Here is a 57,249-nt window from a genome sequence, read left to right as displayed (position 1 = left end):
GCCCTCGCCTCGGCGAGGACGAGGGCGAGGATCCCGGCCACGGCCGGCGCAGCCATGCTGGTTCCGCCCTTGACCACCGCGCCGGTGCCGGTGCGGGAATGGGCCGCCATGACGTCGTGGCCGGGCGCCGAGATCTCGGGCTTCTGGCGCCCGTCGCGGGTCGGCCCGGCGCTCGAGAACCACGAGATCGGCCGGCTGGGCTTGTGCGCGTCGTAGGAGCCCACGGCGATCGAGACACGCCCGCAGGAGACCGAGCCGATCGTCACGTCGGGGTCGTCGGGCGTGGCGAACGAGGATTGCGTGGCATCGTCCCGCTCGATCCAGGCATGGAACGCTCCTGAGACGATCCGATCGCCCGTGAGCCGGATGGTCCAGCGTCCGGCCTCCACGCTCCGGCCCAGGAAGATGCCGATCGCGTTGTCCCCGTTGTCGGGATCCGCGGTCTGGTTGACGATGTAGATCTCCGGCTCGCCGCTGGCGGGCCACGTCCCCTCCAGGTCCGGCGCCGTCGGGCCGAAGCTCCGGCCCGACGGCGCGATCAGGGTGACGGACATCCGGTCCGACCCGTCGTACCAGAGCTCGAACTCCTTCTCGGCCTGCACCCCGTGCGGGATGTCCCAATGCAGGTCGTGCACGTCGCCCTGGCCGATCCGGCCGCTGACATGGATCCGGCGAGCGTACGAGTTCCCGGCCGCGATCGTCACCGCCCGGTTGTCCGCGGCCCTCAACAGGCTGTCGATCCCCTGTTCGACGAGCGTGGACCCGTCATGCGGCCCGCCATGGGTCCCGAGGCTGACATTGACCACGCAGGGGCGCCCGGCGGCCTTGGCGAAGATGTACTGGATCGCCTCGAGCAGCCGCATGGAATCGCCGAAGCTCGTTCCGACGACGTCGGGCCCGGAGAGCGGCAGGTCGGCATGCGACACGTCCACGAAGAGGAGGTCGGCCTGCGGCGCGAAGCCGGGCGTGCCCGTCCCCGCACCGTTGCCGGCGCCGATGTCCATGACGTGGGTGCCGTGGGTACCCGTCGACGTCGGCGTGGCGACCGCGGGTCCATAGCCGAGGGCGAGGTAGGGATCGGCCTGCGCCAGGGCGGCGTCGATCTCGGCGGCGTCGTACTCGCGGCCATAGCCGAACGGGCTCCGGGCCGTCGTGGTGCCGCCCTGATGCCAGAGCGCGATCAGCCGGGTCCTGCCGTCGACGCGGAAGTTGCGGTGGGCGAAGTCGCAGCCGTAATCGATGAAGCCGATGACGACGCCGCGCCCTCCCTCGCTGGCGCAGTCGGCCGGCAGATGGTCTGGGGATGCGGAGGTCTCGGAGGATCCCGCCGCCAGTTCCGGCCGCAGGGGCCGGGCGGCCTTGAGGCTCTTGACGAACGGAAGCGTCCGGACGGCGTCGATGCGGACCGCGGGGATGCGCCCGGTCACGATGACGGTTCCGTCCGGGGTTCGTCCGTCGATCCGTACTCCCATGCGGACTTCGCTCACGCTCTCCCAGGCGGCGGCGTCGGTGACCCGCGCGAGGACCGGGATCTCGTCGGCGGCCGTCGAGGCGGTGGCCTCCGCGACGATGCCGCGTTGCTGGAACGCGAGGATCCGCTGAAGCCGGATGTCCGATCCCGGTTCGATCGTCCTCTCGATGAGGATGTCGTTCCGGCCGGAAGGTTCTGCCCCGATCGCCACGGTTGTTTCTCTCTCGTCGAGCTGTCACGTCGGCGGCCGGAATTAAATCTTGCCAGCGAAGAGTCAACGTCGTGTTGACGCAGAGGGATATCGTGAAAATCTGTTTTCCGTGATTGTCGACCCGCGCTGCGGATTGGCCGACCGGGCGCCGCCCGACAGACGATCTCCCGTCGGTTCACCAGTACAACTGCGCCCGCCCGATGAAGATGTCGGCGTCGACCGTGCGGCGGCCGAAGCCGAGCGCTTCCGCCGAGGGCGAGGAATGCGAGCGGACGTAGTCGAACACGAACCGGATGTTCCTGTCGGGGTACCAGTTCACGCCGGCGGTGAAGTCGTGCTCGATGCCGCCGCGCACGCTGCGCGATTCGAGGTCGATGGCGCTGTAGCGCAGGCTCGTCTCGAACACCCCGGCGCCGCCGCGGCTGACGCGCTGGTTCTCCGCCACCTCGATGCCGCCGAACACCCCGAACTCGCTGCCGTAGGGCGCCGCGACGCGGTAGGTCCGGTTCTGGCCGTTGAGCACCGCCGTCGCCTGGACGTAGCCGCCCTGGAACCGCAGGGTCGGGGCGCCGCCGAAGCGGCCGACCTCGGTCAGGATGTACTCGGCCTGGAGCCGGAACGGACCGTGCTGCCAGGCCGCCTCGAACCCGACCCGGCTGATGCTCTCGGCGTCGCGCACCGCCCGGGTGTTGACCAGCGGCCGGTCGAACAGGAAGGCCTCCGAGCGGCTCGACAGGGTGAGCCCGCTGCTGTCCTGCGGCAGCGAGCGGAAGCTGCCGGCCACGCCGAGATGCAGCACCTCCTTCCTGTCCTCCGACAGCCACGGCGCGGTGGTAACGCGGGTGGTCGAGGCGATGCCCTGGTTGCCGATGCCGGTGTTGACGTTGCCGCCGAACACGCCGGTGACCATCGTCAGGGTGCCGGCATGGGTGCCGATCGCCGAGCCGAAGTTGCGCGCCGGCGCGAAGGCGTCGGCGAGCGAGCGCTCGGTGAACACCGTGTTGTTGTCGCTGATGAGCTGGTCGAGGCTGAACGGCTCCTTGAAGTTGCCGTGGGTGATGATGACGTCCTTGATGCCCTTGTAGGCGACGATCGCGTCGCTGATCGGGACGCGCCGCTCGTTGAAGTCGTACTGGAACGCGAACTCGAAGTCCTTCAGGCTGAGATAGGTTTCGAGCCAGGCGCGGCGGATGCGGGCCGGGTCCTCGAACACCGTGCCGAATCCGCGCTGCTGCACCCGCCCGGTGCCGAAATCGGCCTGGAGCCGGCCGCCGATGCGCAGGCGGCTGCCGTCGGAGAAGCGCGCGGTGATGCCCTTGTCGTCGAGGGTGACCGGCGGCTGGGCGCCGGCGGGCGGCGCGGTGTCGAGGGCGGCGAGCCCGGCGCCGCTGCCCCCTGCCCCGCCGGCATCCGCCGCGAGGGCCGGAGCGGCCAGACCGGACGCCACGACGAAGGCCAGGACGAGGGGGCGGCGCGCGGTGCGGAGCGGCATGGCGGGGTCCTCGGCGGCGGGTCCGGCGACGCTTGTCGCACTCGCATGACCGTCCCGCGACGGCGATCGGTTTCATCCCCGCGATGACGCAGCGCGAGCGGCGTTTCGTCGGCGCCTGTGGTTCCGCCGCCACGCCCCGGACCCGATCGCGCCCGGGCGAGTTGTGTCGGCGTTGCCCGGAGACACCCCGATGCCGCTCCTCGACCGCCGCCGCTGCCTCGCGGGCCTCGCCGGCTCCGCCGCCCTCGCGCTCACGGGGGGCGCCCGCGCCCAGGCGGGTGCCTCCGACACGCTGGTGGTGATGGAGAAGGGCGACCACGCGCTCGGCTTCTACGAACTCGCCACCGGCCGGCGCACCGGGGGCGTGGTGCTGCCGGGCGAGTACCCGCACGAATTCGCCCTCGACGGCGCCGGGCGGTTCGCCTTCGTCGGGCAGTACGGGGCCAGGTCCTCGACCACGCCCGGGCCCGGCGGGGGGACGGTCCACGTCGTCGATATCAAGGCGCGGGCGCTCGCCCGCAGCATCGCCTGCGACCCGTTCCGGCGCCTGCACGGGGTGCGGCTCGACGGGCGCGGGCGGCTGCTGGTGCTGAGCGAGGACCGCGACGTGCTGCTCGGCTTCGACGCCCCGGCCGAGGCCGAGCGGCCCGACCGGGCGGTCGCGACCGGGGGTATCAAGGGCCACCTGTTCTCGCTGACCCGCGACGGCGAGACCGCCTTCGTCGCCAACCTGCTGTCGAACACGATCACCCGGGTGCGGCCGTTCGATCCGGCGGCGGCCCCGAAGGCGGTGGCGGCCGGGCGCTGGCCCGAGGGTACGGCCCTGAGCCCGGACGAGCGCAGCCTCTACGTCGCGGCCCGCCGCAGCGGGACGCTGATCGTGCTCGACACCGAGGCGATGACGGCGACCCGCACGGTGCCGACCCGCGGCGACGTGGTGCGGGTCGATTGCGGGCCGGACGGCGACCTGATCCTCGCCAACTACGCCGACCGCAGCCTATCGCTGCTCGGGCCGGACCTGCGCGAGGCGGCGCGGATCGGCCTCGACGCCGCCCCGGTGGCGCTCGCCCGCCACCCGTCGAGCCCCCTCGCCTTCGCGGCGCTGGAGGGCGACCGCATCGCGGTGATCGACCTCCAGGCGGGCCGCCTCCAGGGCACCCTCGCCACCGGCCGCGAGCCCGACGTGATGGCGGTGCTGCCGCCGGGCTGAACCCGGGTCAGAGCCGCCGGAACGGCCAGTCGGTGAGGCACGCGCAGAACAGCGCCCACCACACCAGCACCGGCTGCAACGCCAGCCGGGGGCCGTGATACCACCAGCCGGTCGGCAGGCCCGGCACCGCGATGCCCTCGACCGCGTGCTTGATGTTGGCGGGAAACACCGCGACGGCGTAGAGCGCGAGCATCGTCCCGGCGAGCCGGCGCCAGCGCGGGACCAGCAGGGCCGCCGCCCCGGCGATCTCGCACAGGCCCGTGACCTGCACGACGAGGCGCGGAGCCGGCACCCAGTCGGGCACGATCAGCAGGAACGGGTCGGTGACGACGAGATGCGCGATGCCGGCGGCGGCGTAGAGCAGCGCCATCAGGGCGCGCATCGCGGCGCGGCGGCGGTGGAAGGCTTCAGCCATCGTGCATCCCCGGGTCGAGGCCGCACTCTCGGGCGAGCGCCTCGCGCAGGGCCGCGAAGGCGGGATGCGTCTCGCTGGCGAACCGCACCTCCCCGACCGCCCGCACCGGCGCGACGAGGCGCAGGGAATTGGTGAGCAGTACCACCTCGGCCCCGGCGAGGTCGGCGGGGGTCAGGGGGGCCTCCCGGACCGCGAGGCCGAGGCCGGGGGCCGTCTCCAGCAGCCACGCCCGCACGATGCCGGCGAGCACGCCCTCGGCGAGCGGCGGCGTGACGAGGGTGCCGCCGACCAGCGCGAACAGGCTGCCGGAACCGGCGCAGGCGACCCGGCCGGCGGTGTTGAGAAAAAGGGCCTCGTCGAACCCGGCCCGGCCGGCGGCCTCGGCGGCCAGCACCGCGTCGAGGTAGCCGAGGGTCTTGAGGCGCGAGGCCGGCGAGGTCTCGTTGCGGCGGATGTCCTGCGGCCACAGCGACAGGCCCGCGAAGGCGAGGGCCGGGTTCCAGGGCGCGGCGGCGGCGAACAGGGTCGGGCGCGGAGTCGCGGGCGGGCGCAGGCCGCGGGGGCCGCTGCCGCGGGTGAGCGTGGTGCGGATCGCCGCCCGCGGATGGGCGGCCGCCACCGCCCGCATCGCCGCGACGATCGCCGCCGGGTCGGCGCGGAAGCCGAGCGCCCCGGCCGCGGCGACGAGCCGCGCGACGTGCGCGCCCTCGCGAAAAATCCGGCCGTCCAGCGCCAGCGCGGTGTCGAACACCCCGTCGCCGAGCAGCAGGCCGCGATCGGCGAGGTCGAACGGCGCCCGCGGGGTCGCGAGGGTCTCGCCGTCAAGCCACCACATCGCCCGCCCCCTGGCCCGCCTGCCAGCGCCGGGCGAGGCGCAGGAAGTTCGCGAACACCGCGTGGCCGTGCTCGGTCAGCACCGATTCCGGGTGAAACTGGATGCCCCAGGTCGGGTGGCGGCGGTGCGACAGCGCCATCACCTCGCCGTCGGGCGAGACCGCGTCGACCGCCAGCGCCTCCGCCATGCCGGGCTGCGGCGCCACGATCAGCGAGTGGTAGCGCCCGACCCGCATCGGCGAGGGCAGCCCGGCGAACAGCCCCGCGCCGCCGTGGCGGATCGGCGTCGCCTGCCCGTGCAGGGGCGTGCGCGCCCGCTCGACCCTTCCGCCGAAGGCCGCGCCGATGCACTGGTGGCCGAGGCAGACCCCGAGCAGGGGCAGGTGGCCGGACAGCGCCCGCACCGCCGGCAGCGACACTCCGGCCTCCGCCGGGCTGCACGGGCCGGGCGAGATCACCAGCGCCTCCGGCGCCCGGGCGCGGACCGCCTCGACGTCGAGGGCGTCGTTGCGCACCACCGCAACCGCCTCGCCGAGTTCCTCGAAATAGCGCACGACGTTGAAGACGAACGAGTCGTAATTGTCGATCACCAGGATCATCGCGCCGCCCCCGGGGCGAAGGCCGCGAAGACCCGCTCGGCCTTGGCCAGGGTCTCGTCGTACTCGGCGGCCGGGTCGGAGAGCAGCGTGATGCCGCCGCCGGCCTGGAGCACCGCCCGCTCGCGGTTCATGAACACGGTGCGGATCGCGATGCTGGTGTCGAGGCCGCCGTCGAAGCCGATCCAGCCGATCGACCCGCAGAACAGCTCGCGGGCGTCGCCTTCGAGGTCGGTGATGATGTCCATCGCCCGGATCTTCGGCGCCCCGGTGATCGAGCCGCCGGGAAAGCCCGCCGCCAGGAGGTCGATCCCGTCGGCGCCGGGCCGCAGGGTGCCGGCGACGACCGAGACGAGGTGATGAACCCCGGCATAGGTCTCGAGCCCGCACAGGACCGGCACGCTCACGCTGCCCGGGGCGCAGATCCGCGACAGGTCGTTGCGCAGCAGGTCGACGATCATCACGTTCTCGGCCCGCTCCTTGTCGCTGGCGAGCAGCGCCGCGGCGCGGGCGCGGTCCTCGGCCGGGTCGGCGGCGCGCCGGGCCGTGCCCTTGATCGGCCGGGTCTCGACCCGGTCGCCGTCGAGGCGCAGGAACCGCTCGGGCGAACTCGACGCCACCACGAGGTCGCCGTGGTCGAGATAGGCGGCGAACGGCGCCGGGTTGGTCGCCCGCAGGCGGCGGTAGAACGCGAACGGGTCGAACCCCGCCGGCAGCGCCGCCTCGAAGCGCTGCGACAGGTTGGCCTGATAGATGTCGCCGGCCCGGATGTAGTCCCGCACCCGCTCCACCGCGGCCTCGTAGGCGGGGCGGGAGAAGTTCGAGCGCCAGTCGAGGGGTGGCATCGGCGCGTCCGCGTCCGCGTCCGCCGCTTCGGGCATCGCGCCCGCTTCGGGCGCCGCCAGGGCGGATTCGAGCGCGTCGAGGCGGGCCTCGGCCCGGCGTTCCCGCCGGGCGGGATCGGTCTCGGGAAAGCCGGAGGCGACGAGGTGGCAGGTGCCGTCGCGGTGGTCGAAGGCGACCACGGCGTCGTGGAGGTCGAGGGCGGCGTCGTCGCACAGCCCGGCCCGGCGGGCCGGCGCCGCCACCCGCTCCAGGCTCCCCCCGAGATCGTAGGCGAGATAGCCGATCGCCCCGCCCTGGAACGGCGGCAGGCCGGGCAGCAGTGCCGTGCGGTAGCGCGCCAGCAGCCTCCGCAGGGCAGCGAGCGGCGGCCCGTCGAGGGGCGCGTCGTTCCAGAACGCCCGGCCGCGGCGGATGCGGAAGCGCCCGAACGGGTCGGCGGCGAGGTAGGAGAAGCGCCCGAGCCCGTCATACGGGATCCGATCGATCGCTCGGCGATCCCTTGCGGGATCGCTTTCGCGATGCGGATCTCGGCCTCGCTCAAGCGCCGCGCGGGCTGGTGATACGCGTTCCGGAACTGATCGTCCGGAACGCGTATCATGCCGCATGGCGCTGTCGAGCAGCGCGAGGCCCGGCCGGCCGCGCAGGCGCGCGGCGGCTTCGATCGGCTCGCGATACGGGACGGACCGGCTCCACATGACGCCGTGATAGCCGAGGCGGCGCCGCCGCGGGAGGCCGGCCGGCGGCGTGCCGCCGTCGCAGACCAGAGGAGACGGTGACGCGCCGGCCCGCCCGTGCTACAGGGCCGCCCTCACATCCCCTCCCCGTCCGCCTCCCTGCGCGCGCCGCGATCCCGCGAGCCCGTGCAGCCGCCGATGCTCACGTGCTCTCATGAACGCTCCCGCCCCCAAGATCTCGTTCGTGTCCCTCGGCTGCCCGAAGGCGCTGGTCGATTCCGAACGGATCCTCACGCATCTGCGCGCCGAGGGCTACGAACTCGCCCGCAAGCACGACGGCGCCGACGTGGTGATCGTCAACACCTGCGGGTTCCTCGATTCGGCCAAGGCGGAATCGCTCCAGGCGATCGGCGACGCGATGGCGGAGAACGGCCGCGTCATCGTCACCGGCTGCATGGGCGCGCAGCCCGACGAGATCCGCGACAAGTACCCGAACCTGCTCGCGGTCACCGGGCCGCAGGCCTACGAGTCGGTGGTGGCGGCGGTCCACGAGGCGGTGCCGCCGGCGCACGACCCGTTCCTCGACCTCGTGCCGCCTCAGGGCGTGAAGCTGACGCCGCGGCACTACGCCTACCTGAAGATCTCGGAGGGCTGCAACAACCGCTGCACCTTCTGCATCATCCCGAGCCTCCGCGGCGATCTCGTCAGCCGGCCGGCGGGCGACGTGCTGCGCGAGGCCGAGAAGCTGGTGAAGGCCGGCGTCAAGGAACTGCTGGTGGTCTCGCAGGACACCAGCGCCTACGGCCTCGACACCCGCTACGCCCCGAGCCCGTGGCGCGACCGCGAGGTGCGCGCCAAGTTCTACGACCTGTCGGCGGCGCTCGGCGAACTCGGCGCCTGGGTGCGGCTGCACTACGTCTACCCCTACCCGCACGTCGACGAGGTCATCCCGCTGATGGCCGAGGGCAAGGTGCTTCCCTACCTCGACATGCCGCTCCAGCACGCCGCGCCGAGCGTGCTCAAGCGCATGCGCCGGCCGGGCAACCAGGAGAAGATGCTGGAGCGCATCCGCCACTGGCGCACGCTGTGCCCCGACCTCGCGATCCGCTCGACCTTCATCGTCGGCTTCCCGGGCGAGACCGACGCGGAGTTCGAGGAACTGCTCGCCTGGCTGAAGGAGGCGAAGCTGGAGCGGGTCGGCTGCTTCCAGTACGAGCCGGTCCGGGGCGCCACCGCCAACGGCCTCGGCGACCCGGTGCCGGACTCGGTCAAGGCCGAGCGCCAGCGCCGGTTCATGGAGGCGCAGCAGGCGGTCTCCCTGCGGCTGCAGAAGGCCAAGGTCGGCAAGCGCCTGCCGGTCATCATCGACGAGGCCGGCCCGACAGTCGCCAAGGGCCGCTCGAAATACGACGCCCCCGAGATCGACGGCAGCGTCCACGTCGCCTTCCGCCGCCCGGTCCGCGCCGGCGACATCGTCACGGTGAAGATCGAGAGCGCGGATGCGTATGATCTGCACGGGGTGGCGGTGTAGGACGCAGCACTCGAAAACGCAGCACGGCGGTCGGGACATCCCAGCACCCTCGCCGATCGAAGAACGACCGCCGCAGCCCTCCCCCCTCTGCGGGGGAGGGTGCCCCGCGAATGCGGGGCGGGCCGGGACGATAGTCCCGCAAGAGGGGAGCGCGACGGTGCCGGAGGTGGCTCCCTGCGCGGCTGCCGAGCCAGATCCGGCAGCCGTGTTCCCCTCTCCCGGCTCGCTCCGCTCGCCACCCTCCCCCGCATAGGGGGGAGGGTTCGCCGTCAGCGCCTTTCGGGGGCCGGAAGTTATCGCGTACACTGTCTTGCTGAACCGTGCCTGGTTTGCCCTTCGGCCTCGTCCTACATTCTGCAGGCCAAGGTGCCCTCACCTTCCTGCGCAGCGAGGATTGGGATGCTGACCTGGACACTCACGGCTCAGGTCGCGGCCGCGGCGGTCGTCCTGAGCGTCGGCGGCCTGCTCTACGCCCGCCACATCGCCCGCTCGTTCGACCGCGAATGGGGCCGGCCCGAGGATCGTGGCTGAACGGCGGAATCCCGCCCGAAAGCACAAAGCAAATCCGACGCCCCGCCGGAGTAGCCTGCCCCGGATCGCGCCGGCCTCCTCCACCCGAGGGGAGGCGCCCGGACGCGAACGGGAGGACGCCATGGCTTCGCTCTATTCGGAGGCGCACCGCGACCTGCAGGCGGCGTTCGGCACGACGCGGCTCGCCGAGCGCCTCGACGCCGACCACGTCCACGACACGATCCTCGACGACGAGAGGGCGTTCATCGAGGGACGCGACATGCTGTTCCTCTCGACCGTCGATCCCGACGGCAACCCGACCGTGTCCTACAAGGGCGGCGCCCCCGGCTTCATGCGGGTGACCGGGCCCGCGACCCTGGTCTTCCCGGGCTACGACGGCAACGGGATGTTCTACTCGGCCGGCAACATCGCGGGCCAGAACCGGGTCGGGCTGCTGTTCATCGACTTCGAGACGCCGCATCGCCTGCGGCTCCAGGGCACCGCGCATCTCGACCGCGACGCGGCTCTCCTCGCCGGGATGCCCGGGGCGCAGTACCTCGTCCGGGTCGAGGTCGCGAAGGTCTGGGTCAACTGCCCGCGCTACGTCCACACCTACCGCAAGGTCCACGATTCGCGCTACGTGCCGGAGGCCGGCCGCGAGGCGCCGCTCGCCCTGTGGAAGCGCCTCGATCTGGTGCAGGACGTGTTGCCCGAGGACGAGGTGCGCCGCGCGAAGGCCGAGGGCGTGCTCGATCCCGCCGACTACACCGCCCGGGTCATGCGCGGCGAGGGCTGAGCCGTCACGCGCCCCGCACCGCGTCGGTCGTCATGCGCTCGACGCCCGCCGCCACCATCTCGCCCCAGGCCCGCGCCAGCGAGCCGCCGAGATCGATGCCGCGCACCGCGTCCTCGACCACCGCGGCGGAGAAGCCCGCCCGGCGGGCATCCAGCGCGCTCCAGCCGACGCAGTAGTCGGTGGCAAGGCCGCACAGCACCACCCGGGTGACGCCGCGCTCGCGCAGGTAGCCGGCGAGCCCGGTCGGGGTCGTGCGGTCGGCCTCCAGGAAGGCCGAGTAGCTGTCGATGCCCGGCCGGCAGCCCTTGCGGATCACCAGTCCGGCGTGCGGCAGGTCGAGACCGGGCGCGAAGTCGGCGCCCGGCGTGCCCTGCACGCAGTGCTCGGGCCACAGCACCTGCGGACCGTAGGACAGGTCGATGCTGTCGAAGGGCTGCCGGCCCGGATGGCTCGTCGCGAACGAGGCGTGGCCCGGCGGGTGCCAGTCCTGGGTGAGCACGACGTGGGAGAACAGCCGGCCGAGGCGGTTGGCCGGCGCCACCACCGCGTCCCCGTCCGGCACCGCGAGCGCCCCGCCGAGCAGGAAGTCGCGCTGCACGTCGACCACGAGGAGCACGTCGGTTCCGGTCGGCCGCATCGGCGGTGTCTCCCGTGATCGGGCGGCCCGGTAGGGCAGCCCGGGGCCAGCCTGCCGCTGCCGCGGGGTCAGCGCAAGGATGCCGCGGCGCCCTACGGTCGCCCGAAGGGCGACGGTTGATGGCGGGCGCGAAGAGCGCCCCGCGGGGCGGTTCGAGCGGACGAATGTCCGCTCGAACGCAGAGCGGAGCGAAAGCCAAGTGAGCGGACGCGAACGCCGGCGCCTGAGGCCAAGCAAGAAACAAGGGCAATCGCTTCGAAGCGATTGCCCTGGCCGCCCCTCACGGCGTCATCACGGTCGCGCCGGTGGTCTGGCGCCCGGCCAATTCGGTGTGGACCTTCTGGGCGTCCTTCAGCCGGGCGCGACCGTGGACCGGGATCTTCACCGCGCCGCTCCTGACCACGCCGAACAGGTCCTCGGCCATCGCCTCCAGGCTCGCCCGGTCGGCGGTGTGGGTGAACAGGGTCGGGCGGGTGGCGTAGAGCGAGCCCTTCTGGCCGAGCAGCCCGATGCTGAAATCGTCGATCACGCCCGAGGCGTTGCCGAAGCTCACGAACATCCCGAACGGCCGCAGGCAGTCGAGGGAGGCCGGATAGGTCGCCTTGCCGACGCCGTCATAGACCACGGCGCAGCCCTTGCCGCCGGTAATGTCCTTCACCCGGGCGGCGAAGTCCTCGTCGCGGTACAGGATGACGTGGTCGCAGCCGTGCTGGCGCGCCAGCTCCGCCTTGTCGGCTGAGCCGACGGTGCCGATGACGGTGGCGCCGAGATGCTTGGCCCACTGGGTCGCAATCAGCCCGACCCCGCCGGCGGCGGCGTGGAACAGGATCGTGTCGCCGGGCTGCACCGCGTAGGTCCGGCGCAGCAGGTACTGGGCGGTGAGGCCCTTGAGCATCATCGCGGCGGCGGTCTCGTCGGCGACGCCCTCCGGCACGCTCACCGCCTCCTTGGCGTCGAGCACCACCTCCTCGGCGTAGGTGCCCGAGGCCGAGCCGTAGGCGACCCGGTCGCCCGGCCTGAACAGGCTCACGCCCTCCCCCACCGCCACGACCTCGCCGGCGCCCTCCTTGCCGGGGACGAAGGGCAGTTCCGGCGCCTTGTAGACGCCCGAGCGGAAATAGATGTCGATGAAGTTGACCCCGATCGCGGTCTGGCGCACCCGGATCTGGCCGGGGCCCGGCGCGCGGGTCTCGACGTCCTCGTAGCGCATCACCTCCGGGCCGCCGTATTCGTGCACGCGGATCGCCTTCGGCATCGTGTCCTCCCGGGTCGCGCGCCTCGTCCGCGCGTTCGGCCGGGATCATAGGAGGCGCGACCGTTTCGGCAATGGCGGAGGCGGGGCCTGCGATCCATCTATGCCGGTGACGCAGGACCTGAGACCCGAGCCCGAGACCCAAGGAGCCGAGTGTTGAGCGAGAACCCGTCCGCCCTCTTCGACGTCGTGGTCGTCGGTGCCGGGGCCGCCGGCCTCGCGGCGGCGCTCGCCCTCGCCCGCGACGGCGTCGCCACCGCCCTCGTCGGCCGCCACGCCCCCGTCGCCGACGGCCGCACCGTGGCGCTGCTCGACGGCTCGGTGCGGTTCCTGCGGGCGCTCGGCGCCTGGGACGCGGTGGCGCCGCACGCCGCGCCGCTGGCCGAGCTGCACCTCGTCGACGACACCGGCAGCCTGTTCCGGCCGCCGCCGGCCCGCTTCGTCGCCACCGAGATCGGCCTCGACGCCTTCGGCTGGAACGTCGAGAGCGCCCGCCTGATCGGCGCCCTGCGCGACGTCGCCCGCGCGGCGCCGGGCCTGACCCTGGTCGAGCACGACGCCGCCGGCTGCGAGGCCGGGGACGAGCGCGCCGTCGTCGCCCTGGAGGGCGGCGGCAGCGTCGCGGGCCGCCTCGTCGTGGCGGCCGATGGCGGCCACTCCCCCTTGCGCGAGGCGTCCGGGGTGCGGGTGCGGCGCTGGACCTACCCGCAGGGCGCGCTCACCACGATCCTCGCCCATGCCCGCGACCACCGCGACGTCTCGACCGAGTTCCACACCCGCGAGGGGCCGTTCACCCTGGTGCCGCTGCCGGGCGGCCGGCGCTCCAGCCTCGTCTGGGTCGCCGGCGAGGCCCGTGCCGCCCGCCTCGCCGAACTCGACGACGGGGCGCTCGCCGCCGCGGTCGAGCGGCAGGCCGGGATGATGCTCGGCGCCATGCGGATCGACGGGCCGCGCGGCCTCGTGCCGATGCGCGGCCTGTCGGTGGGCTCCGCGGTCGCCCGCCGCCTCGTGCTGATCGGCGAGGCCGCCCACGTCTTCCCGCCGATCGGCGCCCAGGGGCTCAATCTCGGCCTGCGCGACGCCGCCGCCCTGCGCGACTGCGTGGTGGCGGCCCGGCGGGCGGGGGTGGATCCGGGCGCGCCCGACCGGCTCGCCGGCTTCGGCCGCCGCCGCGGGTTCGACGCCGGCCTGCGCACCGCCGCGGTCGACGCCCTCAACCGCAGCCTGCTCGCCGGCTTCCTGCCGGCCGACTTCCTGCGGGGCGCCGGCCTGCTCGCGCTCCAGCTCGTGCCCCCGTTGCGCCGGGCGGTGATGCGCGAGGGCGTGCTGCCGCGCCTCGACGCCCCGAGCCTGATGCGCGGCTGAGCCCGCGCCCGCCGCCGTGCCGGACCGCCGGCGCCACAGCCAGGACGCCCCGATGACCGCCACGCCCGAGCCCGCCGCCCTCCTCGTCGTCGACGTGCAGCGGGCGTTCGAGATCTGGGACGCCGAGGGGCGGCGGCGCAACAACCCGGAGGCGCTCGAGCGCATCGCCGAGCTGCTGGCGGCGTTCCGGGCGGCCGGGCGTCCGGTGATCCACATCCGGCATGCCGGCGGTCCGGCCTCGTCGTTCCGGCCCGACGGCCCCGGTCACGCGGTGATCGCGGCGGCGCGGGAGGCACCGGGCGAGCCGGTCCTGGTGAAGCGGGTCAACAGCGGCTTCATCGGCACCGACCTCGAGGCGCGGCTGCGCGCCGGCGGGATCGTCCATCCGGTGATTTGCGGCGCCACCACCAACCATTGCGTCGAGACCACGACCCGGATGGCCGGCAATCTCGGCTTTTCGCCCTGGCTCGTCCGCGACGCCGCCTGGGCCTACGACCGGACCGGCCCCGACGGCGACCGCCATCCCGCCGAGGCGGTGCACGCGATGACGCTCGCCAACCTCCACGACGAGTTTGCCCGCATCGTGCGCACGCACGAGGTCGTGGCGGCCCTCAAAGGGCCGCACGCCCTCAAAGGGCCGCGGGGGCCCTGAACGGGCCAGTCACCGCATCTCCGCCCGCCGGTCGGCCTGGACCGTGCTGGTGACGAGCCCGTCCGGGCTCCAGTCGAAGGCGGTGCCGTCGCGGCCGAGCGCCTCGCCGTGGGCGAACAGGGCCCGCATGTAGCCCTGCTCGAACGGCGCCGACGAGGTCTGCGAGAAGCGCTGGTCGATCGTCGCCACCTTGAGGTCGAGGCCGGTGCGGTCGGCGTAGACGCGGGCCAGCGCGATCGCCCCGAGGGTCTGGGCCCGGATCGCCGCCGAGAGCGAGCGGCCGAGCACGCTCAGCATCGTGCGCTGCGCGACCTGGAAGTCGGGCCGCAGGGCGTTGTTGACCACGACGTAGACGGCCGGGGCCGGAAGCCGGTCGCCGGAGGCGGCGGTCACGGTGGCGCCGGGGGCGAGGAAGAACGGCGCCGTGGTGCCGCCGTCGGCGTGCATCTCCTGGATGCGCCGGCCGCGGGCGGTGTCGGCGTCGATCATCACCGGCGGAAACACGCCCGGGATCGCCGCCGAGGCCAGCATCACCTCGCGGAACAGCTTCAGGGCGGAGGGACCGCCCTGCGCGGCGACCGCCCCCATGTCCCACAGCACCGGGCGGCCGCTGTCGAGCTCCGTGGTCACGACCAGGAGGCGGCGGCCCCGGCCCTGTTCGGCCGCCACCGCCTTGAGCAGGGCCGGCGTCACCGTGCGCTCGATCTGGCGCCGCAGCGGCCAGGTGTCGGCGAGGCTGTCGGTGCTGCCGCCGAACTCGAACACGTCGGCGGCCGAGGTCTCGGTGTAGGCCTGCCGCAGGGCGTCGTCCCAGGCGGCGCCCGCGAAGGCGAAGGGGGCGATCAGCGCCCCGGTCGAGACGCCGGTGACGACGCCGAAATCCGGCCGGGTCCCGGCCTCGCTCCAGCCCTTGAGCAGCCCGGCGCTGAAGGCGCCGTTCTCGCCGCCGCCCGACAGGACGAGCCAGGGCGCCCGGGACGCCATCGGGGCCGCGTCGAGATAGGCCCGGAACGCCTGCGGGTCGTCGCCGGGCAGGCGCAGGCCGGCCGGCAGGCCCTCGGGGCGCGCCGCCGCGAGGTCGGCCGCGGTGAACTCCGCCCGCGCGGTGCCGCGCCCCTTGTCCGGGCCGGGCCCGGCCGCGGCCGGCACCGCCGCGCCGAGGCACAGCATCAGAACCGCGGCGTGGCCCAGCCCCCGCCGCCTGGTGAGACCAGACATGTCATGCGTCCTCCGCCACCCGCCTCGTCGGGAGAACGTGGCGGCACGGGCCGCGTTCCCGGTTCCGGGTGCGCCACCGCACACCGAGGCCGCCCGACGCTGAGTGAGGCGAGTCGATCGGCGGTTGTCAATCGCCACCACCGCGGCGAGGTTGCCAAATCGGCAAGACGGCGGGGCGACGGCGGCGCCATTTCGGAACGCGGGATCGCACGGATCCTTCGCGCCGGGACCAGGATGCTGCCGGAACGCTGATGTGCCGGCACGATTGTTGGCTACCGAATCGAAACGACTTGCGGGTATGGACCGGGCACGGCGACTTGCGACCTTCGGCCGAAGGCCGCCACGCTTTACGGCGCCGCTCTCCTTGCACTAACCCTCTTGCTGCCGGTCGTCGCGACCGGGGATGCCGGCGATCGGGGATGCCGGCCGTTCCGCGCCCGCCCGGAGACCACGACCGCCATGAAGCTGCCGCGCCGTTTCTTCCAGCCGCTCGCCACCGGCGCCCCCGCTCCCTTCCGCGAGCTGCCGGTGCGGCTGGAGCGGATGATCCACTTCGTGCCGCCGCACAACGACAAGGTCCGGGCCCGGGTGCCGGAGCTCGCGACCCAGGTCGACGTGGTGCTCGGCAACCTCGAGGACGCGGTCCCGGCCGACCAGAAGCTCGCCGCCCGCAAGGGCTTCATCGCCATGGCGCGGGCGACCGACTTCGCCGCCGCCGGCACCGGCCTGTGGACGCGCATCAATGCGCTCAACAGCCCGTGGATCCTCGACGACCTGTTCGAGATCGTCACCGAGGTCGGCGACCGGCTCGACGTCGTGATGGTGCCGAAGGTCGAGGGGCCGTGGGACATCCACTACGTCGACCAGCTCCTCGCCCAGCTCGAGGCGCGGGCGGGGGTGACCAAGCCGATCCTGGTCCACGCCATCTTGGAGACCGCCGAGGGCGTCGCCAACGTCGACGCCATCGCGTGCGCCTCGCCGCGGATGCACGGCATGAGCCTCGGCCCGGCCGACCTCGCGGCCTCCCGCGGCATGAAGACCACCCGGGTCGGCGGCGGCCATCCCGACTACCGGGTGATCGCCGATCCCTCCCCCGATGGCGGGCCGCGCGCCCACGCCCAGCAGGACCTGTGGCACTACACCATCGCCCGGATGGTCGATGCCTGCCAGGCCAACGGCATCAAGGCGTTCTACGGCCCGTTCGGCGACTTCTCCGACGCCGCCGCCTGCGAGGCGCAGTTCCGCAACGCCTTCCTGATGGGCTGCGCCGGCGCCTGGACCCTGCATCCGAGCCAGGTCGCCCTCGCCAAGTCGGTCTTCGCCCCCGACCCGGCCGAGGTCGCCTTCGCGCTGCGCATCCTGGAGGCGATGCCCGACGGCACCGGCGCGGTGATGCTCGACGGCAAGATGCAGGACGACGCCACCTGGAAGCAGGCGAGCGTGATCGTGAACCTCGCCCGGCTGGTGGCCGCCAAGGACCCGGACCTCGCCCGCAGCTACGGCCTGCCCGGCGCGGCGGGCGGCTGAGGACGGCCCTTCACGATACGGTCATGGGGCGGCGGCGGACCGCGATTTCCGGTGTCAATCCGGCACGGATCGACTATCTGGGATCGAGTTCACGCCACCGATCCGTTCCATGCCCGCGCCGCTCGCCCCCGTCTCCCCCGCCCCGCCTCCGGCGATCCGCCGCGCCAAGTTCAACATCGGCGCGGTGGTGCGCCACCGCGTCTATCCGTTCCGCGGCATCATCTTCGACGTCGATCCGGTGTTCAGCAACACCGAGGAATGGTGGCAGGCGATCCCCGAGGAGGTCCGCCCGGCCAAGGACCAGCCGTTCTACCACCTGCTCGCCGAGAACCAGGAGACCGAGTACGTCGCCTACGTCTCGGAGCAGAACCTCGTGCCCGACACCTCCGGCGAGACCCTGCGCCACGCCCGCATCCCGGAGCTGTTCGAGCGCGACGCCAACGGCGCCTACCGCATCCGCGCCGAGGCGGCGAACTGACGCTCCGGGCCGCCGGCCCGACAGGGCCGGCGGCGGGGCGGTCGCCTCAGGCCGCCCGCACCGTCGCGAGGAAGCGGGCGACCTCGGTCCCGAGCTCGCCGGACTGGCGCGACAGCGCCGAGGCCGAGGCGAGCAGGTCGTGGGCGGCGGCGCCGGTTCCCTCGGCGGCTCCGGCGACGCCCGCGATGTTGCGGGTCACCTCGACCGTGCCGGTCGCGGCCTGCGCGACGTTGCGCACGATCTCCTGGGTCGCCGCCCCCTGCTGCTCCACCGCCGCCGCGATGCTGCTCGCGACCACGCTAATCTCGCGGATGCGCGCGCCGATCCCGCCGATCGCCTGCACCGCCTGCCCGGTCGAGCCCTGGATGCGGCCGATCTGGGCGGTGATCTCGTCGGTGGCCCGCGCCGTCTGCCCGGCGAGTTCCTTGACCTCGGCCGCCACCACGGCGAAGCCGCGGCCCGCCTCGCCGGCGCGGGCGGCCTCGATGGTGGCGTTGAGCGCCAGCAGGTTGGTCTGGCCGGCGATGCCGGTGATCATCGTCACCACGTCGCCGATCCGCGTCACCGCGCCGCTGAGGTCCTGCACGAGCTGCGCGGTCTCGTCGGCCTCCGCGACCGCGCTCTGGGCGAGCGCCGCCGAGCCCGAGACCTGCCGGCCGATCTCCTGGACCGAGGCGCCGAGTTCCTCCGCCGCCGCCGCGACGGTGCTGACGTTCGAGGCCGCCTGCTCGGCGGCGGCCGCGACGGCGGTGGATTGCGCGGCGGTCTCGGCGGCGGTCGCCGTCATGGTCGAGGCGGTCGATTGCAGCTCGCCCGCGGCGGACGACACGTCCCCGACGATGCCGCCCACCGCCCTCTCGAAGCCGTCGGCGAGATCGAGCATCGCCCGGCGCCGGGCCTCGGCGGCGGCCTCGTCGGCGATCCGTGCCGCCTCGGCCTGCTCGACGGCCTTGCGCGCCACCAGCGTGCGGATGTCCTCGACGGCCCGCGCCACCGCGCCGATCTCGTCGCCGCGCCGCGCCTCGGCGATCGGCGCCTCGCTCTCGCCGCGGGCCATCCGCTGCAGGATCCCGACCAGCCGCCCGATCGGCCGGGTGATGCCGAAGACGGTGACCAGGGCCGCGGTCAGCAGCCCGAGGAGCAGGCCGGCGGCGCTGACGCCGATCAGCGCGTGGCGGGTGGCATCGGTCTGCCGGGTCAGCGTGTCCGAGCCCCGGCCCATCGCCGCCTGGATCCGATCGCTCAGGGAGTTGCCCTCCTGCACCATCGCGTCGAAGGTCGGGTCGATCTTCTCGTGGATGAGGTCGAGGGCGTCCTCGTTCATGTTCATGCCGGCGAGGCGGCGCACCTCGACCACCTCCTGAAGGAAGCGGTCGACCCGCGCCTCCTGGGCGGAGACCGCCTTGGCGAACTCGGGCACCTGCGCCTTGAGCGCCGCGAGGGTCTCCTTGATCTCCGGCAGCGTCGCCTCGAAGCCGGCCCCGGCCGCCTTCTTGAACTCGACGTAGGTCTCGCCGAGCGTCCGGTAGACGAAGTAGTTGAGCTTGTAGATCTGCTGGTTCAGGCGCTGGGCGCTCTCGACCGCCCGCGCGTCGGAGCGGATGAACCGGCCGTATGCGTCGTCGATGGCGGTCATCTGGGCCTGGGCGTACCAGACGCAGCCCCCGACCACGACGCCGATTCCGGCGATGATGGCGAAGATCTTGGTGGCGATCCGAACTCGACCCAGCAACGGCACGACGCTTCCCCGGCTCTGACGAACTTTAGTGCCGGAGCGTGCGCCGCAGCCGTTAAGGATGGGTGTGGCTGCGCAGGATGGTGCCGGTATTCTCAACCGAAGATTGCGTTCGGCCGGTCCCGCGCCATGCAGGGAGGGCCGGGCGTCGCCGCCCGGCCCTCCGGTCGTCGGATCCGTCCGCGCCCGGCCGGAAGGTCAGGCTTCGAGGATCAGGTCTTCGACGTCAGGGCTTGGGCGCGGCGTTCGCCGCCGGAGCGCCCGGCTTGCCGGCGTTCTGCGACTCGAGCTGCTTGCGCATCTCCTCGCTGCGCTTCTGCAACTCCTCCTGGAGCTTCTTCTGCTGCTCCTCGAGCACCTTCGGGTCGATCGGCGGGCCGTCGAACGCCTTGCCGAAGCCGGCGAGCGGCACCGCGAAGGTGACTTCGCGCTGGACCTGATTCTGGACGCTGACGTTCAGGATCGTGCCCTTCTTCATCGCGTTGACGACGTCGTCCTTGACGCCCGCCACCTCGGCGAAGCAGCCGTTCGGGAAGCAGACCGCGTAGCGGCCGGGGGTCGGCTGACCCTGGTCGACGGCGAAGCGCACGCCTGGCTGGAGCAGCAGGCCGAGCGGCAGCAGGAAGCGCACCACGCGGGCGCTCTGCGGCCCCTTCATGTCGTAGACCGCGACCGCCAGCACCGCCTGGCCCTGGTCGGAGACGAAGTCGCGGGTGGTGTAGCAGACCTCGGCGCCGCTGCCCTGGTCCTTGCCGCAGACCTTGGTCCAGTCGGCCTGGGACGGCTCGGACTTCACCTGCACCACCATCGGGCCGGTCTGCTGCGCCTGACCCTGCGCGGCCGGCGCCGCCGGGGCGGGCGCGGGGGCGGCGGGAGCCGGGGCGGCCGGCTTCTTGGGCTGGGCCAGGGCGGGCGCGCTCGCGAGGCCGAGCGCGAGGCCGCCCAGGGCGAGGCAGGCGGCGGCCCGGAGCCCGAAACGATTCGCGATGAACATCAGGTAGGAACCCCTCAAAACGGCAGGGCCGACGACGGCGGCCGGAACGGCGCGGGTGCCCGCTTCGGGCCCTGCCCCGCCCGCGGACCAGCGCGGCGCGGGCGACGGACCCGCTCGGCTCTCGGGCGCCTGCTTCCCCTCCGATTGAGGCGAAGGCATGACTGGAGCGCCCGCCTCCGGAGCGGAGGCGACGCCCGGCCCGGGCGGATCGGCGCGGGCGTGATCCGCCCGGGCCGGGCGTCGCCGGTCCCCTACTCCACGCGGCCGGTCCTGGCGAGGGAAAACCGCGCCGCCGCCGGGACAATCGGCGGCGCGCGGGCTTAAGCGCATCTTAACCATGCGACCCCAACCTGCCCGGCGCGACAGCGGAGTGGTGCGGTGGCGGCTCAGCAGGCGGTGCGACGGGACGAGACGGCTCCCGCTCCGGAGCCCCGGAGCCTCGGGCTGGGCGCCCTGCTCGGGGCGGTGGCCGACCATCATCCGGCGCGGGTCGCGTTCATCGACCAGCCCGGCAAGGCGGAATGGTGCGGCCGGCCGCCGATCACCTGGACCTACGCCGCCGCCCGCGAGATCGTCGCGCGCCTCGCGGCGGGGCTGGTTCGGCTCGGGCTGCCGCCGGGCAGCCCGGTCGGCCTGTGCATGGCCGGCATCGCCGAGCACCACCTCACCCTGCTCGCCGTCGAGCAGGCCGGGCACGTGCCGTGCCTGCTCCCGGTCACCTGGAGCGAGGACCGCCTGCTGGAGGCGGTGGAGCGGGCGCAGGTCGCCGCCATCCTGACCCAGGGCCAGCTCGGCCCGGACCGGCCGGCGGAGCGCCTGTGCCGGGTCGCGGCCCGCTACTTCCCCCTGCGCTTCCTCGCCGCCTTCGGCCCCCACGTCCCCGACGGCGTCATCGCCCTCGACCGGGTCGTCCTCGACCACCGCGGCGAGGCCGGCGGCACCGGCGCGGGCAGCGGGATCGTCTCGTTCGCCCCGGCGGTTCCGGAGCCGGCGGCGCGCCGCCTCGCCGGGGCGCCGGTCGCGCGGCTGCCGGGGGCGGCCGAGCCCGACGGGCCGCTCCTGGCGCTGCGCCGCGACGGCGACGCCCTCACGGCGGCGGCCGCCGCCTGCCTCGCTCCCGGCCGGATCGAGCCGGGCGAGCGCATCCTCAGCCTGCTGCCGCCCTCCGACCTCAAGGGCCTCGCGACCGGCCTCGCGGCGGCGCTGCTCTCCGGCGCCTCCCTCGAATGCCACCCGGTCTTCGACGCCGGCATCCTGGCCGCCGCCCTCGACCGCCCCGAGCCGACCCATCTCGTCGCCCCGGCCTGGATGGAGGCCGGGCTCGCCCGCACCAGCGTGCCGTCGCGCCTGCGGGGCATCACCTACGTCCACCGCGCCCCCGCCCGCCTCGCCGGGCGCGAGCCGGGCCGCGCCGGCATCGTCGACGTCGTGGCCTTCGACGAGACCGCGCTGCTCGCCGGGCGCCGGGGCGCCCACGACGTCGGCCTCGTCCTCGCGGCGCCCGAGCGGGCCGGCACCGGCGGCCTGCTCCAGGTCCGCCGCGACCCGGACGGCCGCCTCGCCTTCGCGGGCCCGGCCGCCGCCGCCCACGTCCTGAACCGCGGCGCCGTCCAGCCGCCGCCGGCGGACGGCTGGCACGTCACCCGCTTCCGGGCGGCCCTGTTCGCGGGGGTGGCGACGGCGGTGGCCATAGCGTAGCAATACCCTTACATCGAGTGAATCGTCATAACTTGTTGCATTCTAAAGCTCGGTGGTGCTAGTCCACGGGTGCCTCCGTTCGTACTGCAGCGAGAATCTGCCAATAGGTATGATGATTCGTAGTATCCGAGATTTTGGCTATGTTGACATGTCGTATCTGGGCGAATTTGTACGGCGACCGCAACGATGATCTTGAAGCATGCGCGATCAAGCGCCACTCAAATCGAGCTTACTAACTTCCCGGCTTCGTCGTTGGAGTTGTGCCAGAAAAATTTAGATCAAATTGTTATATCGTCGCAAGATCTGGTGTTCGAGGAAGTTGAGGATGTTTTTTTAGAGCCTCCGCGAGGCACAGCTAATGGTAAGCATACAGGCGGTGTCTTTCGTATTCGGACCGCTCAGCCAGTCTTAAGCGCTCAGGTTTGCAGATTGGGAGAAGGGATTGTTTTTGGAGATGTTTCAGTAAGTGATCTGAATGTGTCTTCAGAAATATACGAAGAGGCAATATATGGTGGAATATTATATTCGGGGTTTGGTCACGTAGTTCTGGAAAGTCTGGCTAGATTGTGGATCGTGGATCATCTAGCAAGCCAGCCAATATTGTTTCAAGTCTCCGAAGGTGTAAAAAATGCGGATAAATTGCTTTTGGAGTTAGTTCAACTGCTTGGCATCCCATCAAGCAGGATTGTTTTTTGTGACAGAAGCGTTGTTGTTAAAAAACTTATTGTCCCTCAAGCGGGAATCAAGCTAGGTTTGTACGTCAATGAGAACTATATCGAGTTTTTTCGTAGAAAAATAAACTCAAACGAGGCCATTGGACGCATCCAATCGGGGTCGGCTGCTGATCTGCATTATCTATCGCGATCAAAATTGCGAGATATACAGCGCAAGCCCATGAATGAAGGAATATTTGAGAAAATTCTGTCACAGGCGGGAGCTAAAATATATTGGCCGGAACAGGAGAGTATTATAAATCAATGTTCTTTATGGAACGGCTGCGATAGGTTTATTGGAAATATTGGCTCGCAGATGCACGGTATATTTTTTCGTGCAGATCGTAGACCGATTGATGTTGTATATCTATGTTCCGAGTCGCCGAATATAAATTTCTTGCAAATCGATGTGCTGTTCCCAGGACGGCGTATTTATATCAATATTGCAGACTACGATCCGTTCTTTAATTTTGGAAATCGTTGTCCTTATAGCATCGACTTGGATCGATCTGTAAAATGCATTAATGATTTCTTTGGATGTCGCTTATCTGTCTTGGCTGAAGCAGACCGAGAACAGGGTTGGGAGCAGTATTCTTATCATTGGTTCTACAATTATTTTTACTTCAAGCTATTTCGACGGTATACCATCGACTTGCATAAGAACAATTTGACGAGCGCTGCGGAGCATCTGACAAAATCACTGCATCTCATAAAAACAAAAATTGATCCCAGATATACATCAATGTATAAACATCAGATAATGTCAAGTTACGATTTGTTGGTCAAGCGCCATAAGCTGCAAAGCGATGTCGGCATAAATGATTTTCGCAAAAATTTGAACGATTTATGATCGCCCTGTAACATATACATCCTTCCAAAATCGCCGATCTTAATCGCAGGCTGAGCGTCGATCCTCGACGCTACCACGTCGGCGATCTTCGACAAGGCATAATCGCATGTTTATATGCGCGGAGAAATCTCGTCCCGCCATGTATGGGATGGAGCATCATCCGAACTGTCCCTGGTAGCCGGATTGGGCCTACAAAATAAGCAAAGGAGTGTCAGGTATGAAAGTTGAACGGAATGCTGTGGATGGCTTGGAGCGCTATGAGCTGGAGGGTGAGCAATATCTGAGATTCTTCGAGAAATTCTTTGAACTTCGTAAGCCACAGAGTTACTTCGAAATAGGTGTAAATAAAGGAAAGAGCTTGTCAATACCTCGATGCGCGAGTGTGGGCGTCGATCCAGGATTCATCGTCGATCGAGAAATCATTGGAAACAAGCCAGAGCTGCACCTTTTTCAGCTCACTAGTGATGATTTTTTCAAGAATAAAGACTTAAATTATTATTTTCCCTCTGGTGTAGACGTGGCGTTTCTTGACGGAATGCACGTGTTTGAATATCTTCTAAGGGATTTTATAAACATAGAACGCTTCGTGAATGACTCTTCGACGGTGTTTATTCATGACTGCTTGCCGATCAATGCCGAAATGACGGAGAGAGACCGCAGGCCAAGCCTGCGGAAGGATGCAAAATATAAATCTCATTGGACAGGAGATGTTTGGAAAATCATACCCGCCCTTATGAAATATCGCCCCGAGCTTAAGTTGTCTATCCTGAACTGCAGGCCGACTGGCCTCGTCGTGGTCAATGGCCTGGATAGATCATCTAAGATTCTATCCGAGCGATACGAAGATATTGTGGCCGAATTTGCGGGAATCGAAATGACATCCGATAGTATTTCTGAGTTCTACTCGAATTTGGAATTGGTCGATAGTGATGATTTTCTAGGCGGTTTGAAGACATAGGCGCATCTGATTGGTGGCTGTGGGTCTGCTTGAACTGATCTCGACTCTGGTTGATCAGGCTGCGTTGCAGAGAGGGTCAGGCCCCGGGGCGGGGCAGAGCGAAGCGAGGTTTCGTTCTGTGCCGCTTGTGCCGGAATGTTGCCACGGCCCGCTCGCGCCAGAGCCCGACGCGCGCTGGCCCGGGCATCCGAAAAGGTTTGGGGGACCAGCAGCCTGTGCTGCTTTGCGGCGCTCGCGGGGGTAGGCGGTCGGCCAAGCAGGGTGATGGATCGAGACCAGAGCCATCAGGCAGCGCGTGGTGTGCCTGATCGCCTTGTCCAACCACTGACGCCAGGCCTCGATGCCGCGATGGGCTTGGGTCTTCCGGAACATGACCTCGATGCTACAACGCCGCACGAACTACGTCAGAATCTGCTTCGGGTCGTCGGGGCCCCGGCGAAGCGGGCGGGCAAGCTGGGCGTGGCGGTGACCCCTGGTTGAAATGGTGCCGCCCACCCGTCACCACCTGCTCCGCTTGGGCCTCCGGCTTGCCGAAAATGGCCGAAGTCGAGGTGAGGATGGGTCGGTTGGTGGTCTCGGGCGAACACGATGTGCAAGAATTGTCCTATCGCTCTGTCCTTGCGTCCGTACTGCCGACCGAATATCTCGTGCGCTGATTTGCGGGCTCATGATCAAATCGGACCAATTGCGGTTCCTGTGTGATCTCCCGCGGTGGATGATCGTGGAGCGTCGCGTTCACTGGTCGTGTTCCGCATGCATCAGTGTATGGCGCGCCTGGATGCTGGGAACGCGGCAGGCGAGTCGAGTGCGATCGATGGCTCCGTCCCAAGTTTCGGCGGGATGTTCACTGTTCGGAAGACCGGTCACTGGGATGATGGCTGATACGGCACGCTTACGCTTGCGGTTTTGCACAGCGCGGCAAGCTCATGAACTGAAATACAAGAAATATCTCTTAGTCGTCTCGTGATTTTGCTTCCCGGATGAAAGCTCTGATATCGTCGCTCAGGAGAAGTGGATAAAATTCCACGACTTTTTCGTCGGACCAGTTCCACCATTTGATCTCGAGAAGCTCTTCGATGATGTCTGCTTCAAAGCGCATCTTGATCAATTTCGCGGGATTGCCGCCGCAGATGCCGTAGGCTGGAATATCTCTGGTCACGAGGGCTCCTGCTCCTATGCAGGCACCATCTCCGATCGTGACGCCCGACATGATTGTAGCTCCGAGCCCGATCCACACGTCATTCCCGATGGTGACATCGCCCCTCGTTGCCGGATGACCTTTGATATGGCTTGCGCGCTCATCAATATGGCTGAATGGATAGGTTGTTACCCAATCCGCGCGATGATTTCCACCAAGAAATATTGTTCCCTCTCCGGCGATTGAGCAGTATTTACCAATAAATAGCTTGGAATCGCATTTATATCTCAAGACTCGAGGTACGCCATAGGTGTGTTCGCCAACGGCCCATCTGTATTTTTTTATTTGCTCTGCGAAAACTTCGCGAGTATATTTTACCATCTCCACTGCTCCGGTCGGTCAGCCGATATGTGAAGGTTCTATTTCAAGAGGCGTCCAAGCGCCAGGGTTCGAGCGCTGACCAGATGACGTAGGACCCGGTTTTTGCATCGCGTCAGCGGTGGCAGAGCTATCGCCACAATCCCGCAGGGATCGCCTGAAGAGATCAATCAGAACCCGTATGACACCTCCGGGAGGAAGCCCTCAGCCGGCCCCTACCGCCAGCACCTCGGCGACCACCGCGCTGCGCGCGCCGCGCCCGAGGGCATCCCCGACCATCACGATCGCCGGCCCGTCGAGGCCCGCCGCCTCGACGGCGTCGGCGAGCGTCGCGGCCGAGCCCTCCACCAGAGCCTGATCGGCCCGGGTGGCGTTGAACACCACGAGTGCCGGCGTCGCCGGCGGCAGCCCCTCCGTGACCGCCCGGGCAAGCAGCGCCCGCAGGGTGCGCTTGGGCATGTAGACGACGGTGGTGACGCTGGAATCGGCGAGCGCCGCCCAGTTGAGGTCGTCCGGCAGGGCGCCGCGGCGGTCGTGGCCGGTGACGTATTGCAGCCGGCGCGCCGCGTCGCGGTGGGTGAGCGAGATCGCCAGCGAGGCCGCCGCGCCCTGCGCCGCGGTGACGCCCGGCACCACCGTGACCGGGATCCCGGCGGCGCGGCAGGCGTCGATCTCCTCGCCGGCGCGGCCGAACACCAGCGGATCGCCGGATTTCAGCCGCACCACCCGCTTGCCGGTCCTGGCCAGCGACACCATCAGGGCGTTGATGTCGTCCTGGCGGCAGGACGGGCCGTGGCCGGTCTTGCCGACGAGCATCGTGCGCGCCTCGCGCCGGGCGTAGTCGAGGATCTCCGGCGCCACGAGGTCGTCGTACAGGATCACGTCGGCGCTGCGCAGCGCCCGCAGGGCCTTGAGGGTGAGGAGTTCGGCGTCGCCGGGCCCCGCCCCGACCAGCACGACGCTGCCGCCGCGGGGGCCGGCATCGGCCTCGGCGATCAGCGCGTCGAGGTCGGCCTCGGTCGGCGCCCGGTCGGGCTCGGCGAAGGCACGGTCGGTGAAGCGCTCCCAGAAGGCGCGGCGCTCGGCGAAGACGTGGTAGCGCTCGGTGATCCGGGCGCGCCAGTCGCGGGCGGCCCCGACCCAGGCCTTGAAGCCGACCGGCAGCATCGCCTCGATCCGGGCGCGCACGGTCTGGCCGAAGACCGGGGCGGCGCCCTCGGTCGAGATGCCGACGACGAGGGGCGAGCGGTTGACGATCGCCCCGAACGACACGTCGCAGAGGTGAGGCCGGTCGACCGCGTTGACGATGGCGCCCGCCGCCCGCGCCGCCGCGACGAAGCAGGCGCACTCGCCCTCGTCCTCGTGCGCCGCGATGGCGAAGGCGACGCCCTGGAGGTCGGCCGGCGACCAGTCGCGCTCGTGCAGGGTGACGCTGCCGGCCACGGCCTCCGCTGGTGCCAGCCGCATCTCCTCGGTCGGCTCCGGCGCGTAGACGTCGACATGGGCGCCGGCGGCGGCGAGCAGCTTCACCTTCCAGGCCGCGCCGCCATTGGCGCCGGCCAGCACCGCCCGCTTGCCGGTGAGGGTCACGAAGACCGGCAGCACCGCGAGGGGGTCGAGGCCGGGGGAGCGGGTTTCGCGCGGGGAACGGGGAGAACGCATGACCGTCGGAGGAGAGAGAACAGAACCGGAAGGTGCGCTCATGCCGGGCTCGGCGCAAGCGCCGCCGCCAGGAGCTTGCGGATCTCAGGGATGCACGAGCCGCAATTCGTGCCGGCCTTGCAGGCGGCGCCGACCGCCTCGACGCTGTGCGCCCCGGCCTTGATCGTCGCCTCGATCGTTCCGAGCCCGACCGTGTGGCAGGCGCAGACCAGCGGCCCGGTCCCGGCGCTCTCGGCCCGGCCGGAGATCAGCGCCCGGCGCGCCGTCGGCTCCAGCAGCTCCTGGGTGCGGAAGAACGCCTTGGCGGCGTCCCAGGACGGGCGCTCGGCGGCCGGCGCCAGCGCCATCGCGCCGACGAGCCGGCCGTCCTCGAAGGCGGCGCAGCGATAGACCCCGCAGGCCGGGTCGGCGTACTGGCTCAGGCTCGCTCCCGGAAACAGCGCCTGCATCAGGGCCCCGGCCTCGGCGGCGCCTTCCTGGGTGGCGAAGATGAGCCCGGTGCCGCCCTCCAGGGTCGCGCGCGCCCACCACCAGCCCTGGGGCGCCTCGACCGGGTCGCGGGTGATGAGGTAGCCGCGCGAGCGGTAGGGCTCCGGAGCGATCGCGGCCGGCGTCGCCTTCAGCTCGGGCTGGCCGGAGACCGGATCGACCGCGCCCTGGGCCAGCGCCCCGACCCGCCCGCTCGACGTGTTGGCCTCGCTCCAGTGCATCGGCGCGAACAGAAGGCCCTTCTGCGCGCCGGGCGTGACCACGACCTCCAGCACCGCGGCGCCGTAGGGGGTGCGCACCCGGGCGAGGTCGCCCTCGGCGAGCCCGTGGGCGGCGGCGTCGTCGGGGTGGATCTCGCAGAACGGCACCGCCCGGTGGGCCGAGAGGCGCGGGCTCTTTCCGGTGCGGGTCAGGGTGTGCCAGTGGTCGCGCACCCGGCCGGTGTTGAGCCGTAAGGGGAACGCCGCGCTGGTGGCGTCGGCGAGCTTCGGCGCCTGCACGGCGACGAAGCGGGCGCGCCGGTCGCGGGTGAAGAAACCGCCCTCGGCGAAGAGCCGCGCCTGCCCGCTCTTCGCCTTGCGCGGCAGCGGCCACTGGATCGGGGCCGTGCTGTCGTAGGCGGCGTCGGTGATCTCGGCGACGCCCGACAGGTCGAAGTCGCGGGTGCCGGCATTCTCGAAGCCCGACAGGGCGGCGTGCTCGCGGAACACCGCGGCGGCGTTGGGCCAGGCGAAGGACTTGGCGAAGCCGAGCCGCTGGCCGACCTGGGCCAGCGCCCACCAGTCGGCCCTCGCCTCGCCCGGGGGCGCGAGGAAGCGGCGCTGGCGCGAGATCCGGCGCTCGGAATTGGTCACCGTGCCGTCCTTCTCGCCCCAGGCGAGCGCCGGCAGCACGATGGCGTTGCGGGCGCGCAGGGTGTCGGTGCCGGCGATCGCCTCGGAGATCACCAGGGTGTCGAGTCTGGACAGCGCCGCCCGCACCCGGTCGGCCCGGGGCATCGAGACGGCGGGGTTGGTGCCCATGATCCACAGGGCCCGGATCTTGCCGCGCTCGATCGCCTCGAACAGCGACACCGCCTTCATGCCCTCGCCGGTGATGATGTTGGGCGCGCCCCAGAACCGGCGCACGAGGTCGACCTCCTCGGGCAGGAAGTGCATGTGGGCCGCGAGCATGTTGGCGAGCCCGCCGACCTCGCGCCCGCCCATGGCGTTGGGCTGGCCGGTGAGCGAGAACGGCCCCATGCCGGGCCGGCCGATCCGCCCGGTGGCGAGATGGCAGTTGATGATCGCGTTGGCCTTGTCGGTGCCCTGGGCCGACTGGTTGACCCCTTGCGAGTAGCACGTCACCGCCCGCTCGGTGGTGCGGAACAGCTCGAAGAACCGCGCGACGTCGTCCTCGGCGAGTCCGGTCGCGTCCGCCGTGGCGGCGAGGCTCGGGGCGATCCTGCGGGCGCGCTCCAGGGCGAGGTCGTAGCCGGCGGTGTGGTCGGCGACGTAGCGCGTGTCGAGCGCGCCGTGATCGGCGAGGTGGACGAGGAGCCCGGAGAACAGCGTCGAATCGGTTCCGGGCTTCAGCCCGAGGAAGAGGTCGGATTCCTCGCCGGTCTGGGTGCGGCGCGGATCGATGGTGACGATCCTGGTGCCGCGCTTCGCCCGCGCGTCGAGCATGCGGCGAAACAGGATCGGGTGGCACCACGCGGTGTTGGAGCCGACCAGCACCAGCAGGTCGGCCCCGTCGAGATCCTCGTAGCAGCCCGGTACGGTGTCCGAGCCGAAGGCGCGGCGGTGCGCCGCCACCGAGGACGACATGCACAGGCGCGAGTTGGTGTCGACGTGCGGCGTGCCGAGGAAGCCCTTCGCGAGCTTGTTGGCGACGTAGTAATCCTCGGTGAGGAGCTGGCCCGACAGGTAGAACGCCACCGATTCCGGCCCGTGCGCCGCGGCGGCGCGGCGAAAGCCCGTGGCGACGGCGTCGAGGGCGGCATCCCAGGTCGCGCGGGCGCCGTCGATCGACGGGTGCAGCACCCGGTCGCCGAGGGACAGCGTCTCGCCGAGCGCCGAGCCCTTGGAGCACAGCCGGCCGAAATTGGCCGGATGGTCGGGATCGCCCTCGACCCGGGCGCCCCCCTCCCCGTCCGGGCGCGCGAGGACGCCGCAGCCGACGCCGCAATACGGGCAGGTGGTGCGGACGGGCGGCGCCTCGGGGGCAAGATCCGGCACGTGCAGGTTCATGGGATTCTGGCCTTTCCCGCTCCGGACGGGTTGGGGGCTGGCGGTCTGCCCCTCCCGCGAGGGAGAGGCTTGTTGCGGCGGGGCATCGGCCTCAGGACCACCACGCCCTGTCCCGGGCGCATGCAGCGAAAGCGGAATGCGACCCGGGATCCAGCATAAGACGTGCCGCGAAGCGGCTCTGCGTGTCGGCGCCGTCGCTCATGCAGACGCTTCGCGACGTCTTGTGCTGGTTCCCGGATCTCCTTCCGCTGTCGCTTCAGTCGTCCGGGAAAGGGGGAGGCAGGACGCCGCCCTCAATACACGTCGGCCTGATACCGGTTGGCCTTCTTGAGCGCCGCGAAATAGGCCACCGCCTCGTCGGGGTTCTTGCCGCCCTCCTGGGCCGCGACGTCGATGATCGCGCGCTCGACGTCCTTGGCCATGCGCTTGGCGTCGCCGCAGACGTAGAAGTGCGCCCCCTCCTCCAGCCAGCGCCACAGCTCGCGGCCGTTCTCGCGCATCCGGTCCTGGACGTAGGTTTTTTCGGTGCCGTCGCGCGACCACGCCAGCGACAGGCGGGTGAGCACGCCCTGGTCCTTCAGGGCGGTCAGCTCGTCGCGATAGAAGAAGTCCGACGCCTGCCGCTGGTGGCCGAAGAACAGCCAGTTCTTGCCCGGCGCCCTGTCGGCGGCGCGGTCGCGCAGGAAGGCGCGGAACGGCGCGATGCCGGTGCCGGGGCCGACCATGATGACCGGGGTGTTCGGATCCGCCGGCAGGCCGAAGCCGTGCGCCTTCTGGAGGTAGACCTTGACCTTCGCGGTCTCGGACAGGCGCTCGCCGAGATGGGTCGAGGCGACCCCGAGGCGCAGGCGCGAGCGGTGGCTGTAGCGCACCGCGTCGACGGTGAGCGAGACCCGCCCCGGATCGGCCTTGGGCGAGGACGAGATCGAGTAGAGCCGCGGCTGCAACTCGTCGAGGGCTTCGAGGAAGACCTCGGCGTCGGGCCGGGCGCCCGGGAACTTGTGCAGGGCGGCGAGCACGTCGAGATAGGCGATGTCGCCGTCCGGGTCCTCGCCGTTGGCGAGCGCCTGCGCCTTCCTGCGCTGCGCCCCCGAGGTGAGGAGCGAGAGGAGCTGAAAAAGTCCGTCCGGGGCGGCGCCGAGGGCGTAGTTGGTGAGCAGGTGCTCGCGCAGGGTCTTCTCGCCGAGCTTCGTGGCGATCACCCGCTCGGGCCGGGCGCCGAGTTCGGCGATCACCGTGTCGGCGAGCGCCGGGGCGTTGGCCGGAAACAGCCCGAGGGAGTCGCCGACCACGTAGTCGATGCCGGTGCCCGCGAGGTCGATCTCGATGTGCCACGTCTCCTTCTCGCCGCCGGGCGCGTTGAGGCGCCGGCGCGACAGGAACACCGCCTCGGCCGGGTTCTCCCGGCACTGGCCGTAGGGGCCGGTCGGCGCGGCCGGAGCCGCCGCGGCGTCGCCGGCCTCGGCCGCCGGCCTGGCGGGGGCGCCGGCGCCGAATTCCTCGTCGAGCTTCTTCAGCATCCGGAGGGTCTCCTTGCCCCCGGGCTGGCACAGGTTCAGGCGCTCCTCCTTCTTGAGGAAGATCGCGTTGGCGTAGTCGGCGCAGTTGTAGCCGCATTGGCCGCAATCCTGCTGGGCCATGGCGGCCATCAGCTTCTGCGGCTCGGAGCGGTCCTTGGCCATGTCCATCCGCTCGGGCAGCGCGATCGACGGGTCGTGCCAGGGCGCGTCGCCGTTGTCGGCGAGCGCCGGACCCGCCGCCTCGCCGGTGATCGGGGTCGCGCCCTCGATCGCGGGCCCGAGCAGGGCCGCGAAGTAGCCCGACAGCCAGGCGCGCTGGTCGGCGTTGAACGGAGCGGATTCGGGGATCAGGACGAGGGGGGGCGTGACGTGCTGGGTCATGGAGCTTGCCGGAGGTGAGTGACAGTCAGCGTCAGGCGGTGAGGCGCCGGGTTTCTCCTCTCCCCGCGGGCGGGGAGAGGGCCGCGTCTCCGTTCAGGAGGCGCGGCAAGCGGAGGCGAAGCCGGAGCGAGGGTGAGGGGGTCTCGACGGATGTGGCTCTTTCGGAGACACCCCCTCACCCTCGCCCTGCGGGCTCGCTGCGCTCCCTGAACGGGAGCACAGCCCTCTCCCCGCCCGCGGGGAGAGGAGGAAGTACGCGCTACTCCGCCGCCTCCAGCATCCGGGTCTCGGCGAGCGCCCTGAGCGCCTCGGGGCCGCGCCGCGCGGTGTAGGCCTGGAAGCTCTCGTCCTGGCCGGTGCGGTGGTCGAGGTAGTCGCGCAGCAGGGTCTCGACCCGGCCGGGGCAGTCCTCGGCCTTCACCGCCTTCCAGATCTCGGTGCCGATCTTCGGATTGTCGGCGAAGCCGCCGCCGACCACGATGTCGTAGCCCTCGACGGTGTCGCCCTCCTCGCTCACCACCACCTTGGCGCCGATCAGCCCGATGTCGCCGATGTAGTGCTGGGCGCAGGAATGGTGGCAGCCGGTGAGGTGGACGTTCACCGGCACGTCGAGCTCCGTCACCGTCGCCTCGACGTGGTCGGCGATTTTGAGGGCGTGGCCCTTGGTGTCCGAGGCGGCGAACTTGCAGCCGCGGTTGCCGGTGCAGGCGACGAGGCCTGCGCGGATGCTCGACGCCTGCGTGGTCAGCCCGAGCGCCGCGACCCGCGCCTCGACCTCGGCCACCGTCGCGTCGGGCACGCCGGACAAGAGGAAGTTCTGCCACACGGTGAGGCGGATCTGGCCGTCGCCGCATTCCCGCGAGATCTCGGCCAGCGCCCGCATCTGGTCGGTGGTCATCTTGCCGACCGGCAGCACCACGCCGATCCAGTTCAGGCCGGGCTGGACCTGCCGGTGGACCCCGACATGGGCGAAGCGGTCGGTGGCCTTGCGCGGCGCGACGTGCGCGGGATCGACCCGGTCGAGCTTGCGCCCGAGCTTCTCCTCGACGGCGGCGAGGTACTTGTCGAAGCCCCAGGCGTCGAGGACGTACTTCATCCGCGACTTGTTGCGGTTGGTGCGGTCGCCGTTCTCGATGAACACCCGGATGATCGCGTCGGCGACCGCGTTGCAGTCGGCGGGGCGCAGGACCACGCCGGTGTCGCGGGCGAGGTCGCGGTGGCCGGAGATGCCGCCGAGCACGAGGCGCATCCACACGCCCGGCTCGACGCCCGCCCCCTCCAGCACCTCGATCGCCTGGAAGCCGACGTCGTTGGTCTCCTCGAGCACCGGCATCACGCCGCCGCCGTCGAACGCGACGTTGAACTTGCGCGGCAGGCCGTAGAGCGAGCGGTCGTTGATGATCCAGTTGTGCCAGGACTTCGCCAGCGGGCGGGTGTCGAGCAGTTCCTGGGCGTCGATGCCGGCGGTGGGCGAGCCGGTGACGTTGCGGATGTTGTCGGCGCCCGAGCCGCGGGCGGTGAGCCCGAGGTCGATCAGCCCGTCGAGGAACGGCTGGCCGTGCTCGGGGGCGATCTCGCGCACCTGGAGGTTGGCCCGGGTGGTGACGTGGCTGTAGCCGCCGCCATGGGCGTCGGCGAGGTCGGCGATGCCGGCGAACTGCCAGTGGTGCAGGATGCCGTTGGGGATGCGCAGCCGGCACATGTAGGAATTCTGGGCCGGGGCGACCCAGAACAGGCCGTGATAGCGCCAGCGGAAATTGTCCTCGGGTTTCGGCGCCTTGCCGGTCGCCGCCTCGGTGATGAGGCGGTTGTGGCCCTCGAACGGGTTCTCGGCCCGCTTCCACTTCTCCTGCTCGGCGAGCTTGCCGCCCGCCGCGACCGTGCGGTCCTGGGCCTTGATGTGGATCGCGTCCGGCCCGGTCGGCTCGGACGGGGCCGCGGCGGTGCCGCCGCCGGCCGCGAGGCCGCCGGTCATGCGGACCGCGGCGATGCCGTGGGAGAAGCCTTCGAGGTAGCGCTTCTGCTCGGCGTCGAAGTCGTGGGCCATTGCTCGCTCCTTCACGCTGCGAGGGGTTGGGGGGCGGGGCGCCCGAACATGAGGTCGTCGCGGTCCTGGCGGCTCACCGGCGCGCCGGTGCGGATCAGGGTCTTGCACCAGCCCTGCTCGGCGACGTCGCCGACGAAGACCGCGCCGGCGAGCCGCCCGTCCTGGATGACGAGCTTGCGGTAGAGGCCGGCCTCCGGATCGCTCCAGATCGCCGCCTCCGCGCCCTCCGGCACGTCGACGAGGCCGGCGGAGAAGACCGGCAGGCCCGACACCTTCAGGCTGGTCGAGAGCGCGGTGCCGGCATAGGCGGCCGGGGTGCCGGCGAGGTGGCGGGCCAGCACCTCGGCCTGCTCGTAGGCCGGCTCGACGAGGCCGTAGGTCTGGCCGCGATGCTCGGCGCACTCGCCGAGCGCGTAGATGCCCGGCACCGAGGTCTGCATCGCGTCGTCGACGGCGATGCCGCGGCCGACCGCGAGCCCGGCGGCGGCGGCGAGCGCCGTCGCGGGCCGCACCCCGACCGACATCACCACGAGGTCGGCCGGCAGCACCGTCCCGTCGGCGAGGCGGAGCGCCTCGACCCGGCCGTCGCCCTCGACCGCCGCGGTGTCGGCCTTCAGCAGCACCCGCACGCCGCGGGCCTCCATCGCGGCCTTCACCAGCGCGGCGGCGTCGTGGTCGAGCTGGCGCTCCATCAGGCGGTCCATGACGTGCAGCAGTGTCGTGTCGACGCCGAGCCGGGCGAGCCCGACCGCGGCTTCGAGCCCGAGCAGGCCCCCGCCGATGACGATCGCCCGCGCCCCCGTCACCGCCGCCCGGCGGATCGCCGCCACGTCGGCGAGGTCGCGGAAGGTGATGACGCCGGGCAGGTCCATGCCGGGCTTCGGCAGCCGGATCGGCACCGAGCCGACCGCCAGGACGAGCCTGTCGTAGGGCAGCACCAGCCCCTCGCCGACCCGGACGATTCGCTCGGCGGTGTCGATCGCGGTCGCCGGCGCGCCGGTGACGAGGGTGATGCCGTGCTCGGCGTACCAGTCGAGGCCGCGGAAGGTGCAGGCGGCCTCGTCGACCTCGCCACCGAGCAGCGAGGACAGCAGCACCCGGTTGTAGGCGGCGACCGGCTCGGCGCCGACGCAGGTGACGTCGTGGCGGCCGGGCGCAGCCTCGGTCAGCCGCTCCAGGAAGCGGAGCGAGGCCATGCCGTTGCCGATGACGACGAGACGCTCGGTCATGCCGTCCTCAGGCCGCCAGCGCGGGCTTGGCGTGGCGGGCGTAGAGGAATTCCAGCACCTCGGCCCGGGCGTGGGTGTAGGTCGGGTCCTCGACCAGTTCGAGGCGCCGGCGCGGCCGGGTGAGCGGGACGGCGAGCACCTCGCCGATCGTCGCCGAGGGGCCGTTGGTCATCATCACGATCCGGTCGGAGAGCAGCACCGCCTCGTCGACGTCGTGGGTGATCATGATGACGGTGTTCTTCAGCCGCAGGTGGATCTCCATGAGCTGGTCCTGGAGATGCGCCCGGGTCAGGGCGTCGAGCGCCCCGAACGGCTCGTCCATCAGCAGCACCTTCGGCTCCATGGCGAGCGCCCGGGCGATGCCGACGCGCTGCTTCATGCCGCCGGAGATCTCGTGCGGGCGCTTCTCGGCGGCGTGGGTCATGTTGACCAGCGCGAGGTTGTGCTCGATCCACTCGCGCCGCTCGGCCTTGCTCTTCTTGGCCTTGAGCACCTTATCGACGGCGAGCGCGACGTTCTCGCGGACCGTCAGCCAGGGCAGCAGCGAGTGGTTCTGGAACACCACCGCCCGCTCGGGGCCGGGGCTGTTGACCTCGCGGCCGTCGAGCAGGACGCCGCCGGTCGAGGCCTTGAGCAGGCCGGCCACGATGTTGAGCACCGTCGACTTGCCGCAGCCCGAATGCCCGATCAGGGAGACGAACTCGCCCTTCTCGATCTTCAGGTCGACGTCGCGCAGCACCTCGGTGGTGCGCCCGGCCCGGGTGAAGCTGATGCCGACGCTGGTCAGGGTGAGATGGCTCATCGGGCGCTCCTCAGGCCGTCGCGGTGCCGCGGGTGACGAGGTGGCCGACGAAGGCGACGAGACGATCGAGGACGAAGCCGATCACGCCGACATACACGAGGGCCACGATGATCTCGCTGATGTGCGAGGAGTTCCAGGCGTCCCAGATGAAGAAGCCGATGCCGACGCCGCCGATCAGCATCTCGGCCGCCACGATGGCGAGCCACGACAGGCCGACGCCGATGCGAAGCCCCGTGAAGATGTACGGGGCGGCGGAGGGCAGCATCACCTTGCCGAAGAACTCGAAGGCGTTGAGGCGCAGCACCGCCGCGACGTTGCGGTAATCCTGCGGGATGTTGCGGATGCCGACCGCGGTGTTGATGATGATCGGCCAGATCGAGGTGATGAAGATCACGAAGATCGCCGAGGGCTGGCCGTCCCGGAACGCCGCCAGCGACAGCGGCAGCCAGGCGAGCGGCGGGATCGTGCGCAGCACCTGGAAGATTGGGTCGAGGCCGCGCATCGCCCATTCGGATTGGCCGACGAGGGTGCCGAGCAGGATGCCGGCGATGGCCGCGAGCGTGAAGCCGAGGGCGACGCGCTGGAGGCTCGCCGAGATGTGCCAGAACAGCCCCTTGTCGGTGCCGCCGTTGTCGTAGAACGGGTCGACGATGATGTCGTGGGCTTCCGCCAGCACCCGCGAGGGCGGCGGCAGGCCGGCGCCGGGGCGCTGGCACAGCACCTCCCACAGCAGCAGGAACAGCGCCAGCACCACGAGGGGCGGCACCACCCGGGCGGCGAAGCCCTTGAGCGAGGCGGCGGTGACGAGGGGGCGCCGGGCGCCCTCCCCTTTCCGGGTCGCGGCGAGGCCGCCGAGGGTGGTTCCGACGGCCATCACGCCACCTTCTTGATGCCGAGGCTGCCGAGATAGGCGGCCGGGTTCTCCGGATCGAAGACCTTGCCGTCGAAGAAGGTCTCCTTGCCGCGCGAGGTCGAGGCCGGGATCGCGGTCACGCCGAGGGTCTTGGCCGCGTCGCGCCACAGGTCCTCGCGGTTGACCTTCTCGATCAGCGCCTTGGTGTCGGTCTGCGGGTCGAACTTGCCCCAGCGGATGTCCTCGGTGAGGAACCACAGGTCGTGCGACTTGTAGGGGTACGAGGCGTCGTCGGCCCAGTACTTCATGATGTGCGGGCTGTTGGCGACCTTGCGGCCGTCGCCGTAGTCGAACTCGCCCTTCATCCGCTTGACGACGTCGCCGACCGGGACGTTGATCCATTGCCGCTTGGCGACGATGCCGGCGAGCTCGTCACGGTTCTCCGGCTTGTCGCACCATTGCTGGGCTTCCATCACCGCCATCAGCAGCGCCTTGGCGGCGTTCGGGTTCTTGTCGACCCAGGCGGCGCGCATGCCCAGCGCCTTCTCGGGATGGTCCTTCCACAGCTCGCCAGTGGTCAGCGCGGTGTAGCCGATGCCCTGGGTGATGAGCTGCTCGTTCCACGGCTCGCAGACGCAGAAGCAGTCCATCGTGCCGACCTTCATGTTCGCCACCATCTGGGGCGGCGGCACCACGATGGTCTCGATGTCCTTGTCGGGGTCGATCCCGCCGGCGGCGAGCCAGTAGCGGATCCACAGGTCGTGGGTGCCGCCCGGGAAGGTCATGGCGGCCTTCACCGACTTGCCGGCGGCCTTCTTCTTCTCCAGGGCGGCCTTGAACGGTCGGGTGTCGAGGGCGACCTTGTCGCCGAGATACTCCTTGCCCACCGAGATGCACTGGCCGGCGAGGTTGAGCCGGGCGAGGATGTACATCGGGACCGGGACGCTGTTCTGCGTCACCCGGCCGGCCGAGATGAGGTAGGGCATCGGCGTCAGGATGTGGGCGCCGTCGATGCCGTTGCCCTCCGAGCCGAGCACGAGGTTGTCGCGGGTGGTGCCCCAGGACGCCTGCTTCAGCACCTCGACGTCGGGCATGCCGTACTTGGCGAAGAGGCCCTTCTCCTTGGCGACGAAGAGCGGCGCGGCGTCGGTGAGCGCGATGAAGCCGAGCTTGGCGCCCTTCACCTCCGGCCCGGCACCCTGCGCGAAGGCGCCCCCCGGCAGGGCCGCCCTGGCGGCGGCCGTCACCGCGAGGGCGGCGGCCGCCCCCTTGAGGAGGCCGCGTCGGGTGCTGTGGTCGCTGCTGCGCATCGGGTCTCGTCTCCATAGGCGCCCGGTCGGCAAGCTTGGCCGGCCCGCCGGAACGAAAAAAGCCGCCGCCCAAGATCGACCACCGGCCCGTCACGGGGCCCAGGGGGACAACTCGGGTCAGCGGCCTTGCTGACGGCTCATGCGCCCGTCGGCGCTGACGGGCAGCCCTCACCTAGCAGGAGGCGTGCCAACAGCCTGGAATCGGACTAAGTCGATGATGGCTTTGGCATCCCGGCGCCGGAACGGCCGCGCTCGGCACCCCCGGGCGGGTTGGGTGCACTGCACAAATCGTAGGCGATCGGATGCTGCTTTGCGCAGGGTCAGCCCGCGCGCAGGTCCGGCCGGTACAGCGTCGCCGCCTCGGCGCGCAGGGGTTCGGCCGCGGCGATCTGGCCGGCGGCGGCCATCTCGGCGAGCATCCAGTCGACGGCGTCGGGCGCGGGCGCCAGGGCCTCCTCGCCGAGCCTCAGGTAGTCGGGCGTCGCGCGCTCCGGTCCGTCCGGGCCGAGGCGCAGGCGGCCGGACAGGCCGCGCAGGACGAGGTCCTGATCGATCCCGAGATGGCCGGCGCCCGCGAGCCGGGCGGCGAGGTCGGGCCAGTGCTCGGGTTCCGCGCACCAGCGTGCCGCCCGCCGCAGGGCGCGCAGCAGCGGCGGCGCCGAGGCTGCCATTTCGACGGGCAGCGCCAGCACCTTCTCCGGGCAGTCGGGGGCGATCTCGCAGCCGAGCGCCGCGATCCGGCCGGCACCGGCGGCGACCGCGACGCTGTTCCACGGCGCCCCGACGCAGAAGCCGTCGATCTCGCCCCGCTCCAGGCTGTCGGCGGTGCGCGGCGGCGGCACCACCACGAGGCGCACGAGGTCGAGCCCGCCGCCGCCGAGCGCCAGCAGGCGCCGCACCTGGTAGGTGTGGCTGGAGAACGGATGCACCGTCGCGAGGGTGAGCGGGCGCCCCTCGCGGGCGCGGGCGCGCGCCACCGTCGCCAGCGCGCGGGCGACCTCCGGCAGGGCGTCGGAGGCCGGCGCCATCGCCTGCCACAGCGGCAGCGAGACCGTGACGGCGTTGCCGTTGCGGGCGAGCGCCGCCGGGGCGACGAGCCGGGCCTGCGGCCCGCTGAGGCCGAGATGGCAGGCGAGCGCCAGGGGCGCGAGCATGTGGGCGCCGTCGAGCAGCCCGAGCGCCAGCTTGTCGCGCAGGGTGGACCAGGACGGCTCCGGCACGAGGTCGGCCGCGACCCCCTCCTCCGCCGCGAAGCCGCACTCGACCGCCGCGATCAGCACCGCGGCGTCGCTGAGCGGGACGTAGCCGAGCTGGAGCCTCATCCGAGCAGGTCCGCCGCGGTGACGATCGCCCGGGCGATGTCGACGATCTTGCGCTTCTCGTTCATCGCCTTGCGGCGGAGCTGCTTGTAGGCCTCGTCCTCGGTCAGGCCCTTGGCGGTCATCAGGATGCCCTTGGCCCGCTCGATCAGCTTGCGGTCGGCGAGTTCGCCGCGGGCCTCGGAGAGCTCGCGCTGGAGCCGCGCGAAGGCGTTGAAGCGCAGGATCGCGATGTCGATGATCGGCTTGATCCGCTCGGCGCGCAGGCCGTCGACGATGTAGGCCGAGATGCCGGCATCCACCGCCGCCTGCATCATCGCGGCGTCGCTGCGGTCGACGAACATCGCCACCGGCCGCTCGACGAGGCGCGAGACGCCGAACATCTGCTCCAGCAGGTCGCGGCTGGGACTCTCGAGGTGGATCACCACCACGTCGGGAGCGAGCGCGGTCAGCCGCTCGGGCAGGTCGGCGGTGTCGGGGATCACCACCACCCGGGCGCCCTCCACCGCCCGCAGGCCCTCCTCGAGGACGGCGGCGCGGGCCCGGCTCGGGTCGACGACGGCGATGGTCAGGCTCTGGTCGGGCGGCACCGGGGGGCGGTCGCTGGATGTCATCTCGGCGCGGGGATCGAGGGGCAGCGGAGGGAGGCAAGTGTCGGGCCGGCGCCCCTGGGATTGGCGCGAATGGACACCGGCCAGCAAACAAAGGGCCCCGCTTCGGCCGCATTGGAGCGGATGATCGCCCCCATCGGCAAGCGGGAGATGTCGGATGGGCGAGATCGGGCGGGGGCGCAAGCCGGAAGGCGGAGCGGGAACGCGGGCAGGCGGGCTGCGGACCTCCGTCCCGGCCGGGACCCTGCCGCTGCTGCCGACCGCCTGCATCGCGGTCTGCCTCGCCGCCGGCTCGATGTACTGGCGGGACGCGCCGCCGCGCCGGCCCGCGGACCACGTCGCCGCCGTGACGCCGCTGCCGCCCTCCGCCGACCTGTTCCGGGCCGTGCCCGAGGAGGGCGGGGTCCGGGTCCGGGCCCCCTACCCGATCGAGTTCGAGCAGCAATTTCCCCTCCTCGCCTCCGCCTTCCGGCCGCCGGAGCCGGCCGCGGTGCCGGTGCTGCCGGCGGACGAGGAGCATCCCCTGCCCCGCCGGCCGGCGCCGCGGCGGGTCCAGGCCGCCCCGGCGCTGGCCGACCTGCGGCCGCCGGCGCGGCCCGACGGCCTGAAGCCCGCGCCGCGCCGGGAGGCCGCGGCCAGGATCGAGCCGGCCAAGAGCGAGCCGGCCAGGAGCGAGCCGGCCAGGAGCGAGCCGGCCAGGAGCGAGCCGGCCAAGATCGGGCCTGCCGAGACCGGGTCCACCACGGGCGAGGACGCCGCCGGCCTCGTCACCCTGCGCCTGCCGGGCTTCGAGCCGGTCCGAAGGACCGTCGCCGAGGCGGTGACCGCCGCCGGGGACGGCCTGTCCACCGCCGGCAGCGCGGTGCTCGGGCTGATCGACCGCCGCCGCTGAGCGCGGTCCCGACGATCCGGCGGGCCTGACGATCCGGCGAAATTGTCGCGCCCGCGCCGGCCAGCCGCCGCGCCGGCGCTTGACACCGGCGCCGTCCCGCGCTGTTGCTGCGGCCGGCCGTGCCTCCCATCTGTCCGGGAGCGGCATCCGGGATCCGAGTCACCGCGCCATGCGTGCCGAGTCGACCACGACGAAACCGAAAGCCCTGACGGCGATCATCGCCGGCTGAAGCCTCGCGTCGTCCTCGGATCCCTCCCCGTCCGCGGCGGACGGAGGCCGGGCCCCTCGCGGCCTGTGCGATCCCCCGGGGAGTCCGAATCCGAACAGGAGCGAACGTGATGGGTTACAAGGTTGCCGTCGTCGGGGCCACCGGCAATGTCGGGCGCGAGATGCTCGACATCCTCGTCGAGCGCGCCTTCCCGGCCGATCAGGTGGTGGCGCTGGCCTCCCGCCGCAGCCTCGGCCAGGAGGTCTCCTTCGGCGACCGGACCCTGAAGGTCCAGGCCCTCGACCAGTACGACTTCTCCGACACCGACCTGTGCCTGATGTCGGCCGGCGGCGAGACCTCGAAGGAATGGTCGCCGCGCATCGGCGCCCAGGGCTGTGTCGTGATCGATAACTCGTCGGCGTTCCGCTACGATTCCGACGTGCCGCTGATCGTGCCCGAGGTGAATGCCGACGCGATCGTCGGGTTCTCGAAGAAGAACATCATCGCCAACCCGAACTGCTCGACCGCCCAGCTCGTCGTGGCGCTCAAGCCCCTGCACGACGCGGCGACGATCAGGCGCGTGGTGGTGGCGACCTACCAGTCGGTCTCCGGCGCCGGCAAGGACGCCATGGACGAGCTGTTCAACCAGACCCGCGCGGTGTTCACCGCCGGCGAGGTCAAGGTGCAGAAGTTCTCCAAGCGCATCGCCTTCAACGTCATCCCGCACATCGACGTCTTCATGGAGGACGGCTCCACCAAGGAGGAGTGGAAGATGGTCGCGGAGACCAAGAAGATGCTCGATCCCAAGATCAAGCTGACCGCGACCTGCGTGCGGGTGCCGGTGTTCATCGGCCATTCCGAGGCGGTCAACGTCGAGTTCGAGCGCCCGCTCTCGGCCGAGGAGGCGACCCAGATCCTGCGCTCGGCCCCCGGCATCCTGGTCGACGACAAGCGCGAGCCCGGCGGCTACATCACCCCGCACGAGGCGGCGGGCGAGGACGCGACCTACGTCTCGCGCATCCGCGAGGACATCACGGTCGAGAACGGCCTGTCGTTCTGGTGCGTGTCGGACAACCTGCGCAAGGGCGCGGCCCTCAACACCGTGCAGATCGCCGAGGTGCTGGTGAACCGCCGGCTGATCCAGCCCAAGCAGAAGGCGGCGTAGCGGGGGGCTTTTCCGGAGGGCGCGAACCCTCCCCCCTCCGCGGGGGAGGGTCCGGGCCGTCCCTCCCCCATCCTTCGCGTCCCGCGAAGCCGCCCTCGCCCAACCACGTCTTTCCTCGAACCGTTCCAGCCTGCCACCCTTCGCGGGAGACAAAGGCAAGGACGAGGGGGAGGACCGGCGATGGACGGGATGACGACGGGCGGCCTCGCGCTTCCGGCGCTCGTGGCGGCGGCGACGATCGGGCTGTGGGCCTTCGCCCTGCTGCCCGAATTCCTCGTCGCGCTGCTGTTCTTTTCCGCCGCGACGATCCTACGGCTCGCGGCCCCCGACGTGGTGTTCTCCGGCTTCGCCTCCTCGGCGTTCTGGCTCGTGCTGAGCGGCTTCGTCCTCGGCGGCGCGATCCGCAAGGTCGGCCTCGCCGACCGGGTCGCCGGGCTCCTCGCACCGCGCCTCGTCGGCTCGTGGCCCGCCCTGGTGGCGGGGGTGATCGGCCTCACCTACGCGCTCGCCTTCGTCATGCCCTCCAACATGGGCCGCATCGCCGTGCTGATGCCGGTGGTGATGGCGCTCGCCGACCGGGCCGGTCTGCCGGCGGCCGGGCCCGGCCGGACCGGGCTCGCCCTCGCGGTCGGCTTCGGCACCTTCCAGCTCTCGGCCAGCATCCTGCCGGCCAACGTGCCGAACCTCGTCATGGCCGGCGCGGCCGAGAGCGCCTTCGGGCTGCACTTCGCCTACCTGCCCTACCTCGCCCTGCACGCCCCGGTGCTCGGCCTGCTCAAGGGGGCGGTGCTGGTCGCCTGCATCGCGCTCCTGTTCCGGCCCGGGCCGCTGGCGCCGCGGGCGGCGGCGCCCGCCCCGGCCGCGATGACCCCGGAGGAGCGCCGGCTCGCCGCCCTGCTGCTCGCCACCCTCGCCCTGTGGATGACCGATTCCCTGCACGGCATCCCGGCGGCCTGGATCGGGCTCGCCGCCGCCTGCCTGTGCCTGCTGCCGCGGATCGGCTTCCTGTCGGGCGAGGACTTCGCCAGCGGCGTCAACATCCGCACCTGCCTCTACATCGCCGGCATCCTCGGGCTCGCCGCCGTCGTCACCCGCACCGGGCTCGGCGATCGCGTCGGCCGGGCGCTGCTCGCGGTGCTGCCCCTCGATCCCGCCCGCCCGGCCCTCGGCTTCGCCTCCCTGGTCGGCCTGACCACGCTGCTCAACTTCGCCGTCACGGCCAACGGCGTCTCGGCCCTGTTCACGCCGCTCGCCCGCCTGCTGGCCGAGGGCACCGGCCTGCCCCTCGTCACCGTGCTGATGGTCCAGGTGATCGGCTACTCGACCCCGCTCCTGCCCTACCAGGCCGCCCCGATCGTCGTCGCGATGGGGATGGGCCGGGTGCCGGCCCGCGACGGCGCGCGGCTGTGCCTCGCGGTGGCGGCGGTGACCTTCGCGGTCCTGGTCCCGCTCGATGTCCTGTGGTTCCGCCTCCTCGGCCGCCTGTGACGCCGGGTTGCCGAAGCGGCGGCGCTGACGCAGTGTCCCGCGAAAATCCGACACCTGCTGGAGCACCCCATGGCCCCGTCCGTCCTGTCCGTCCGCGACGACGCCCTCGCCGTGCTGGAGCGGCTCGGCGTTCCGGCCTCCGTGCACGCGCAGGACGGCCTGCCGGCCCGCTCGCCGATCGGGGGCGAGGTGATCGCGACCCTGCGCCCGACCAGCCGCGACGAGGCGGCGGCGGCGATCGGCCGGGCCGCCGAGGCGTTCGCGGTCTGGCGCGCCGTGCCGGCGCCGCGCCGGGGCGAACTGGTGCGCCTGTTCGGCGAGGAGCTGCGCGCCCACAAGGCCGATCTCGGCCGCCTCGTCACCCTGGAGGCGGGCAAGATCCTGTCCGAGGGCCTCGGCGAGGTGCAGGAGATGATCGACATCTGCGACTTCGCGGTCGGGCTGTCGCGCCAGCTCCACGGCCTCACCATCGCGACCGAGCGGCCCGAGCACCGGATGATGGAGGTCTGGCACCCGCTCGGCGTCTGCGGGGTCATCTCGGCGTTCAACTTCCCCGTGGCGGTCTGGGCCTGGAACGCCGCGCTCGCCCTCGTCTGCGGCGACCCGGTGGTGTGGAAGCCGTCCGAGAAGACCCCGCTCACCGCGCTCGCCACCCACGCCCTCTTGGAGCGGGCGCTCGCCCGCTTCGGCGCGGCGCCGGCCGGGCTGGCGGCCGTGCTGATCGGCGGGCGCGACCTCGGCGAGGATCTGGTGGCCGATCCCCGGGTGGCGCTGGTCTCGGCCACCGGCTCGACCGCGATGGGGCGCCACGTCGCGCCCAAGCTCGCCGCGCGCTTCGCCCGGGCGATCCTCGAACTCGGCGGCAACAACGCCGCCATCGTCGCTCCCTCCGCCGACCTCGATCTGGCGCTGCGCGCCATCGCCTTTTCGGCGATGGGCACGGCGGGCCAGCGCTGCACCACCCTGCGCCGCCTGTTCGTCCACGAGTCCGTCTACGACGCCCTGCTGCCGCGCCTGAAGGCCGCCTACGGCTCGGTGCGGATCGGCGATCCCCGCGACCCCGCCACCCTGATCGGCCCGCTGATCGACAATGCCGCCGCCGACGGCATGGCCCGGGCGCTCGACGAGGCGCGGGCGATCGGCGCCACGGTCCATGGCGGCGAGCGCCTGCGCGACATTCGCGGCGAGGTGGCGGCCTATGTCCGCCCGGCCCTGGTCGAGATGCCCGAGCAGGCCGGCCCGATGCGCCGCGAGACCTTCGCGCCGATCCTCTACGTCACCCGCTACCGCGACCTCGACGGGGCGATCGCGGCCCAGAACGCGGTGGCGGCCGGGCTGTCGTCGTCGATCTTCACCGGCGACCTGCGCGAGGCCGAGCTGTTCGTCTCGGCCGCGGGCTCCGATTGCGGCATCGCCAACGTCAATATCGGCCCCTCGGGCGCCGAGATCGGCGGCGCGTTCGGCGGCGAGAAGGAGACCGGCGGCGGCCGCGAGAGCGGCTCGGACGCCTGGAAGGGCTACATGCGCCGCGCCACCAACACGATCAATTACGGCCGCACCCTGCCGCTGGCGCAGGGGGTGAGCTTCGAGGTGTGATACGGTTTTCGGACGATTAGTTCCGAAAACCGTGTCACCAGCCCGCGCGGCGCCTGAGCGAAGCCGATTTTCGCATCGCGAAGCGATCAATCGAAAATCGTATGACCCGGGGCCGGTGGGGCGCAGGACGGCCGGGGCGCCACCGGCGTCCCGCCTGACCCAGAGGGAAGAGAGACCTTCGCGGCGATGTCGCCCGGTCTTCGAAGACGATCGCGGCGAATGTTGCCGTTCTGCGACTGGAATTTTTCCAGCCGTCGGGATAATGGCAGGATGATCCCGCCGATCCGCATGCCGGGCGTTCACCCTCGCACGCGAGCTCGGCCGGATGACGCTGCGGGTGCCCGTGATCCATGCCAGCCGTTCGACACCACGACGCCGACAACGTCCTCGACTGGGCCGAGGGCAGACGTCCGGCCCCGTCCCGGCTCCGCGTGGCCGTGCTGGTGCCGTGCTTCAACGAGGCGGCGACCATCGGCGAGGTCGTGCGGGCCTTCCGGGCGCTGCCCGTCGGCGCCACCGTCTACGTCTACGACAACAACTCGACCGACGACACGGCGGCCGTCGCGGCCAGCGCCGGCGCGGTCGTGCGCCAGGAGACCCGGCAGGGCAAGGGGCACGTGGTCCGGCGGATGTTCGCCGACATCGAGGCCGACATCTACGTCCTCGTGGACGGCGACGGGACCTACGATGCCGAGGCGGCACCGCGGCTGATCGCGACGCTGCTGGAGCGCCAGCTCGATTTCGTGAATGCGAGCCGGGTCTCGACCGCGACCGACGCCTACCGGCGCGGCCACCGCTTCGGCAACTGGGCGCTGACGCGGCTGGTCCAGATCACCTTCGGCCGGCAGTTGTGCGACGTGCTGTCGGGCTACAAGGTGCTGTCGCGGCGCTTCGTCAAGTCGTTCCCGGCGATGTCGCAGGGCTTCGAGACCGAGACCGAACTCGCCGTCCACGCCCTCGAACTCAGGATGCCGCTCGCCGAGGTCGCGACCGTCTACCGCGAGCGGCCGGCCTGCTCGCCCAGCAAGCTCCGGACCTATCGCGACGGCGCCCGCATCCTGATGCTGATCGCGCGCCTCGTGAAGGACGAGCGCCCACTGCGGTTCTTCGGGCTGCTCGGCCTCGGCCTGATCGGGCTGGCGGTCGCGCTCGCGTTTCCCCTCGTCGTCACCTTCCTCGAAACCGGCCTCGTCCCACGCCTGCCGACCGCCGTCCTGGTGACCGGCCTCGGGATCGGCGGCCTCCTCAGCATCGTCGCGGGCCTGATCCTCGACATGACCACCCGGTCCCGGCAGGAGATGAAGCGGCTGTTCTATCTCGCGGTCGGGCCGCTTGGGGCCGCCGCGTCGCTGCCGTCCGAACGCGCCTGAACCCCGCACCCTCCCCCGGCGCGCCGTCCTCTCCCGAGATCGGGCAATCCTCATGTCGACGTGGCTCGCGGCCGCGGTCCCGCCCCTGCCGGACGGCCGGGAGGCGGCCGGACTCGCGGTCGGCCTCCTGCTGTTCTGGGGCTTCGCCGTCCTCGGCCGCGCGGTCGCCGGCACGGCCGGTGCCCGGGGCGTCGAGCTTCCGGTCGGTTACGCGGTGGTCGCGGGCGCGATCGTGCTGGCCGGCCTCGCCGTGCCCGGCCCCGGCCTGGCGGCGACGGCCGGGCTCGTCCTGGCGGTGGCGGGCGCCGCCGCGGCGTGGGCGCGGCCGGGCCTGAGGCCGTTGGTCCCGCTCGCCCGGGTGACCGTTCTCGCGCTGCCGCTGCTGGCGGTCGCGGCGGCGAACCGGCCGGTGCAGTGGGACGACTATTCCCACTGGATCCCCAACGCCGTGTACCTGCTGCGCCACGACGCCTTTCCGGCGGCGGGGCTCCCGCGCAGCCCGTCGCACTGGCCGGGCTATCCCTACGCGATGCCGATCTGGTCCTGGCTGATCTGGCGCGGCGCGGGCTTCGTCGAGAATGCCGGCGCGATGGTCAGCGGCCTCTACCTCGTCGCGGCGGCCGCCCTGCTGATCGAGGCGTGGCGGGGCGAGGCCCCCGGCGGCCCGGCCCCGGCCTGGCGGGACTGGGGCCGCGCCGGGGCGGCCCTGCTCGCGGTCACCGCCCTGTCCCCGTCCTTCCATCGCAGCTACAGCCTCACCGGCTACGCCGACACCGCGACGGGCGTGGTCCTGGCCGCCCTGGTGTGGAGCGCCGGCGGCCTGCTGCGGCCGGATCGCCCGGACCCGGCGGCCTCGCGCCGGCTCCTGCTCCAGTCCGGCCTCGCCGCGATCCTTCTGGTCTCGCTCAAGCAGGTCAACCTCGTCCTGCTCGGCCTCGCGGCCGCCGGCCTCGCCGGGGCGGCGTGGTCGGCCCGGGTCCCGCAGCGCCGCGTCGTCCTGCTCGGCCTCGCCCTCGTGCCGGCGGTCGCCCTCTGGCTGCTCTGGCAGACCCACGCGGCGGCGCAGATTCCCGGCGGCCAGTTCCGCTACAGGCCCTTCGCCGAGTGGCGCTGGAGTCTGGCGGCACCGCTGGTGAGGGCCATGGCGGTCGAGGCGGGCCGCGTGCCGCTCCACTTCGTCGCCCTCGGCCTCGTCGCGCTCCTGGCCGCGGCGACGCGGCGGCCCGGAACGGCGCCGGCCCGCGAGGCCGCCGCGGGCCCGGGCACCGCCCGCATCCCGGTCCCGGACGGGCGCTCGCTGGCCGTCGTCACCCTCGTGGTCGCCCTGGGCTATACCGGGTTCCTGTTCGTGACCTATCTCGCCGCGCCGTTCTCGGACGACGAGGTCCGGCGGGCGGCCTCGTTCCATCGCTACAGCGGCCACGCCGGCGTGCTCGCCCTCGTCGCCCTGGCGCGGCTGTGCGCCGAGCGGCTCGCGCCCGCGGTCGCGATCCCGGCAGGCCGGCTGAGGATCGCGGTGCTCGCGGCGGCGGTGGCGGCGAGCGCGAGCGTCCCCCTGGGCTGGCGCTACTTCCTCGGCACCCGCGACTACCGCTGGGCGGAGGCGTTCGCGCGGACCACCCGGGCGGTCCTGCCCGCCGGCGGGCCGGTCGCGGTCGTCCTGCCGCAGCCGGCCGCCTTCGTCGAGATCCTGCTGAGGTACCAGACGGCCAAGCCCGGGGCGCCGGACGGGACCGGCTTCTGGCCCGGAACGCTGGTCTTCGTCACGCCCGACGACGGCGAGGGAGCGCCCGCGGCGGTCGCCTCCGACCGCCGGTTCGCGGCCGCCATCGTGCGGGATGCCGCCCCCGAGACGGCCGCCGCCTTCGGCCTCGGGGGCGATCGCCGGGGCTTCCGCTGGCTGGTGCGCGAGGGCGAAGCGTGGCGCGTCGTGGCGACGGAGGGGGCGCGATGAGCCGGCCCGTTCCCGCTCACGCCGCCGGCCGCCCGGCCCGGGCCGGGCGCAGCGGCAGGGTCGGCAGCCAGCCGGCGCCCTCCTGCACCGTGTAGCTCCAGAACGCCTGCGCGGCCGGGCTCAGCACCTTGTCGGCCCGGCGCACCACGAACCAGTCGCGGCGGATCGGCAGGCCCTCGACGTCGAGGAGGACGAGGCGGCGCGCCTCGACCTCCGACGCCACGGTGTGGCCGGAGATCAGCGCGATGCCGAGCCCGGCGATCACCGTCTGCTTGATGGTCTCGTTCGAGCCGCTGTCGATGCCGAGCCGCGCCCGCCGGATCAGCACGCCGGCCATGAACTCCTCGAACACCGAGCGGGTGCCCGAGCCGTATTCGCGCACCAGGAACGCCTCCTCGGCCAGTTCCGCCCGGGTGATCCCGATGCGCCCGGCCAGCCGGTGGCCCGGCGGCGCGATCACCACCAGGGGGTGCGGCCCGAACACGTCCGCGGCGATCGGGAAGTCGCGCGGCGGCCGGCCCATGATCGCGATGTCGACCTTGTAGTCGCGCAGCGACTCGACCGTCGCGCCGCGGTTGCCGACCACGAGCTCGATCTCGACCCCCGGATGGCCGTGGACGAAGCCGGCGATGATCCGCGGCGCGAAGTACTTCGCCGTCGAGACGACCCCGATCGCCACCCGGCCGCCGCTGCCGCCGCGCAGGGTCTTCAGCCGCTCGGCGCAGGTCTCCAGCACGGTGTTGATGCTGTCGATCGCCCACAGCATCTCGCGGCCGGCATCGGTCGGCTTCAGCCCGGTGCTGGTGCGGTCGAACAGCGGCAGCCCGGCCTCCTCCTCGATGCTCTTGATCCGGGCCGTCAGCGCCGCCGGGGTCACGTTCAGTTCCTGGGCCGCCCGGGTCATGGTGCCGAGCCGGGCGATCGCCGCCACCGCCTGCAACTGCTTGAGCGAAAGGTTGCGCATCGCCGCTCCCGCCGGCCGCCGCCGGACTCCCCGCCGCGCCCGATACCGGACTTCTGGGCTGGTTCTATCCCGCGGCGCGGGCGCGCATAATCGCCCAAGGGTCGGAGATGCCCTGCCGGACGGGGAACGCCAGTGACGACCGGGATCCGCCTCACCACGCACCTCGCCCAGGACCGCGCCGCCTGCGCGTCGGGTTCCGCCCCGGTCCTCGCCGCCCTGGCCGCGGGGGCGGCCGCCCTCGTCCGGTGCCTCGCCCGCGACCCGGAGCCGTCCGACCTCGACGCGCTGGCGCGGCGGACCTTCGCCGACGCCCTCGCCGCCGCCCCGCTCGCCGCCCTCTCCCTGCCGGGCGCCCTGCCGGGCGCCGGGGTCGCGCCGGGTCTCGCCGGCACGCCGGTCGCCGTCGCCCTGACGCCGCTCGACGCCCCCGACGACGGCGCCGCCGGGCTCCCGGCCGGCACCCTGTTCTCCCTGCGCCCGGTCCTCGGCCGCGATCCGGCGCAGGCGGTGCTGGCGCCCGGGCGCGAGCAGTGCGCCGCCGGCCTCGTCACCTACGGCGCCCGCACGGTGCTGATCCTGACCCATGGCGGCCCGGCCTGGCGCTTCGTGCTCGATCCGGAGGCCGGGGAGTTCCGCCTCGCCGGCCGCGCCGCGATCCCGCCGGAGGGCCGGCACTGCACGCTCGATCCCGCCGCCGCGCGTCACTGGGCGGCGCCGGTGCGGGCCTTCGTCGAGGCGTGCCGGGCCGGCTCGGACGGGCCGCGGGGCCACGACGTGACGATGGACTGGTGCGCCTCCCTCGCCGCCGGGGCCGGGCGGGTGCTCGCCCGCGGCGGCCTGCACCTGCGCCCGGCCGAGCCGCGCCGGGCCGCCGCCGGCACCGTGTCCCTCGTCCATGCCGCCGCGGCGGTGGCCGGCGTGGTCGAGGCGGCCGGCGGCCGCGTCCGGCTCTTCGCCGCGCGCGGGCTCCTGCGCGCCTGAAAGCGCGTGCGCGCCGCCGACCCGGCCTTTGGTGGTATTTTGTTGGCGGGCGCCTGCGCTCAAGCTCCCGCCGCGGTGATCCCGAGGTCGTGTCCCCGATGTCTGCCCGCCACCCGATCATCTCGGTGACCGGCTCCTCGGGGGCCGGGACCACGTCGGTCAAGAACACCTTCGAGCAGATCTTCCGGCGCGAGGACGTCACCGCCGTGACGATCGAGGGCGACGCCTTTCACGCCATGGACCGTGCCGCCATGCGCCGGGCGATGGCGGCCGAGCCGACGCTGAGCCATTTCGGCGAACGCGCCAACCTGCTGCCCGAACTGGAGGCGGTGTTCCGCTCCTACGCCGAATCCGGCCGCGGCCGGACCCGGCACTACGTCCACGACCGCGCCGACGCCGAGCGGTGGGGCGCCGCGCCCGGCACCTTCTCGGCCTGGGAGGAGTTTCCTGAAGAGTCCGATCTGCTGTTCTACGAGGGGCTGCACGGCGCGGTGGCGAACGAGCGCGTCGACATCGCCCGCCATGCCGACCTGAAGATCGGCGTCGTGCCGGTCATCAACCTCGAATGGATCCAGAAGCTGCACCGCGACCGGGCGACCCGGGGCTATTCCACCGAGGCGGTCGCCGACGTGATCCTGCGGCGGATGCCCGACTACGTGAACGTGATCTGCCCGCAATTCAGCAACACCGACATCAACTTCCAGCGCATCCCGACGGTCGACACCTCGAACCCGTTCGTCGCCCGCTGGATCCCGACGGCCGACGAGTCGATGGTGGTGATCCGCTTCCGCGACCCCCGCGGCATCGACTTCCCGTACCTGATCTCGATGATCGCCGGCAGCGTCATGTCGCGGGCCAATTCCGTGGTAATCCCCGGCGGCAAGCTCGACCTCGCGATGCAGCTCATCCTGACCCCGATGATCATGCGGCTCGTCGAGCGGCGCCGGCGCCTGCCGTGATCCTCCCCGACGCCGGGACTGGCGTCGAAGCTGCATGGGGCCGGGCGCCGGCGCCGGCGGGATCGCGGATCGACGACAACGATGCGGAAACGCGAACCCGGGCAGAGTGGCGCGCGGCCCCTCTCTCCCGTCAGCCGGATCCCGCTCGCGATGACGCCCTCCGATCTTCCGCCCTCGCCCGGCCCCACGGACCCCGCCGTCGCGGGCGACGGCGCGGAGGCACGCGAGGTCGACCGCTGGGCCGAGCGCCGCCGCATCGCCGAGCAGAGCCGTGGCGAGCGGCACTGGTCGCTGTGGGGGCCCTACCTCAGCGAGCGGCAATGGGGCACCGTGCGCGAGGATTACAGCCGCGACGGCGAGGCGTGGCTTTTCGTGACCCACGACGACGCCCGCTCGCGCGCCTATCGCTGGGGCGAGGACGGCATCGCCGGCCTGTGCGACGACCACGGCCTGATGTGCCTGTCGCTCGCCCTGTGGAACGGCCGCGACCATATCCTCAAGGAGCGGCTGTTCGGCCTCACCAACGCCGAGGGCAACCACGGCGAGGACGTCAAGGAGGTCTACCACTACCTCGACGCGGTCCCGAGCCACGCCTACCTCAAGCAGCTCTACCGCTACCCGCACGGCGCCTTCCCCTACGAGGCGCTGATCGAGGAGAACCGCCGCCGCGGCCGCAGCCAGCCCGAATACGAGATCGAGGAGACCGGGATCTTCGACGACGGGCGCTTCTTCGACGTCACGGTCGAGTACGCCAAGGAGGATGCCGAGGACATCCACATGCGGGTGACCGCGCTCAACCGCGGGCCGGAGGCCGCCGACCTCCACCTCGTGCCGCAGCTCTGGTTCCGCAACACCTGGGCGTGGCGCCCGGACGGCGAGGCGTGGAAGCCGCGCCTGTCCCTGCGCCCGGACGGCAGCATCGCCTGCGAGCATCCGCGGCTCGGCAGCTACCAGCTCTGCTTCGACGGCGCGCCGGCGGTGCTGTTCTGCGAGAACGAGACCAACCGGCGCCGCTACGGCGGGCCGCCGGACGCCCCGGGCCCGTTCAAGGACGGGCTGCACGCGGCGATCGTGGCGGGCGACGCGACGGCGGTGCGCGACGATGCCGGCACCCGGGTCGGCCTGCACTACCGCCTGCGGCTCGGCCCCGGCGAGAGCGCCGTCCTGTGCCTGCGCCTCGTCGCCGGGGCGCGGCCGTGCCCGGTCGACCGCGATGGCGCCCTGCTGCGCCGGCGCATCGCCGAGGCCGACGCCTTCTACGACGCCCTGACCGAGGGCATCGACGACGCCGGCTCGCGGGCGATCTACCGGCAGGCGGCGGCCGGGCTGATCTGGTCGAAGCAGCTCTACCGCTACGACGTGCAGACGTGGCTCCAGGGCGACCCGCTCCAGCCGGCCCCGCCGCGTGAGCGCCTCGACGGGCGCAACCGGACATGGCGCAACTTCGCCAGCGCCGACGTGCTGTCGATGCCCGACAAGTGGGAATATCCCTGGTTCGCCGCCTGGGATCTCGCCTTCCACTGCCTGCCGCTGGCGGTGCTCGACCCGGACTTCGCCAAGAGCCAGCTCCTGCTGCTCACCCGCGAATGGTACATGCACCCCAACGGCCAGCTCCCGGCCTACGAGTGGGAGTTCGGCGACACCAACCCGCCGGTCCATGCCTGGGCGACGTTCCGGGTGTTCGAGATCGACCGGGCGCGGCGCGGCGGGCGCGGCGACCTCGCCTTCCTGGAAGGCGTGTTCCACAAGCTGCTCATCAACTTCACCTGGTGGGTCAACCGCAAGGACGCCACCGGCCGCAACGTGTTCCAGGGCGGCTTCCTCGGCCTCGACAACGTCGGGGTGTTCGACCGCTCGCGCCCGCCGCAGGGGTTCGGCGTCGTCCACCAGGCCGACGGCACCGCCTGGATGGCGATGTACGCCCTCAACATGATGCGCATCGCCCTCGAACTGGCGCTGCACAACGACGTCTACGAGAGCACGGCGTCGAAGTTCTTCGAGCACTTCCTGCTCATCGCCGAGGCGATGACCGACATGGGCGGCGAGGGCTTCGGGCTGTGGGACGAGGAGGACCAGTTCTACTACGACGAGGTCGACATGCCGGACGGCCGGATGCTGCCGCTGCGGGTGCGCTCGATCGTCGGCCTCGTGCCGCTCTTCGCCGTCGAGGTGATCGACCCCGAGATGCTGCAGCGGCTGCCGGACTTCGCCCGCCGGCTGAACTGGGTGCTGCAGAACCGGCCCCACCTCGCCCAGCTCGTCTCGCGCTGGAGCGAGGGCGGCATCGGCGACCGCAAGCTGCTGTCGCTGCTGCGCGGCCACCGGGTGAAGGCGCTGCTGCGCCGGATGCTCGACGAGGCCGAGTTCCTGTCGCCGCACGGCATCCGCTCGCTGTCGAAGGCGCATCGCGACGCGCCCTACTCCCTCGACGCGCTCGGCGCCTCGTTCCGCGTGGCCTACGACCCGGCCGACTCGACCTCGAACATGTTCGGCGGCAATTCCAACTGGCGCGGGCCGGTGTGGATGCCGATGAACTACCTCATCATCGAGGCGCTGCGCCGGTTCCACACCTATTACGGCGACGACTTCCTGGTGGAGTACCCGACCGGCTCGGGCGTCGAGACCAACCTCAGCGCGATCGCCGACGCCCTCGAGGACCGGCTGATCGCGCTGTTCACCCGCGACGCCGCCGGGCGCCGCCCGATCTTCGGCGACCGCCCGCGCCCCGGCCCGGCCGACCCGGCGCAGGAGGAACTGCTGTTCCACGAGTTCTTCGACGGCGACACCGGCCGCGGGCTCGGCGCCTCGCACCAGACCGGCTGGACCGCCCTGATCCTCAACCTGCTGCACCACCGGGCGCGACGGGAGGCGGAGTAGCCGCCCGCCTCCGGCCGCTCAGGCCGGCTTGAGCGGGCAGCTCTGGCGCGCCAGCAGCCGCCACCGGCCGCCGTCGCGGAGCCAGACCTGCATCACCGCGATGTACGAGCGGCCGGTCTCGCCGTTCGGCAGGATGTCGGCGCCGTCCCAGACGTGGCGCACGAGGGCGTTGTCGCCGACGATCTCGATCCACTGCTCCGAGAACACCAGCGACCTGTAGTTCACCTTGCCGGCGACGCTGGCGACGAACTGGGCCTTGGTCTGGTTGTTGCGGCCGCTGGAATGGCCGTAGGTCAGGCCGTCGTGGAGCAGGCCGTCCAGGGCCTTCGCGTCGCCGTCGACGATGGCGGCGCGCAGGGCCTCCAGCGCCGCCGTGACCGCCGCCTTGTCGTCGGCGGCCCGCGCGCCGCCCGTCGCTCCCGCCACGGCCGGTGCGGCCGCCGCGGCGGCGAGCAGCCAGCGGCGCGACACGGCGTCGTTCGAAGCCTGCGTCATGGGTGTCTCCTCCGCATCCGGTTCGTTGGTGGCCGTCCCGTCGGCCGGCGCTCCGGTATGAATGATCGGCCGCCGACCGTCGAGCCGGGCTCGACGCATTCGGCGCAGGTCTCGTCGACAGCACGCTGTCCGGGGCTTGGCCCGGACAGACGGAACAAGATCGACCGCGACGGCTTGTCTCCCTGAAAGCCATCTCAACACTGACGGTTTCGGGTTTCTGCCTGGGCATCGATCCCGGATTGACGCTCCGTTACCTTGCTTGTCTCGGGAGGATTGACCAAAATGCGCCTGCTCGTGTCGACTGCCACCCTGCTCCTCGCCGTCGGCGGAGCCGCCTTCGCCCAGCCCGCCACCGCGCCGGGCACGGCCGCGCCGGGCGGCGCCGTGGTGGCGCCCACGCCGGGCAACACCGGCAACGATCCCAACGTGAACATCTCCCGGGGCGGCACCGGCGCCTCCTCGGTCCAGACCAACTCGGCCACGGGCGGCAACGCGCAGCAGCCCGAGCGTGCGGTGCCGCAGGGGAGCGGCGGCGGCAGCCGCTGATCCTCGTCCCCCGGCCGGTGGGGAGCGCCCCGCCGGTCGCCCGCCATGGCCCTGAAAACCAAGGAGACGTCCCATGCTCAAGGGTGGCCTGCTCTGGCTGATCGGCATTCCGCTGCCGATCATCCTGGTCCTGTACTTCCTCGGCGTGTTCCACTGACCAACCGGCCGGGCGGCGCGGCTCAGGCGTGGATCACCCGCCCATACGCATCCAGAACGGATTCGTGCATCATCTCGGACAGGGTCGGGTGCGGGAAGACCGTGTGCATCAGGTCTTCCTCGGTGGTCTCCAGTTGCATCGCCACGACGAAGCCCTGGATCAGCTCCGTCACCTCGGCGCCGACCAGGTGCGCGCCGAGCAACTGGCCGGTCTTGCGGTCGAAGATCGTCTTCACGAGGCCGTCGGGCTCGCCCAGCGCGATCGCCTTGCCGTTGCCAGCGAAGGGGAAGCGGCCGACGCGGACGTCGTAGCCCTGCTCCTTCGCCTTGGCCTCGGTCAGGCCGACCGAGGCGATCTGCGGCTGGCAGTAGGTGCAACCCGGAATCTTGCCCTTGTCCATCGGGTGGGTGTGCAGGCCCTTGATCGTCTCGATGCAGGCCACGCCCTCGTGCTCGGCCTTGTGGGCCAGCATCGGCGGTCCGGCGACGTCGCCGATCGCGTAGATCCCCGGCACGCTGGTGCGCCCGAGCCCGTCGGTGACGACGATGCCGCGCTCGATCGTCACCCCGAGTCCCTCGAGGCCGAGGTTCTCGACGTTGCCGACGACGCCGACCGCCGAGATCAGCACCTCGGCCTCGATCGTCCGGCTCTTGCCGTCGCCGGTCTCGACCCAGGCGCTGACGCCCTGGCCGGTCTTCTCGACCTTCGCCACCTTGGCGCCGGTGAGGATCTGGATGCCCTGCTTCTCGAACCGCTTGCGGGCGAGACCGGCGATCTCGGCATCCTCGACCGGGAGGATCTGCGGCAGCAGCTCGACCACCGTCACCTCGGCGCCCATCGTCCGGTAGAACGACGCGAACTCGATGCCGATCGCGCCCGAGCCCATCACCAGCAGGCTCCTGGGCATCGTCTTCGGCACCATCGCCTCGTAGTAGGTCCAGATCCGCTCCCTGTCCGGCTCGAT

Annotated in this window: 46 protein-coding genes (2 of these 46 running past the window's edge); 21 read left to right on the top strand and 25 right to left on the bottom strand. The window is 71.4% G+C overall.

Translation table 11 applies throughout. The features are described 5' to 3' along the window. A protein-coding gene (locus tag EOE48_RS12970; RefSeq protein WP_127729629.1) for a S8 family peptidase crosses the window boundary here: on the bottom strand, positions 1–1,682 show its 5' portion. Its footprint begins 169 nt before the window's first position; 1,682 of the gene's 1,851 nt are visible here — the first part of the coding sequence; its start codon is at positions 1,680–1,682; the stop codon falls past the left edge of the window. Positions 1,683–1,857: 175 nt separating this feature from the next. Continuing rightward, a complete protein-coding gene (locus tag EOE48_RS12965) occupies positions 1,858–3,174 on the bottom strand; it encodes an OprO/OprP family phosphate-selective porin (RefSeq protein ID WP_127729627.1) in 1,317 nt (438 codons plus the stop codon). A 190-nt stretch (positions 3,175–3,364) separates the two neighbouring features. Here EOE48_RS12965 and EOE48_RS12960 point away from each other — a divergent pair, with 190 nt between their 5' ends. Further along, positions 3,365–4,384, top strand: a complete 1,020-nt coding sequence (locus EOE48_RS12960; RefSeq protein ID WP_127729625.1) for a YncE family protein — start codon at positions 3,365–3,367, stop codon at positions 4,382–4,384. 7 nt (positions 4,385–4,391) lie between these two features. On the opposite strand, the gene EOE48_RS12955 is transcribed toward EOE48_RS12960, so the two are convergent. Genes EOE48_RS12955 through pabB form a run of 4 tightly spaced genes read right to left on the bottom strand, consistent with a single transcriptional unit; the run spans position 4,392 to position 7,770 of the window. Continuing rightward, complete coding sequence (locus EOE48_RS12955) at positions 4,392–4,799, bottom strand: DoxX family protein (RefSeq protein ID WP_425463658.1); 408 nt, start codon at positions 4,797–4,799, stop codon at positions 4,392–4,394. Then, complete coding sequence (locus EOE48_RS12950) at positions 4,792–5,634, bottom strand: aminotransferase class IV (RefSeq protein ID WP_127729623.1); 843 nt, start codon at positions 5,632–5,634, stop codon at positions 4,792–4,794. Before EOE48_RS12950 ends, EOE48_RS12955 begins: the two co-directional genes overlap by 8 nt. After that, complete coding sequence (locus EOE48_RS12945) at positions 5,621–6,232, bottom strand: anthranilate synthase component II (protein ID WP_127729621.1); 612 nt, start codon at positions 6,230–6,232, stop codon at positions 5,621–5,623. Before EOE48_RS12945 ends, EOE48_RS12950 begins: the two co-directional genes overlap by 14 nt. After that, a complete protein-coding gene (gene pabB / locus EOE48_RS12940) occupies positions 6,229–7,770 on the bottom strand; it encodes an aminodeoxychorismate synthase component I (RefSeq protein WP_127729619.1) in 1,542 nt (513 codons plus the stop codon). Before pabB ends, EOE48_RS12945 begins: the two co-directional genes overlap by 4 nt. Positions 7,771–7,963: 193 nt before the next feature. On the opposite strand from pabB, the gene rimO reads away from it, so the two are divergent. The 3 genes from rimO to EOE48_RS12930 all read left to right on the top strand — a co-directional run bounded on the left by rimO (position 7,964) and on the right by EOE48_RS12930 (position 10,586). Then, a complete protein-coding gene (gene rimO, locus EOE48_RS12935; RefSeq protein ID WP_127729617.1) occupies positions 7,964–9,280 on the top strand; it encodes a 30S ribosomal protein S12 methylthiotransferase RimO in 1,317 nt (438 codons plus the stop codon). Positions 9,281–9,679: 399 nt separating this feature from the next. Beyond that, a complete protein-coding gene (locus EOE48_RS30215) occupies positions 9,680–9,811 on the top strand; it encodes a hypothetical protein (protein WP_281292756.1) in 132 nt (43 codons plus the stop codon). A 121-nt stretch (positions 9,812–9,932) separates the two neighbouring features. Then, on the top strand, positions 9,933–10,586 hold the full coding sequence (locus EOE48_RS12930; RefSeq protein WP_127729615.1) for a pyridoxamine 5'-phosphate oxidase family protein: 654 nt from the start codon (positions 9,933–9,935) through the stop codon (positions 10,584–10,586). Between the two features lie 4 nt (positions 10,587–10,590). Here EOE48_RS12930 and pncA read toward each other — a convergent pair whose 3' ends face one another. Beyond that, complete coding sequence (pncA, locus tag EOE48_RS12925) at positions 10,591–11,223, bottom strand: bifunctional nicotinamidase/pyrazinamidase (RefSeq protein WP_127729613.1); 633 nt, start codon at positions 11,221–11,223, stop codon at positions 10,591–10,593. Positions 11,224–11,503: 280 nt separating this feature from the next. Next, complete coding sequence (locus tag EOE48_RS12920; RefSeq protein ID WP_127729611.1) at positions 11,504–12,478, bottom strand: quinone oxidoreductase family protein; 975 nt, start codon at positions 12,476–12,478, stop codon at positions 11,504–11,506. Positions 12,479–12,631: 153 nt separating this feature from the next. On the opposite strand from EOE48_RS12920, the gene EOE48_RS12915 reads away from it, so the two are divergent. Beyond that, positions 12,632–13,840 (top strand): FAD-dependent monooxygenase, encoded by a 1,209-nt coding sequence (locus EOE48_RS12915; protein ID WP_127729609.1) that lies wholly within the window; start codon positions 12,632–12,634, stop codon positions 13,838–13,840. Between the two features lie 52 nt (positions 13,841–13,892). Next, a complete protein-coding gene (locus tag EOE48_RS12910; RefSeq protein ID WP_127729607.1) occupies positions 13,893–14,492 on the top strand; it encodes a cysteine hydrolase family protein in 600 nt (199 codons plus the stop codon). Positions 14,493–14,501: 9 nt separating this feature from the next. Here the strand turns inward: EOE48_RS12910 and EOE48_RS12905 are convergent, their stop codons facing one another. Then, complete coding sequence (locus EOE48_RS12905) at positions 14,502–15,710, bottom strand: patatin-like phospholipase family protein (RefSeq protein ID WP_127729605.1); 1,209 nt, start codon at positions 15,708–15,710, stop codon at positions 14,502–14,504. A gap of 459 nt (positions 15,711–16,169) precedes the next feature. On the opposite strand from EOE48_RS12905, the gene EOE48_RS12900 reads away from it, so the two are divergent. Both EOE48_RS12900 and hspQ read left to right on the top strand, forming a co-directional pair. Beyond that, complete coding sequence (locus tag EOE48_RS12900) at positions 16,170–17,237, top strand: HpcH/HpaI aldolase/citrate lyase family protein (protein ID WP_127729603.1); 1,068 nt, start codon at positions 16,170–16,172, stop codon at positions 17,235–17,237. A gap of 109 nt (positions 17,238–17,346) precedes the next feature. Beyond that, positions 17,347–17,715, top strand: coding sequence for a heat shock protein HspQ (gene hspQ, locus EOE48_RS12895; RefSeq protein WP_127729601.1), 369 nt, complete (start codon positions 17,347–17,349; stop codon positions 17,713–17,715). Between the two features lie 46 nt (positions 17,716–17,761). Here the strand turns inward: hspQ and EOE48_RS12890 are convergent, their stop codons facing one another. Both EOE48_RS12890 and EOE48_RS12885 read right to left on the bottom strand, forming a co-directional pair. After that, a complete protein-coding gene (locus EOE48_RS12890; RefSeq protein ID WP_127729599.1) occupies positions 17,762–19,453 on the bottom strand; it encodes a methyl-accepting chemotaxis protein in 1,692 nt (563 codons plus the stop codon). 223 nt (positions 19,454–19,676) lie between these two features. Continuing rightward, positions 19,677–20,444: an invasion associated locus B family protein gene (locus tag EOE48_RS12885; protein ID WP_127729597.1), complete on the bottom strand. Its 768-nt coding sequence runs from the start codon at positions 20,442–20,444 to the stop codon at positions 19,677–19,679. Between the two features lie 378 nt (positions 20,445–20,822). Between EOE48_RS12885 and EOE48_RS12880 the strand changes: the two genes are divergently transcribed. The 3 genes from EOE48_RS12880 (at position 20,823) to EOE48_RS12870 (ending at position 24,663) form a co-directional block, all read left to right on the top strand. Continuing rightward, complete coding sequence (locus EOE48_RS12880; RefSeq protein WP_127729595.1) at positions 20,823–22,142, top strand: AMP-binding protein; 1,320 nt, start codon at positions 20,823–20,825, stop codon at positions 22,140–22,142. A 186-nt stretch (positions 22,143–22,328) separates the two neighbouring features. Beyond that, on the top strand, positions 22,329–23,705 hold the full coding sequence (locus EOE48_RS12875; RefSeq protein WP_127729593.1) for a glycosyltransferase 61 family protein: 1,377 nt from the start codon (positions 22,329–22,331) through the stop codon (positions 23,703–23,705). 217 nt (positions 23,706–23,922) lie between these two features. Continuing rightward, positions 23,923–24,663 carry a class I SAM-dependent methyltransferase gene (locus EOE48_RS12870; RefSeq protein ID WP_127729591.1) on the top strand — a complete coding sequence of 247 codons (741 nt, stop codon included), beginning with the start codon at positions 23,923–23,925 and terminating at the stop codon, positions 24,661–24,663. A 952-nt stretch (positions 24,664–25,615) separates the two neighbouring features. Here EOE48_RS12870 and EOE48_RS12865 read toward each other — a convergent pair. The 11 genes from EOE48_RS12865 to EOE48_RS12815 form a co-directional block, all read right to left on the bottom strand. Beyond that, positions 25,616–26,182 (bottom strand): CatB-related O-acetyltransferase, encoded by a 567-nt coding sequence (locus EOE48_RS12865; RefSeq protein WP_127729589.1) that lies wholly within the window; start codon positions 26,180–26,182, stop codon positions 25,616–25,618. Between the two features lie 201 nt (positions 26,183–26,383). After that, entirely contained in the window at positions 26,384–27,841 is a 1,458-nt protein-coding gene (cysG, locus tag EOE48_RS12860) for a siroheme synthase CysG (RefSeq protein ID WP_127729587.1), read from the bottom strand. Positions 27,842–27,879: 38 nt separating this feature from the next. After that, positions 27,880–30,561 (bottom strand): nitrate reductase, encoded by a 2,682-nt coding sequence (locus EOE48_RS12855; protein ID WP_127729585.1) that lies wholly within the window; start codon positions 30,559–30,561, stop codon positions 27,880–27,882. A gap of 293 nt (positions 30,562–30,854) precedes the next feature. Continuing rightward, positions 30,855–32,462, bottom strand: a complete 1,608-nt coding sequence (locus tag EOE48_RS12850) for a sulfite reductase subunit alpha (protein WP_127729583.1) — start codon at positions 32,460–32,462, stop codon at positions 30,855–30,857. Positions 32,463–32,721: 259 nt separating this feature from the next. Then, positions 32,722–34,509, bottom strand: a complete 1,788-nt coding sequence (locus tag EOE48_RS12845; protein WP_127729581.1) for a NirA family protein — start codon at positions 34,507–34,509, stop codon at positions 32,722–32,724. Between the two features lie 11 nt (positions 34,510–34,520). Then, a complete protein-coding gene (locus EOE48_RS12840; protein ID WP_127729579.1) occupies positions 34,521–35,738 on the bottom strand; it encodes an NAD(P)/FAD-dependent oxidoreductase in 1,218 nt (405 codons plus the stop codon). A 7-nt stretch (positions 35,739–35,745) separates the two neighbouring features. After that, on the bottom strand, positions 35,746–36,540 hold the full coding sequence (locus EOE48_RS12835) for an ABC transporter ATP-binding protein (RefSeq protein ID WP_127729577.1): 795 nt from the start codon (positions 36,538–36,540) through the stop codon (positions 35,746–35,748). Between the two features lie 10 nt (positions 36,541–36,550). Next, positions 36,551–37,414 carry a nitrate ABC transporter permease gene (ntrB, locus tag EOE48_RS12830; RefSeq protein ID WP_127729575.1) on the bottom strand — a complete coding sequence of 288 codons (864 nt, stop codon included), beginning with the start codon at positions 37,412–37,414 and terminating at the stop codon, positions 36,551–36,553. Further along, a complete protein-coding gene (locus EOE48_RS12825) occupies positions 37,414–38,703 on the bottom strand; it encodes a CmpA/NrtA family ABC transporter substrate-binding protein (protein ID WP_127729573.1) in 1,290 nt (429 codons plus the stop codon). Before EOE48_RS12825 ends, ntrB begins: the two co-directional genes overlap by 1 nt. A 320-nt stretch (positions 38,704–39,023) precedes the next feature. Then, positions 39,024–40,025 (bottom strand): CmpA/NrtA family ABC transporter substrate-binding protein, encoded by a 1,002-nt coding sequence (locus tag EOE48_RS12820; protein WP_127729571.1) that lies wholly within the window; start codon positions 40,023–40,025, stop codon positions 39,024–39,026. Continuing rightward, positions 40,022–40,636, bottom strand: coding sequence for an ANTAR domain-containing response regulator (locus EOE48_RS12815; RefSeq protein ID WP_127729569.1), 615 nt, complete (start codon positions 40,634–40,636; stop codon positions 40,022–40,024). The genes EOE48_RS12820 and EOE48_RS12815 overlap by 4 nt, the downstream gene beginning before the upstream one ends. A gap of 154 nt (positions 40,637–40,790) precedes the next feature. Between EOE48_RS12815 and EOE48_RS12810 the strand changes: the two genes are divergently transcribed. The 6 genes from EOE48_RS12810 (at position 40,791) to EOE48_RS12785 (ending at position 49,306) form a co-directional block, all read left to right on the top strand. Continuing rightward, positions 40,791–41,525: a flagellar biosynthesis protein FlhF gene (locus EOE48_RS12810; RefSeq protein ID WP_127729567.1), complete on the top strand. Its 735-nt coding sequence runs from the start codon at positions 40,791–40,793 to the stop codon at positions 41,523–41,525. A gap of 338 nt (positions 41,526–41,863) precedes the next feature. Continuing rightward, the gene (locus EOE48_RS12805; RefSeq protein ID WP_127729565.1) at positions 41,864–42,898 is read left to right on the top strand and encodes an aspartate-semialdehyde dehydrogenase; all 1,035 of its coding nucleotides are present in this window, start codon (positions 41,864–41,866) and stop codon (positions 42,896–42,898) included. 180 nt (positions 42,899–43,078) lie between these two features. Further along, positions 43,079–44,386 (top strand): SLC13 family permease, encoded by a 1,308-nt coding sequence (locus tag EOE48_RS12800; protein ID WP_127729563.1) that lies wholly within the window; start codon positions 43,079–43,081, stop codon positions 44,384–44,386. 69 nt (positions 44,387–44,455) lie between these two features. Further along, entirely contained in the window at positions 44,456–45,982 is a 1,527-nt protein-coding gene (gene amaB, locus EOE48_RS12795; protein WP_127729561.1) for an L-piperidine-6-carboxylate dehydrogenase, read from the top strand. Between the two features lie 350 nt (positions 45,983–46,332). Next, the gene (locus EOE48_RS12790) at positions 46,333–47,352 is read left to right on the top strand and encodes a glycosyltransferase (protein WP_127729559.1); all 1,020 of its coding nucleotides are present in this window, start codon (positions 46,333–46,335) and stop codon (positions 47,350–47,352) included. A 52-nt stretch (positions 47,353–47,404) separates the two neighbouring features. Then, positions 47,405–49,306 carry a hypothetical protein gene (locus EOE48_RS12785; RefSeq protein WP_127729557.1) on the top strand — a complete coding sequence of 634 codons (1,902 nt, stop codon included), beginning with the start codon at positions 47,405–47,407 and terminating at the stop codon, positions 49,304–49,306. Positions 49,307–49,322: 16 nt separating this feature from the next. On the opposite strand, the gene EOE48_RS12780 is transcribed toward EOE48_RS12785, so the two are convergent. Beyond that, on the bottom strand, positions 49,323–50,270 hold the full coding sequence (locus EOE48_RS12780; RefSeq protein WP_127729555.1) for a LysR family transcriptional regulator: 948 nt from the start codon (positions 50,268–50,270) through the stop codon (positions 49,323–49,325). 132 nt (positions 50,271–50,402) lie between these two features. Here EOE48_RS12780 and EOE48_RS12775 point away from each other — a divergent pair, with 132 nt between their 5' ends. From EOE48_RS12775 to EOE48_RS12765, 3 genes are all read left to right on the top strand, one after another. Next, complete coding sequence (locus EOE48_RS12775) at positions 50,403–51,251, top strand: FIG domain-containing protein (RefSeq protein ID WP_127729553.1); 849 nt, start codon at positions 50,403–50,405, stop codon at positions 51,249–51,251. Positions 51,252–51,349: 98 nt separating this feature from the next. Then, complete coding sequence (locus EOE48_RS12770; RefSeq protein WP_127729551.1) at positions 51,350–52,210, top strand: phosphoribulokinase; 861 nt, start codon at positions 51,350–51,352, stop codon at positions 52,208–52,210. A gap of 150 nt (positions 52,211–52,360) precedes the next feature. Then, a complete protein-coding gene (locus EOE48_RS12765; RefSeq protein WP_127729549.1) occupies positions 52,361–55,087 on the top strand; it encodes an MGH1-like glycoside hydrolase domain-containing protein in 2,727 nt (908 codons plus the stop codon). Positions 55,088–55,105: 18 nt separating this feature from the next. Here the strand turns inward: EOE48_RS12765 and EOE48_RS12760 are convergent, their stop codons facing one another. Further along, positions 55,106–55,582 carry a nuclear transport factor 2 family protein gene (locus tag EOE48_RS12760; RefSeq protein WP_187371404.1) on the bottom strand — a complete coding sequence of 159 codons (477 nt, stop codon included), beginning with the start codon at positions 55,580–55,582 and terminating at the stop codon, positions 55,106–55,108. Between the two features lie 282 nt (positions 55,583–55,864). Here EOE48_RS12760 and EOE48_RS12755 point away from each other — a divergent pair, with 282 nt between their 5' ends. Beyond that, positions 55,865–56,128, top strand: coding sequence for a hypothetical protein (locus EOE48_RS12755; RefSeq protein WP_127729545.1), 264 nt, complete (start codon positions 55,865–55,867; stop codon positions 56,126–56,128). Positions 56,129–56,307: 179 nt separating this feature from the next. On the opposite strand, the gene lpdA is transcribed toward EOE48_RS12755, so the two are convergent. Next, positions 56,308–57,249, bottom strand: partial view of a dihydrolipoyl dehydrogenase gene (gene lpdA, locus EOE48_RS12750; RefSeq protein WP_127729543.1) — the 3' portion only. Its footprint extends 498 nt past the window's final position; 942 of the gene's 1,440 nt are visible here — the last part of the coding sequence; its start codon lies beyond the right edge, outside the window; it ends in the stop codon at positions 56,308–56,310.

It is taken from the genome of Methylobacterium oryzihabitans (assembly GCF_004004555.2).
Lineage (GTDB): Bacteria > Pseudomonadota > Alphaproteobacteria > Rhizobiales > Beijerinckiaceae > Methylobacterium > Methylobacterium oryzihabitans.
The sequence above is the reverse complement of the archived record's forward strand: the minus strand, read 5'-3'. Positions and strand labels throughout refer to the sequence as shown.

Bases quoted from the DNA above. Each gene is read 5' to 3' on its own strand.
- EOE48_RS12965 (WP_127729627.1), bottom strand. From the start codon at position 3,174: ATGCCGCTCCGCACCGCGCGCCGCCCCCTCGTCCTGGCCTTCGTCGTG.
- EOE48_RS12960 (WP_127729625.1), top strand. From the start codon at position 3,365: ATGCCGCTCCTCGACCGCCGCCGCTGCCTCGCGGGCCTCGCCGGCTCC.
- EOE48_RS12955 (WP_425463658.1), bottom strand. From the start codon at position 4,799: ATGGCTGAAGCCTTCCACCGCCGCCGCGCCGCGATGCGCGCCCTGATG.
- EOE48_RS12950 (WP_127729623.1), bottom strand. From the start codon at position 5,634: ATGTGGTGGCTTGACGGCGAGACCCTCGCGACCCCGCGGGCGCCGTTC.
- EOE48_RS12945 (WP_127729621.1), bottom strand. From the start codon at position 6,232: ATGATCCTGGTGATCGACAATTACGACTCGTTCGTCTTCAACGTCGTG.
- pabB (WP_127729619.1), bottom strand. From the start codon at position 7,770: ATGTGGAGCCGGTCCGTCCCGTATCGCGAGCCGATCGAAGCCGCCGCG.
- rimO (WP_127729617.1), top strand. From the start codon at position 7,964: ATGAACGCTCCCGCCCCCAAGATCTCGTTCGTGTCCCTCGGCTGCCCG.
- EOE48_RS30215 (WP_281292756.1), top strand. From the start codon at position 9,680: ATGCTGACCTGGACACTCACGGCTCAGGTCGCGGCCGCGGCGGTCGTC.
- EOE48_RS12930 (WP_127729615.1), top strand. From the start codon at position 9,933: ATGGCTTCGCTCTATTCGGAGGCGCACCGCGACCTGCAGGCGGCGTTC.
- pncA (WP_127729613.1), bottom strand. From the start codon at position 11,223: ATGCGGCCGACCGGAACCGACGTGCTCCTCGTGGTCGACGTGCAGCGC.
- EOE48_RS12920 (WP_127729611.1), bottom strand. From the start codon at position 12,478: ATGCCGAAGGCGATCCGCGTGCACGAATACGGCGGCCCGGAGGTGATG.
- EOE48_RS12910 (WP_127729607.1), top strand. From the start codon at position 13,893: ATGACCGCCACGCCCGAGCCCGCCGCCCTCCTCGTCGTCGACGTGCAG.
- EOE48_RS12905 (WP_127729605.1), bottom strand. From the start codon at position 15,710: ATGTCTGGTCTCACCAGGCGGCGGGGGCTGGGCCACGCCGCGGTTCTG.
- EOE48_RS12900 (WP_127729603.1), top strand. From the start codon at position 16,170: ATGAAGCTGCCGCGCCGTTTCTTCCAGCCGCTCGCCACCGGCGCCCCC.
- hspQ (WP_127729601.1), top strand. From the start codon at position 17,347: ATGCCCGCGCCGCTCGCCCCCGTCTCCCCCGCCCCGCCTCCGGCGATC.
- EOE48_RS12885 (WP_127729597.1), bottom strand. From the start codon at position 20,444: ATGTTCATCGCGAATCGTTTCGGGCTCCGGGCCGCCGCCTGCCTCGCC.
- EOE48_RS12875 (WP_127729593.1), top strand. From the start codon at position 22,329: ATGATCTTGAAGCATGCGCGATCAAGCGCCACTCAAATCGAGCTTACT.
- EOE48_RS12870 (WP_127729591.1), top strand. From the start codon at position 23,923: ATGAAAGTTGAACGGAATGCTGTGGATGGCTTGGAGCGCTATGAGCTG.
- EOE48_RS12865 (WP_127729589.1), bottom strand. From the start codon at position 26,182: ATGGTAAAATATACTCGCGAAGTTTTCGCAGAGCAAATAAAAAAATAC.
- cysG (WP_127729587.1), bottom strand. From the start codon at position 27,841: ATGCGTTCTCCCCGTTCCCCGCGCGAAACCCGCTCCCCCGGCCTCGAC.
- EOE48_RS12855 (WP_127729585.1), bottom strand. From the start codon at position 30,561: ATGAACCTGCACGTGCCGGATCTTGCCCCCGAGGCGCCGCCCGTCCGC.
- EOE48_RS12850 (WP_127729583.1), bottom strand. From the start codon at position 32,462: ATGACCCAGCACGTCACGCCCCCCCTCGTCCTGATCCCCGAATCCGCT.
- EOE48_RS12845 (WP_127729581.1), bottom strand. From the start codon at position 34,509: ATGGCCCACGACTTCGACGCCGAGCAGAAGCGCTACCTCGAAGGCTTC.
- EOE48_RS12840 (WP_127729579.1), bottom strand. From the start codon at position 35,738: ATGACCGAGCGTCTCGTCGTCATCGGCAACGGCATGGCCTCGCTCCGC.
- EOE48_RS12835 (WP_127729577.1), bottom strand. From the start codon at position 36,540: ATGAGCCATCTCACCCTGACCAGCGTCGGCATCAGCTTCACCCGGGCC.
- ntrB (WP_127729575.1), bottom strand. From the start codon at position 37,414: ATGGCCGTCGGAACCACCCTCGGCGGCCTCGCCGCGACCCGGAAAGGG.
- EOE48_RS12825 (WP_127729573.1), bottom strand. From the start codon at position 38,703: ATGCGCAGCAGCGACCACAGCACCCGACGCGGCCTCCTCAAGGGGGCG.
- EOE48_RS12820 (WP_127729571.1), bottom strand. From the start codon at position 40,025: ATGAGGCTCCAGCTCGGCTACGTCCCGCTCAGCGACGCCGCGGTGCTG.
- EOE48_RS12815 (WP_127729569.1), bottom strand. From the start codon at position 40,636: ATGACATCCAGCGACCGCCCCCCGGTGCCGCCCGACCAGAGCCTGACC.
- EOE48_RS12810 (WP_127729567.1), top strand. From the start codon at position 40,791: ATGGGCGAGATCGGGCGGGGGCGCAAGCCGGAAGGCGGAGCGGGAACG.
- EOE48_RS12805 (WP_127729565.1), top strand. From the start codon at position 41,864: ATGGGTTACAAGGTTGCCGTCGTCGGGGCCACCGGCAATGTCGGGCGC.
- EOE48_RS12800 (WP_127729563.1), top strand. From the start codon at position 43,079: ATGGACGGGATGACGACGGGCGGCCTCGCGCTTCCGGCGCTCGTGGCG.
- amaB (WP_127729561.1), top strand. From the start codon at position 44,456: ATGGCCCCGTCCGTCCTGTCCGTCCGCGACGACGCCCTCGCCGTGCTG.
- EOE48_RS12790 (WP_127729559.1), top strand. From the start codon at position 46,333: ATGCCAGCCGTTCGACACCACGACGCCGACAACGTCCTCGACTGGGCC.
- EOE48_RS12785 (WP_127729557.1), top strand. From the start codon at position 47,405: ATGTCGACGTGGCTCGCGGCCGCGGTCCCGCCCCTGCCGGACGGCCGG.
- EOE48_RS12780 (WP_127729555.1), bottom strand. From the start codon at position 50,270: ATGCGCAACCTTTCGCTCAAGCAGTTGCAGGCGGTGGCGGCGATCGCC.
- EOE48_RS12770 (WP_127729551.1), top strand. From the start codon at position 51,350: ATGTCTGCCCGCCACCCGATCATCTCGGTGACCGGCTCCTCGGGGGCC.
- EOE48_RS12765 (WP_127729549.1), top strand. From the start codon at position 52,361: ATGACGCCCTCCGATCTTCCGCCCTCGCCCGGCCCCACGGACCCCGCC.
- EOE48_RS12760 (WP_187371404.1), bottom strand. From the start codon at position 55,582: ATGACGCAGGCTTCGAACGACGCCGTGTCGCGCCGCTGGCTGCTCGCC.
- EOE48_RS12755 (WP_127729545.1), top strand. From the start codon at position 55,865: ATGCGCCTGCTCGTGTCGACTGCCACCCTGCTCCTCGCCGTCGGCGGA.